Annotated in this window: 59 protein-coding genes and 1 pseudogene (2 of these 60 running past the window's edge); 23 read left to right on the forward strand and 37 right to left on the reverse strand. The window is 72.1% G+C overall.

Annotated features, from left to right (window positions below):
* The 6 genes from ABEA93_RS20780 to ABEA93_RS20805 all read right to left on the reverse strand — a co-directional run.
* A protein-coding gene (locus tag ABEA93_RS20780; protein WP_345677139.1) for a TQO small subunit DoxD crosses the window boundary here: on the reverse strand, positions 1-205 show its 5' portion. 1,124 nt of this gene lie to the left of the window's left edge; only the first 205 of its 1,329 coding nucleotides appear in the window; the start codon lies at positions 203-205; the stop codon falls past the left edge of the window.
* A 184-nt stretch (positions 206-389) separates the two neighbouring features.
* Positions 390-1,364, reverse strand: coding sequence for a 23S rRNA (guanosine(2251)-2'-O)-methyltransferase RlmB (rlmB, locus tag ABEA93_RS20785; RefSeq protein WP_345677140.1), 975 nt, complete (start codon positions 1,362-1,364; stop codon positions 390-392).
* Positions 1,365-1,524: 160 nt separating this feature from the next.
* The gene (gene cysS / locus ABEA93_RS20790) at positions 1,525-2,934 is read right to left on the reverse strand and encodes a cysteine--tRNA ligase (protein ID WP_345677141.1); all 1,410 of its coding nucleotides are present in this window, start codon (positions 2,932-2,934) and stop codon (positions 1,525-1,527) included.
* Between the two features lie 76 nt (positions 2,935-3,010).
* Positions 3,011-3,535 carry a 2-C-methyl-D-erythritol 2,4-cyclodiphosphate synthase gene (gene ispF / locus ABEA93_RS20795; RefSeq protein ID WP_345677142.1) on the reverse strand — a complete coding sequence of 175 codons (525 nt, stop codon included), beginning with the start codon at positions 3,533-3,535 and terminating at the stop codon, positions 3,011-3,013.
* Positions 3,528-4,262, reverse strand: coding sequence for a 2-C-methyl-D-erythritol 4-phosphate cytidylyltransferase (ispD, locus tag ABEA93_RS20800; protein ID WP_345677143.1), 735 nt, complete (start codon positions 4,260-4,262; stop codon positions 3,528-3,530). The genes ispF and ispD overlap by 8 nt, the downstream gene beginning before the upstream one ends.
* A gap of 455 nt (positions 4,263-4,717) precedes the next feature.
* Positions 4,718-5,200, reverse strand: a complete 483-nt coding sequence (locus tag ABEA93_RS20805; protein ID WP_231779029.1) for a CarD family transcriptional regulator — start codon at positions 5,198-5,200, stop codon at positions 4,718-4,720.
* Between the two features lie 484 nt (positions 5,201-5,684).
* On the opposite strand from ABEA93_RS20805, the gene ABEA93_RS20810 reads away from it, so the two are divergent.
* Positions 5,685-6,404, forward strand: a complete 720-nt coding sequence (locus ABEA93_RS20810; protein WP_345677144.1) for a copper chaperone PCu(A)C domain-containing protein — start codon at positions 5,685-5,687, stop codon at positions 6,402-6,404.
* Positions 6,405-6,746: 342 nt separating this feature from the next.
* On the opposite strand, the gene ABEA93_RS20815 is transcribed toward ABEA93_RS20810, so the two are convergent.
* Positions 6,747-7,427, reverse strand: coding sequence for a response regulator transcription factor (locus ABEA93_RS20815; protein WP_235051019.1), 681 nt, complete (start codon positions 7,425-7,427; stop codon positions 6,747-6,749).
* Positions 7,424-8,647, reverse strand: coding sequence for a sensor histidine kinase (locus tag ABEA93_RS20820; RefSeq protein ID WP_345677145.1), 1,224 nt, complete (start codon positions 8,645-8,647; stop codon positions 7,424-7,426). The genes ABEA93_RS20815 and ABEA93_RS20820 overlap by 4 nt, the downstream gene beginning before the upstream one ends.
* A 393-nt stretch (positions 8,648-9,040) precedes the next feature.
* Here ABEA93_RS20820 and ABEA93_RS20825 point away from each other — a divergent pair, with 393 nt between their 5' ends.
* The gene (locus ABEA93_RS20825) at positions 9,041-9,226 is read left to right on the forward strand and encodes a hypothetical protein (protein ID WP_345677146.1); all 186 of its coding nucleotides are present in this window, start codon (positions 9,041-9,043) and stop codon (positions 9,224-9,226) included.
* Between the two features lie 129 nt (positions 9,227-9,355).
* Here ABEA93_RS20825 and ABEA93_RS20830 read toward each other — a convergent pair whose 3' ends face one another.
* From ABEA93_RS20830 to mshA, 3 genes are all read right to left on the reverse strand, one after another.
* A complete protein-coding gene (locus tag ABEA93_RS20830) occupies positions 9,356-10,114 on the reverse strand; it encodes a phosphoglyceromutase (protein ID WP_345677147.1) in 759 nt (252 codons plus the stop codon).
* A 117-nt stretch (positions 10,115-10,231) separates the two neighbouring features.
* Positions 10,232-10,759 carry a type III secretion system chaperone family protein gene (locus ABEA93_RS20835; protein ID WP_345677149.1) on the reverse strand — a complete coding sequence of 176 codons (528 nt, stop codon included), beginning with the start codon at positions 10,757-10,759 and terminating at the stop codon, positions 10,232-10,234.
* Positions 10,760-10,888: 129 nt separating this feature from the next.
* Positions 10,889-12,223 (reverse strand): D-inositol-3-phosphate glycosyltransferase, encoded by a 1,335-nt coding sequence (mshA, locus tag ABEA93_RS20840; protein ID WP_345677150.1) that lies wholly within the window; start codon positions 12,221-12,223, stop codon positions 10,889-10,891.
* 362 nt (positions 12,224-12,585) lie between these two features.
* Between mshA and ABEA93_RS20845 the strand changes: the two genes are divergently transcribed.
* Together ABEA93_RS20845 and ABEA93_RS20850 are read left to right on the forward strand one after the other, a co-directional pair.
* The gene (locus ABEA93_RS20845; protein WP_345677151.1) at positions 12,586-13,419 is read left to right on the forward strand and encodes a class I SAM-dependent methyltransferase; all 834 of its coding nucleotides are present in this window, start codon (positions 12,586-12,588) and stop codon (positions 13,417-13,419) included.
* A gap of 289 nt (positions 13,420-13,708) precedes the next feature.
* Entirely contained in the window at positions 13,709-15,169 is a 1,461-nt protein-coding gene (locus ABEA93_RS20850) for a C40 family peptidase (RefSeq protein WP_345677152.1), read from the forward strand.
* A gap of 147 nt (positions 15,170-15,316) precedes the next feature.
* On the opposite strand, the gene ABEA93_RS20855 is transcribed toward ABEA93_RS20850, so the two are convergent.
* The 3 genes from ABEA93_RS20855 to ABEA93_RS20865 form a co-directional block, all read right to left on the reverse strand.
* Positions 15,317-15,631, reverse strand: coding sequence for a DUF2516 family protein (locus ABEA93_RS20855; protein ID WP_345677212.1), 315 nt, complete (start codon positions 15,629-15,631; stop codon positions 15,317-15,319).
* A 172-nt stretch (positions 15,632-15,803) separates the two neighbouring features.
* Entirely contained in the window at positions 15,804-16,382 is a 579-nt protein-coding gene (locus tag ABEA93_RS20860; protein ID WP_345677153.1) for a hypothetical protein, read from the reverse strand.
* A gap of 9 nt (positions 16,383-16,391) precedes the next feature.
* The gene (locus ABEA93_RS20865) at positions 16,392-16,796 is read right to left on the reverse strand and encodes a helix-turn-helix domain-containing protein (RefSeq protein WP_345677213.1); all 405 of its coding nucleotides are present in this window, start codon (positions 16,794-16,796) and stop codon (positions 16,392-16,394) included.
* Positions 16,797-16,915: 119 nt separating this feature from the next.
* Between ABEA93_RS20865 and ABEA93_RS20870 the strand changes: the two genes are divergently transcribed.
* A complete protein-coding gene (locus tag ABEA93_RS20870; protein ID WP_345677154.1) occupies positions 16,916-17,368 on the forward strand; it encodes a DUF6228 family protein in 453 nt (150 codons plus the stop codon).
* A gap of 57 nt (positions 17,369-17,425) precedes the next feature.
* Here ABEA93_RS20870 and ABEA93_RS20875 read toward each other — a convergent pair whose 3' ends face one another.
* From ABEA93_RS20875 to ABEA93_RS20885, 3 genes are all read right to left on the reverse strand, one after another.
* Entirely contained in the window at positions 17,426-18,439 is a 1,014-nt protein-coding gene (locus tag ABEA93_RS20875) for a DUF2804 domain-containing protein (protein WP_345677155.1), read from the reverse strand.
* A gap of 66 nt (positions 18,440-18,505) precedes the next feature.
* Positions 18,506-19,540, reverse strand: a complete 1,035-nt coding sequence (locus ABEA93_RS20880) for an asparaginase (protein ID WP_345677156.1) — start codon at positions 19,538-19,540, stop codon at positions 18,506-18,508.
* Between the two features lie 105 nt (positions 19,541-19,645).
* Entirely contained in the window at positions 19,646-20,200 is a 555-nt protein-coding gene (locus ABEA93_RS20885) for an RsiG family protein (RefSeq protein WP_345677157.1), read from the reverse strand.
* 113 nt (positions 20,201-20,313) lie between these two features.
* Here ABEA93_RS20885 and dtd point away from each other — a divergent pair, with 113 nt between their 5' ends.
* From dtd to ABEA93_RS20900, 3 genes are all read left to right on the forward strand, one after another.
* Positions 20,314-20,739, forward strand: coding sequence for a D-aminoacyl-tRNA deacylase (gene dtd, locus ABEA93_RS20890; protein ID WP_345677158.1), 426 nt, complete (start codon positions 20,314-20,316; stop codon positions 20,737-20,739).
* Positions 20,740-20,905: 166 nt separating this feature from the next.
* The gene (gene tnpB, locus ABEA93_RS20895; RefSeq protein ID WP_345677214.1) at positions 20,906-22,327 is read left to right on the forward strand and encodes an IS607 family element RNA-guided endonuclease TnpB; all 1,422 of its coding nucleotides are present in this window, start codon (positions 20,906-20,908) and stop codon (positions 22,325-22,327) included.
* Between the two features lie 121 nt (positions 22,328-22,448).
* Entirely contained in the window at positions 22,449-22,637 is a 189-nt protein-coding gene (locus ABEA93_RS20900; RefSeq protein ID WP_345677159.1) for a hypothetical protein, read from the forward strand.
* 51 nt (positions 22,638-22,688) lie between these two features.
* Here the strand turns inward: ABEA93_RS20900 and ygfZ are convergent, their stop codons facing one another.
* A complete protein-coding gene (ygfZ, locus tag ABEA93_RS20905) occupies positions 22,689-23,654 on the reverse strand; it encodes a CAF17-like 4Fe-4S cluster assembly/insertion protein YgfZ (protein WP_345677160.1) in 966 nt (321 codons plus the stop codon).
* 10 nt (positions 23,655-23,664) lie between these two features.
* Positions 23,665-24,153, reverse strand: a complete 489-nt coding sequence (locus ABEA93_RS20910) for a Fur family transcriptional regulator (protein WP_345677161.1) — start codon at positions 24,151-24,153, stop codon at positions 23,665-23,667.
* A 75-nt stretch (positions 24,154-24,228) separates the two neighbouring features.
* Here ABEA93_RS20910 and ABEA93_RS20915 point away from each other — a divergent pair, with 75 nt between their 5' ends.
* Positions 24,229-25,416 (forward strand): LCP family protein, encoded by a 1,188-nt coding sequence (locus tag ABEA93_RS20915; RefSeq protein WP_345677162.1) that lies wholly within the window; start codon positions 24,229-24,231, stop codon positions 25,414-25,416.
* 40 nt (positions 25,417-25,456) lie between these two features.
* Here the strand turns inward: ABEA93_RS20915 and ABEA93_RS20920 are convergent, their stop codons facing one another.
* Positions 25,457-25,969 (reverse strand): heme-binding beta-barrel domain-containing protein, encoded by a 513-nt coding sequence (locus ABEA93_RS20920; RefSeq protein ID WP_345677163.1) that lies wholly within the window; start codon positions 25,967-25,969, stop codon positions 25,457-25,459.
* A 344-nt stretch (positions 25,970-26,313) separates the two neighbouring features.
* Between ABEA93_RS20920 and ABEA93_RS20925 the strand changes: the two genes are divergently transcribed.
* A complete protein-coding gene (locus ABEA93_RS20925) occupies positions 26,314-26,676 on the forward strand; it encodes a DsrE family protein (protein WP_345677164.1) in 363 nt (120 codons plus the stop codon).
* A 54-nt stretch (positions 26,677-26,730) separates the two neighbouring features.
* On the opposite strand, the gene ABEA93_RS20930 is transcribed toward ABEA93_RS20925, so the two are convergent.
* The 10 genes from ABEA93_RS20930 to ABEA93_RS20970 all read right to left on the reverse strand — a co-directional run bounded on the left by ABEA93_RS20930 (position 26,731) and on the right by ABEA93_RS20970 (position 33,700).
* The gene (locus ABEA93_RS20930; protein WP_345677165.1) at positions 26,731-26,925 is read right to left on the reverse strand and encodes a DUF3099 domain-containing protein; all 195 of its coding nucleotides are present in this window, start codon (positions 26,923-26,925) and stop codon (positions 26,731-26,733) included.
* A gap of 24 nt (positions 26,926-26,949) precedes the next feature.
* Positions 26,950-27,273, reverse strand: coding sequence for a DMT family transporter (locus tag ABEA93_RS20935; protein ID WP_345677166.1), 324 nt, complete (start codon positions 27,271-27,273; stop codon positions 26,950-26,952).
* Positions 27,274-27,533: 260 nt separating this feature from the next.
* Positions 27,534-27,824: a DUF1416 domain-containing protein gene (locus ABEA93_RS20940; protein WP_345677167.1), complete on the reverse strand. Its 291-nt coding sequence runs from the start codon at positions 27,822-27,824 to the stop codon at positions 27,534-27,536.
* A gap of 36 nt (positions 27,825-27,860) precedes the next feature.
* Positions 27,861-28,700: a sulfurtransferase gene (locus ABEA93_RS20945; RefSeq protein ID WP_345677168.1), complete on the reverse strand. Its 840-nt coding sequence runs from the start codon at positions 28,698-28,700 to the stop codon at positions 27,861-27,863.
* A 276-nt stretch (positions 28,701-28,976) separates the two neighbouring features.
* On the reverse strand, positions 28,977-29,057 hold the full coding sequence (locus tag ABEA93_RS42150; RefSeq protein WP_423529021.1) for an Ms5788A family Cys-rich leader peptide: 81 nt from the start codon (positions 29,055-29,057) through the stop codon (positions 28,977-28,979).
* A gap of 102 nt (positions 29,058-29,159) precedes the next feature.
* Positions 29,160-30,296 carry an anti-sigma factor family protein gene (locus ABEA93_RS20950; RefSeq protein ID WP_345677169.1) on the reverse strand — a complete coding sequence of 379 codons (1,137 nt, stop codon included), beginning with the start codon at positions 30,294-30,296 and terminating at the stop codon, positions 29,160-29,162.
* The gene (locus ABEA93_RS20955; protein WP_345677170.1) at positions 30,293-30,919 is read right to left on the reverse strand and encodes a sigma-70 family RNA polymerase sigma factor; all 627 of its coding nucleotides are present in this window, start codon (positions 30,917-30,919) and stop codon (positions 30,293-30,295) included. Before ABEA93_RS20955 ends, ABEA93_RS20950 begins: the two co-directional genes overlap by 4 nt.
* 300 nt (positions 30,920-31,219) lie before the next feature.
* Complete coding sequence (locus ABEA93_RS20960) at positions 31,220-32,512, reverse strand: chromosomal replication initiator protein DnaA (protein ID WP_345677171.1); 1,293 nt, start codon at positions 32,510-32,512, stop codon at positions 31,220-31,222.
* Entirely contained in the window at positions 32,509-32,769 is a 261-nt protein-coding gene (locus ABEA93_RS20965) for a MoaD/ThiS family protein (protein WP_345677172.1), read from the reverse strand. The genes ABEA93_RS20960 and ABEA93_RS20965 overlap by 4 nt, the downstream gene beginning before the upstream one ends.
* A gap of 154 nt (positions 32,770-32,923) precedes the next feature.
* Positions 32,924-33,700: an alpha/beta hydrolase gene (locus ABEA93_RS20970; protein WP_345677173.1), complete on the reverse strand. Its 777-nt coding sequence runs from the start codon at positions 33,698-33,700 to the stop codon at positions 32,924-32,926.
* A gap of 312 nt (positions 33,701-34,012) precedes the next feature.
* Between ABEA93_RS20970 and ABEA93_RS20975 the strand changes: the two genes are divergently transcribed.
* From ABEA93_RS20975 to ABEA93_RS20985, 3 genes are all read left to right on the forward strand, one after another.
* On the forward strand, positions 34,013-34,759 hold the full coding sequence (locus ABEA93_RS20975) for a response regulator transcription factor (protein WP_345677174.1): 747 nt from the start codon (positions 34,013-34,015) through the stop codon (positions 34,757-34,759).
* A gap of 198 nt (positions 34,760-34,957) precedes the next feature.
* Positions 34,958-35,974, forward strand: coding sequence for a LacI family DNA-binding transcriptional regulator (locus ABEA93_RS20980; RefSeq protein ID WP_345677175.1), 1,017 nt, complete (start codon positions 34,958-34,960; stop codon positions 35,972-35,974).
* A gap of 129 nt (positions 35,975-36,103) precedes the next feature.
* Complete coding sequence (locus ABEA93_RS20985) at positions 36,104-37,360, forward strand: hypothetical protein (RefSeq protein ID WP_345677176.1); 1,257 nt, start codon at positions 36,104-36,106, stop codon at positions 37,358-37,360.
* Positions 37,361-37,447: 87 nt separating this feature from the next.
* Here ABEA93_RS20985 and ABEA93_RS20990 read toward each other — a convergent pair whose 3' ends face one another.
* Positions 37,448-39,802 carry an outer membrane protein assembly factor BamB family protein gene (locus ABEA93_RS20990; RefSeq protein ID WP_345677177.1) on the reverse strand — a complete coding sequence of 785 codons (2,355 nt, stop codon included), beginning with the start codon at positions 39,800-39,802 and terminating at the stop codon, positions 37,448-37,450.
* A complete protein-coding gene (locus ABEA93_RS20995; RefSeq protein ID WP_345677178.1) occupies positions 39,799-40,110 on the reverse strand; it encodes a hypothetical protein in 312 nt (103 codons plus the stop codon). The genes ABEA93_RS20990 and ABEA93_RS20995 overlap by 4 nt, the downstream gene beginning before the upstream one ends.
* 203 nt (positions 40,111-40,313) lie before the next feature.
* Between ABEA93_RS20995 and mshD the strand changes: the two genes are divergently transcribed.
* The 9 genes and pseudogenes from mshD (at position 40,314) to pstB (ending at position 50,189) form a co-directional block, all read left to right on the forward strand.
* Complete coding sequence (gene mshD / locus ABEA93_RS21000) at positions 40,314-41,261, forward strand: mycothiol synthase (RefSeq protein ID WP_345677179.1); 948 nt, start codon at positions 40,314-40,316, stop codon at positions 41,259-41,261.
* A 187-nt stretch (positions 41,262-41,448) separates the two neighbouring features.
* On the forward strand, positions 41,449-43,653 hold the full coding sequence (locus ABEA93_RS21005; protein ID WP_345677180.1) for an RNA degradosome polyphosphate kinase: 2,205 nt from the start codon (positions 41,449-41,451) through the stop codon (positions 43,651-43,653).
* Entirely contained in the window at positions 43,640-44,722 is a 1,083-nt protein-coding gene (locus ABEA93_RS21010; RefSeq protein ID WP_345677181.1) for a CHAD domain-containing protein, read from the forward strand. The genes ABEA93_RS21005 and ABEA93_RS21010 overlap by 14 nt, the downstream gene beginning before the upstream one ends.
* A gap of 62 nt (positions 44,723-44,784) precedes the next feature.
* Positions 44,785-45,177, forward strand: a pseudogene (locus tag ABEA93_RS21015) (NUDIX hydrolase); the annotation flags it as partial.
* A 33-nt stretch (positions 45,178-45,210) separates the two neighbouring features.
* Positions 45,211-45,687: a SixA phosphatase family protein gene (locus tag ABEA93_RS21020; protein ID WP_425585029.1), complete on the forward strand. Its 477-nt coding sequence runs from the start codon at positions 45,211-45,213 to the stop codon at positions 45,685-45,687.
* A gap of 278 nt (positions 45,688-45,965) precedes the next feature.
* On the forward strand, positions 45,966-47,147 hold the full coding sequence (gene pstS, locus ABEA93_RS21025; RefSeq protein ID WP_425585022.1) for a phosphate ABC transporter substrate-binding protein PstS: 1,182 nt from the start codon (positions 45,966-45,968) through the stop codon (positions 47,145-47,147).
* A gap of 65 nt (positions 47,148-47,212) precedes the next feature.
* On the forward strand, positions 47,213-48,244 hold the full coding sequence (gene pstC / locus ABEA93_RS21030) for a phosphate ABC transporter permease subunit PstC (protein ID WP_345677183.1): 1,032 nt from the start codon (positions 47,213-47,215) through the stop codon (positions 48,242-48,244).
* Positions 48,241-49,311 (forward strand): phosphate ABC transporter permease PstA, encoded by a 1,071-nt coding sequence (gene pstA / locus ABEA93_RS21035; RefSeq protein WP_425585024.1) that lies wholly within the window; start codon positions 48,241-48,243, stop codon positions 49,309-49,311. The genes pstC and pstA overlap by 4 nt, the downstream gene beginning before the upstream one ends.
* A gap of 101 nt (positions 49,312-49,412) precedes the next feature.
* Complete coding sequence (pstB, locus tag ABEA93_RS21040) at positions 49,413-50,189, forward strand: phosphate ABC transporter ATP-binding protein PstB (protein WP_345677217.1); 777 nt, start codon at positions 49,413-49,415, stop codon at positions 50,187-50,189.
* A gap of 103 nt (positions 50,190-50,292) precedes the next feature.
* On the opposite strand, the gene ABEA93_RS21045 is transcribed toward pstB, so the two are convergent.
* Together ABEA93_RS21045 and ABEA93_RS21050 are read right to left on the reverse strand one after the other, a co-directional pair.
* A complete protein-coding gene (locus tag ABEA93_RS21045) occupies positions 50,293-51,279 on the reverse strand; it encodes an inorganic phosphate transporter (RefSeq protein ID WP_345677218.1) in 987 nt (328 codons plus the stop codon).
* 18 nt (positions 51,280-51,297) lie between these two features.
* On the reverse strand, positions 51,298-51,918 hold the full coding sequence (locus tag ABEA93_RS21050) for a DUF47 domain-containing protein (protein ID WP_345677184.1): 621 nt from the start codon (positions 51,916-51,918) through the stop codon (positions 51,298-51,300).
* A gap of 410 nt (positions 51,919-52,328) precedes the next feature.
* On the opposite strand from ABEA93_RS21050, the gene ABEA93_RS21055 reads away from it, so the two are divergent.
* Positions 52,329-52,715 (forward strand): metal-sensitive transcriptional regulator, encoded by a 387-nt coding sequence (locus ABEA93_RS21055; protein WP_345677185.1) that lies wholly within the window; start codon positions 52,329-52,331, stop codon positions 52,713-52,715.
* Between the two features lie 502 nt (positions 52,716-53,217).
* Here the strand turns inward: ABEA93_RS21055 and ABEA93_RS21060 are convergent.
* The 3 genes from ABEA93_RS21060 to ABEA93_RS21070 form a co-directional block, all read right to left on the reverse strand.
* Positions 53,218-53,409 carry a hypothetical protein gene (locus tag ABEA93_RS21060; RefSeq protein ID WP_345677186.1) on the reverse strand — a complete coding sequence of 64 codons (192 nt, stop codon included), beginning with the start codon at positions 53,407-53,409 and terminating at the stop codon, positions 53,218-53,220.
* Between the two features lie 338 nt (positions 53,410-53,747).
* On the reverse strand, positions 53,748-54,656 hold the full coding sequence (locus ABEA93_RS21065) for an SCO4651 family lipoprotein (RefSeq protein ID WP_345677187.1): 909 nt from the start codon (positions 54,654-54,656) through the stop codon (positions 53,748-53,750).
* Between the two features lie 107 nt (positions 54,657-54,763).
* Positions 54,764-54,836, reverse strand: partial view of a GntR family transcriptional regulator gene (locus ABEA93_RS21070; RefSeq protein ID WP_345677188.1) — the end only. 704 nt of this gene lie beyond the right edge of the window; 73 of the gene's 777 nt are visible here — the last part of the coding sequence; its start codon lies beyond the right edge, outside the window; it ends in the stop codon at positions 54,764-54,766.

Here is a 54,836-nt window from a genome sequence, read left to right on the forward strand (position 1 = left end):
GACCGGGCAGCAGCGCGTCGCGGCCGGTGAGCGGCGGAGGGCCGATCACCACCCGCAGACTGCGCGTGGACGCGGCGCGGGCATCCCGCGCCAGCGTCGCGACACCGCCGACACCGCCGAAATCCGAAGGCCCCGCGAGGTCGGGGCGCCGCTTGTTCTGAGCACCTTGGCCGCCGGAGTAGCCGCCGTCCGTTCTGGTCTCCACGCATGCACTAACCGCCGAACGGGGCACGAGGATGCGGCCGGAGGCGGAACTATCTTCCGGCCGATCTGATCATCCGACCGAGCCGACGCCCGAAATCCCGCCCGGAAAACCCGCAAATAGCCAGGAAACAGCGGGGGTTGGCGGGCCCGGCCGAACGGCCGGTCCACCAACCCCCGCCGGAAACTCAGGCGCGCTGCCGCGCGACCTCGTACAGCACGATCCCGGTCGCCACGCCCGCGTTCAGCGACTCGTTGCCGGCCGCCATCGGGATCGCCACCGTCTGGTCGCACGTCTCGGTGACCAGACGCGACAGGCCCTTGCCCTCCGAGCCGACCACGACCACCAGCGGCTCCTCGGCCGTGTCCAGGTCGCCCAAGTCCACCGACCCGTCGGCGGCCAGGCCGACCACGAACAGGCCCTGCTTCTGGTACGACTCCAGCACCTGCCGCAAGTTCGACGCCCGCGCCACCGGCACCCGCGCCGCGGCACCCGCCGACGTCTTCCACGCGCCCGCCGTCATGCCCGCCGCGCGGCGCTCCGGCACCACGACACCGTGCGCGCCGAACGCCGCCGCCGAGCGGATCACGGCACCCAGGTTCCGCGGGTCGGTGATGCCGTCGAGCACCACGATCAGCGGCACCTCGCCGTTGTCGTGCGCGACCTCGACCAGGTCGTCCGGGTGCGCGTACTCGTACGGCGGGATCTGCAGCGCGAGCCCCTGGTGGTGCCCGCCCTCGGTCAGCCGGTCCAGCTCCGGACGCGGCGCCTCCAGCAGCGGCACCCCCATGTCGTTGGCGAGCTTGAGCGCCTCGCGCACCCGGTCGTCCGAGTCGATGAACTGCGCCACGTACATCGCATTCGCCGGAATGCCCGCGCGCAGCGCCTCGACCACCGAGTTGCGGCCGTACACCATCTCCTTGTCGCCCCGGCCGCCCCGGCCGCGCTGCACCCCGCGGCGCCCGCCGCTGCCGCCGTCCTGCTGGGCGCGCTTCGCCGCGGCGTTCGCGGCCCGCTGCTTCGCGTGCCCCTTGCGCATCTCGGCCGGCGGCGTCGGCCCCTTGCCGCGCAGCGCGCGGCGGCTGTGCCCGCCGGTGCCGACCTGGGCCCCCTTCTTGCTGCCCGGGTTGCGGCGGTTGCGGCGCTGGCTGTTGCCGGCCATGTGATGACGTCCCTTCGATGTGCTCGTCTCGCACGTACAACGGTACGGCCGGGCCCGTGGCCCGGCCGCGTCGAATCCGTCGCACGCCCACCGCCCGCGGGCGGCTACTCGTCCGATGCTCCGAAACCCGGCGGCCGTGCGGCCCCGGGCAGTCCCCGGCCTACTGCCGGTGCCGCTCCCGTGTCCAGCGCGGCCCCTGCGGGGTGTCCTCGACCACGACGCCCGCCGCGGTCAGCTGGTCGCGCACCGCGTCGGCGGCCGCGTAGTCCTTGCGCTCGCGCGCCGCCTGCCGCTGCGCCAGCGCGAGATGCACCAGCGAGTCGACGACGTGCCGCAGATCGCCCGTGCGGTCTCCCGCGTCGCCCGACACCCACGGCTCCGCCGCCGGGTCCAGGCCGAGCACCACGAGCATGCCGCGCAGCGCACCGAGGTGCGCCGCGACCGCGTCCTTGTCGCCCGCGGCCAGCGCGGTGTTGCCCTCGCGCACCGTGTTGTGCACGACCGCCATGGCCTGCGGCACGCCCAGATCGTCGTCCATCGCCTCGGCGAACGCGTCGGGCACCCGCGCGTCCGGCTCCACCGGGCCGGTCAGCTCCGCCGCCCGCTCCAGGAAGCCCTCGATGCGGGAGAACGACACCTCGGCCTCGCGCAGCGCATCCTCGCTGTACTCGATCATCGAGCGGTAGTGCGGGGACGCCAGGTAGTAGCGCAGCACGATCGGCCGCCAGCGCTTCACCATCTCCGACACGAGCACCGAGTTGCCGAGCGACTTGCTCATCTTCTCGCCGCTCATGGTGACCCACGCGTTGTGCATCCAGTAGTTGGCGAAGCCGTCGCCCGCCGCCTTGGACTGCGCGATCTCGTTCTCGTGGTGCGGGAACACCAGGTCGAGGCCGCCGCCGTGGATGTCGAAGCGCTCGCCGAGGTAGCGGTGCGCCATCGCCGAGCACTCCAGGTGCCAGCCGGGGCGACCGCGGCCCCACGGGGTGTCCCACGAAGGCTCGCCGGGCTTGGCCGACTTCCACAGCGCGAAGTCGCGCACATCGCGCTTGGCGCCCGCGCCGCCGTCGCCCTGGTCGCGCATCGCGTCCAGGCGCTGGCCGCTGAGCGCGCCGTACTCCGGGAACGAGTGCACGTCGAAGTAGACGTCCCCGTCCGACGGGTAGGCGTGCCCCGTGGTGATCAGACGCTGCATCAGCTCGATCATCTCCGGCACATGGCCGGTGGCCCGGGGCTCGATCGTCGGGCGGAGGCAGCCGAGCGTGTCGTACGCCTCGTTGAACGCCCGCTCGTTCGGATAGCCGATCCGCCACCACGGCACACCGGCCTCGGTGCCCTTGGCGATGATCTTGTCGTCGATGTCCGTGACGTTGCGGCAGAACACGACGTCGCTGCCCCGGTACTCGAGCCACCGCCGCAGCACGTCGAAGTTCAGGTACGAGCGGACGTGCCCGATATGCGGCGGCGCCTGCACGGTCGCGCCACACAGGTAGATCGAGACGGTGCCCTCGACGAGCGGCACGAAGTCGCGGACCGTGCGGGTGCTGGTGTCGTATAGGCGCATGCTCACCCTGCGAGTTTACGGGGTGCGCACGCCGGGAAGCCCCCGGATTCCGCCCCGGGCCCCGAACCGGAACCGGGACGTGTTACCCGGCGGGCACCACGAGCGCGGTCGCGATCGCCGCCAACCCCTCCGCGCGGCCGGTCAGCCCGAGCCCGTCGGTGGTCGTCCCGGACACCGACACCGGCGCCCCCGCGGCCTCCGACAGCGTCTTCTCCGCCTCGGCCCGCCGCGGCCCGACCTTCGGCCGCACGCCCACCACCTGCACCGCGATGTTGCCGATCTCGAACCCGGCTTCGCGCACCAGCCGCGCGGCCTCCGCCAGCAGCGTCACGCCCGCGGCCCCCGACCACTCCGGCCGCGACGTGCCGAAGTGCGCGCCCAGGTCGCCGATGCCGGCCGCCGAGAACAACGCGTCGCACGCCGCGTGGGCGGCCACGTCGGCATCCGAGTGCCCGGCCAGCCCGGTCTCCCCCGGCCAGTGCAGCCCCGCCACCCACAGGTCGCGGCCCTCCTCGAAAGGATGAACGTCGACGCCGATGCCGGTACGCGGCACCAGCACCCTCACCGGCACCGCGGACGGCTCGGACGGCTCGGACGGCTCAGACAACGGGGACCTCCGCATCGGACGCGCGCTCCGCCCGGCGCTTGGCCAGCAGGGCTTCGGCGAGCAGCAAATCGAACGGCCGGGTGACCTTGAAGGCCTCCTCCGACCCGGGCACCACGGTCACGGCCACGCCCATGCGCTCGACCATGCCCGCGTCGTCGGTCGTGTCGCCGCCCGGCGCCGCCGCAGCGTGCGCGGCGGCCAGCACATCCCGCCGGAACCCCTGCGGCGTCTGCACGGCCCGCAGCGAGGCCCGGTCGACGGTCCGCACGACGCGTTCGGCGCCGTCCTCCGCCGCGACCTCCTTCACGGTGTCGACCACCGGAAGCGCGGGCACCACCGCGGGCGCGCCGGACTCGACCGCGGCGACGACCGCTTCCACGACGCCGACCGGCACGAACGGGCGCGCCGCGTCGTGCACGAGCACCACGGGGCAGTCGCCGTCGAGTGCGGCCAAGGCAAGAGAGACGGATTCCTGGCGCGTCGCGCCGCCGGCCACCACCGTCACCGGCGCGTCGGCGCCGAGTTCGCGGGCCAGCAGGCCGCGCACGTCCGCGACACCGTCCGGCGGCGCGGCGACGACCGCGGCACCGACACCGGGCGCGGCCAGCAGCGACCGCAGCGCATGCACGAGCATCGGCACGTCGCCGAGTTCCCGCAGAGCTTTGGGCAGACCGCCGCCCAGACGCAGCCCGAGCCCGGCCGCGGGCACCAGAACAGCAGCTCTCACCGAACACCCTCACTTGGCGCGCTGGAACCCGGGACGGCAGCACCGCCCCGAGACCGACCACCCGAAGGTACCGGGCCGCAACCGGGTGTATCCGCGCAGCCGCCGGGGAAGGCCTTCCGCAGGCACCCCCGAGCAGCAGACCGCCGTCGCCGACCTCCTGCCGACCGGACGTCATGCATCACCCGCACGGGTCAACCCGCGCCGCCGAGAAGCGCCGCGAGGCACCGAGAGCCGGGCGTATCGCCGTACGTCGCCGGCCGTGCGCCGACGACGGCTGTCCGCCGCCGCGCGCGCCGAACGGATACGGCGCGCGCCGACGGACCGGGCCGCGCAAGCCCGTGGCGAAAACGTGCCCGGTCCGCCGGATCGCTCCGGCCGACGGGCCACATCCACCGTGCCGGTACAGACGGGGCCGCGGCCTGGGGCCGCCGCTCCGTTCCGCCCGGCATCGCGCGTCAGGAGGCGAGAACCTCGTCGAGGATCGCCTCTGCCTTGTCTTCGTTGGTGTTCTCCGCGAGCGCCAGCTCGCTCACCAGGATCTGCCGAGCCTTCGCGAGCATCCGCTTCTCGCCGGCCGAAAGGCCGCGGTCACGCTCCCGGCGCCAAAGGTCGCGCACGACCTCGGCAACCTTGATAACGTCACCGGAAGCGAGCTTTTCCAGGTTCGCCTTGTAGCGTCGCGACCAGTTCGTCGGCTCCTCGGTGTGCGGAGCCCGCAGCACCTCGAAGACGCGATCGAGGCCGTCCTGGCCCACCACGTCGCGCACACCGACGAACTCCGCGTTGTCAGCGGGGACTCGGACCGTGAGGTCACCCTGGGCTACCTTCAGCACCAGGTAGATCTTGTCCTCGCCCTTGATGGTGCGAGTCTCGATCGCCTCGATGAGTGCGGCCCCGTGATGGGGGTAGACCACCGTGTCGCCAACCTTGAACGTCATGTGACAGGTACCCCTTCCGTGGCTTTCTAGGGTAACACGGGTCACGCCGCGCCTGAATGGCGTTTCCGCAGGTCAGGGCCTTAGTCAGGGCTTGACAACGGCCACTCGGACATGCATGCGCCGCCCCGCCGGGACCGGCATGGTGATCCATAAACCGGGCAAAACGGTCAACTTGCACCCACCTCCATTCGAACACGGAATCGACTATCGGCCCTACCGGACACACTGGGCCGAGGCATCTGTTTTTGGACAGCAGTGCGCCGGACGGCGGGTCGCCCGACTTGTCCGCGTGTGCTCCGTGTGTGCTCCGTGGGTGATCCGACGGCCGGGTGCCGTGTCCCCGCCCGGGCTGTCCCCGTTTCACCCTCGGGATCCGAGCCGCGTACAAGTGGCCCATCCCGCCTGAGTAGGCTTGCGCCGGTCCCCCTTGTCCGGGACCGCCGAGGCTGTCAAGGACACAAAGGACCAAGGAGATTCGCCCGCCGTGAGCCGCAGCATTCGACGGGGTGCCGTCGCCGCAACCATCGCCCTCGCGCTGGCCCCCTTGGCGGCCGCCTGCTCCAGTGGCACGGACGCGGAAACCACCAAGATCAAGCCGGACACCGCTTCCGTCCAGGTCGGCAACGTCAAGGTGCAGAACCTGACGCTGGTGAGCGGCGGTCCGACGTCCGGCGCCATGGCGCTGGGCGGCGCGTTCATCAACGACGGCGACCAGGCCGAGACGCTCACGCAGGTGGCCGTCGACGGCGCGACCGGGAACGCCGAGCTGAAGTCGGCGTCCGGCACGGGCGCCATCACCATCCCGGCGCACGGCGCGGTCTACCTGACCGGCGGCGCGGACAGCGTGGTCGCCAAGGTCGCCTCGGTGTCCGGGGACAGCCCGGTCACCCCCGGGAAGTACGCCAAGGTGACGCTGACCTTCAAGACCGCGGGCTCGGGCTCGGTGCGCGTCCAGGTGCATTCGCCGGAGGACTACTACAAGCAGCTCGCGCCGTCCGCCCCGGCTCCGAGCCTGCCCGCCGCCCCGCCGACCACCGCTCCGGCGTCGCCGTCCGCCCCGGCCTCGGCCCCCGCTTCGGCTCCCGCCTCGGCGCCGGCCACCGGCGCCCCGACCGGGGGCGCGAGCAACGCCCCGACCGGGGGCGCGACCGCGACGGGCACCGCGACCCGCCCGGCGAACACCGTCAGCCCCAACGCGAGCTGACGCACGACAACGCCACGCGAGCGGCTGCGCCCCTGCCGGGGCCGCAGCCGCTCGCGCGTTCGGGGGACAGCGCAACAGCGCAACGCGGCCTGACACCCGCCGCGGGGCACCCGGCCGGGTGCCCACCCGGCAACCTCCCCACGGCGCGAACGCCCCCACACCCTGTGGACAACCACCACTGTGTGGACAACCGCCGCCAAACCCCACCCCTCGCGTGCCGGACCGGGCCCGCCAGGGGGACTCCACCGGTCGGAAATCAGACCGGCACGTGCCTTCCGCCGACATGCGAAAGCCGCCCTCCGCGTCGCGCGGAAGACGGCTCTCTGCGGGTGATCCGGCCGATCAGGGCTCGAACTTGTAGCCCAGGCCGCGCACCGTCACCAGGTACCGCGGCGCGCCCGGGTCCGGTTCGATCTTGGCGCGGAGGCGCTTCACGTGGACGTCGAGCGTCTTGGTGTCGCCGACGTAGCCGGCGCCCCACACCCGGTCGATGAGCTGCATGCGGGTGAGCACCCGGCCCGCGTTGCGCAGCAGCAGTTCGAGCAGGTCGAACTCCTTCAGCGGCAGCTCGACCTTGACGCCGTCGACGGTGACGCGGTGCCGGTCCACGTCCATGCGGACCGGGCCGGCCTCCAGCGCGGTCGGCTCGACCTCGGCGGGCTCGCCCTGGCGGCGCAGCACGGCGCGGATCCGGGCGACGAGTTCGCGGGACGAGAACGGCTTGGTGACATAGTCGTCCGCGCCGATCTCCAGCCCGACGACCTTGTCGACCTCGCTGTCCTTGGCGGTCACCATGATGACCGGCACGTTGGACTTGGCGCGCAGCCGGCGGCACACCTCGGTGCCGGGCAGGCCCGGCAGCATCAGATCGAGCAGCACGAGGTCGGCACCGCCCTGGTCGAACTGCTCCAGCGCGTCGGGCCCGGTGACCGCGACGGCGACCTCGAACCCTTCCTTGCGCAGCAGGAACGCAAGCGGGTCGCTGAAGGACTCCTCGTCCTCGACGACGAGCACTCGGGTCATCCGGAAGCCTCCCGGGAGTTGTACGACAGAGCCGGCCCGGTCGGGGACGGCTGGGCCGCGGTGGACGCCGCGTCGGGGCCCGTGCCCCGGTCGTCGGCGGGCAGAAGTGGCAGCACCAGAGTGAACGTGGTTCCCACGCCTTCCAGGCTGCGGACGGTGACCTCTCCCCCGTGTCCGGCCACGATGTGCTTGACGATGGAGAGCCCCAGGCCCGTCCCGCCGGTGGCGCGCGAGCGGGCCGGGTCGACGCGGTAGAACCGTTCGAAGATGCGGTCCAGGTCGCGGTGCGGGATCCCGATGCCCTGGTCGGACACCGCGATCACGGCTTTGCGGCCGGTGACCCGCACGTCGATGTCGACCCGGGTGCGCTCCGGGCTGTAGTTGACGGCGTTCTCGACCAGGTTGCCGAGCGCCATCACGAGCTGGTTGTGGTCGCCGGGGATGACCAGGCCGGGGTCGCCGCCGACGGCGAGGGTGATCTGCTTGTTCTGGGCGACCTGGCGGCAGCGGTCGACCGCTTCGGCGACCAGGTCGTCGACCGGTACCGGGGCGATGTCCTGGAGCGGGTGGTCGTTCTGCACGCGTGACAGGTCGATGAGTTCCTGCACGAGGTTGGTCAGGCGCGCCGACTCGACCTGCATGCGGCCGGAGAAGCGGCGGACCGCCTCCGGGTCGTCGCTCGCGTCCAGGACGGCCTCGGCGAGCAGGGACAGCGCGCCCACCGGGGTCTTGAGTTCGTGGCTGACGTTGGCGACGAAGTCGCGGCGCACCGCGTCGACGCGGCGGGCCTCGGTGCGGTCTTCGACGAGCAGCAGGACCAGGCGGGAGCCGAGCGGGGCGACGCGGGCGGACACTTCGAGTTCCTGGCCGTCGCGGCGCGGGAGCAGCAGGTCGCGCTGTCTTATTTCGCCGTCGCGCCGGGTGTCGCGGGACATCCGCAGGAGTTCGTCGGGGACGAGCTGGTCGCCGCGGACGAGGCCGAAGGTGTATGCGGCCGAGCTGGCCTTGACCACCGCGTCGTGCTCGTCGAGGACGACGGCGGACGAGCGGAGCACGGACAGCACGGTCGCCACGCCGGGCGGGAGGACGGGCCCGGAGGGCGCCGTGCCGCTGCCTTGGCCCTGGGAGCGTTCGCTCCACCGGAACGCCAGGGTCCCGGCAACGCCGACAGCCAGCCCACACACGGCGGCTACGGCCGCCGCGGCCACGTTCACGTCCACGGCACCCAGAGTAAAGGGGACACGAACGGGTGAAACCCCTCCCGATGGCCTTGACCTGAGGACTTCATCGACTGTTCATCGCCGCGCCGCACCCGGTTCAGCCCGTTTGGCGGCGGTCCGGAGCCTGACCAGATCTCCGCAAATATCCACAAAACGGCTGGTCGCAGGCTTTGGCCACATCCGGCGTTGACGCCGCCGAGCGGGGCGGGTTGACTCGAATACGCACCGTGCACGGTCCGGCACACCGCGGGCCGCGCGCGTCGCCACCGGAGCCGGTGTGGCCCACGCCACACGCCGCCGGGGCGGCGCCGCGCCTCGCACCGCACACCCGTTCGACGTCCACGCCCGTGCGGCGCCGGACCGGGCACGTCCACCGGTGAACGGAGGTCGTCCATGCCCGGCTCCCTGCCCGACTCGCCCACCACCGTCCGCGCGGCCCCGGTGGCCGTCGAGATCACGCCCCGGTCCGCGGTCCTGCGCACGCCGCCCGCGCCGACGCCGGGGTGCAGCTGCCCGTCGTCGTGCGGCTGCGGCTGCAAGGCCGGTTCCGCGTGCAACTGCGGCGGCAGCTGCGGCTGATCCCCCGCTGCGCGGCCGACGGGCGAACGCCGGCCGCACGCGACACCCCGGAAAGGCGCGAAACGGCGAGCGCCCGCCCCCGTGCTGCGGGGCGGGCGCTCTGCTGTTCGGCCGGGTGGGCCGTGCGGGCTACTTGCGGCCCTGGTTCTTGACCGCCTCGATCGCCGCGGCGGCGGCTTCCGGGTCGAGGTAGCGGCCGCCCGGGGTGACCGGGTGCAGGTCGGTGTCCAGCTCGTACAGCAGCGGGATGCCGGTGGGGATGTTCAGGCCCGCGATGGCCTCGTCGGAGACGCCGTCGAGGTGCTTGACCAGCGCGCGGAGCGAGTTGCCGTGCGCGGCGACGAGCACGGTGCGGCCGGCCTCGAGGTCGGGCACGATCGCGTCGTACCAGTACGGGAGCATGCGCGTGACGACGTCCTGGAGGCACTCGGTGCGCGGGCGGATCTCGTCCGGCAGGCCGGCGTAGCGCGGGTCGTGCACCTGCGAGTACGTGTCGTCGTCGGCGAGCGGCGGCGGCGGGGTGTCGTAGGAGCGGCGCCACAGCATGAACTGCTCCTCGCCGAACTCGGCGAGCGTGGCGGCCTTGTCCTTGCCCTGGAGGGCGCCGTAGTGGCGCTCGTTGAGGCGCCACGAGCGGCGCACCGGGATCCAGTGCCGGTCGGCGGCGTCCAGGGCGATCTGCGCGGTGCGGATCGCGCGGCGCTGCAGCGAGGTGTGCAGCACGTCGGGCAGCACGCCGGCGTCGGTGAGGAGCTGTCCGCCGCGCGCGGCTTCCTTCTCGCCGGTATCGGTCAGGTCGACGTCGACCCAGCCGGTGAAGAGACCCTTGCGGTTCCAGTCGCTCTCACCGTGGCGGAGGAGGACGAGCTTGTATGCGGTGTCGGCCATGAGGGCGAGCGTAATGGAGGCGGAGGTACGGCTTTCTGCCGGTCTGGACCGGCCGCGGCGCCGGACCGGCGGCGCGCCCGCCCCGCCGGTCCCCGCCGGTCCGCGGCGTTCCGCGGTTCAGCCGGCCGGGGGTTCCGCGGCCGGTTCGCCCGGCGTGTCGAGGAGGTGGGTGAACGCGTCCAGGTTGCGGGTGGATTCGCCGCGCTCGGTGCGCCACTGCCATTCGCGCCGGATCGACGTGGCGAAGCCGAGTTCGAGCAGCGTGTTGAAGCTGTCGTCGGCGGCTTCCAGGACCACGCCGAGGATCCGGTCGACCTCGTCGGCCGTGACCGCGTGCAGCGGGACCCGGCCGGTCAGATACACGTCGCCGAGCTTGTCGAGGGAGAACGCGACGCTGTACAGCCGCACGTTGCGGGTCAGCAGCCAGCGGTAGAACGCCTCGTGGTTCTCGTCGGGGCGGCGCACCACGAACGCGGTCACCGTGACGGTGTGCCGGCCGACTTTCAGGGCGCAGGTGGTCTTGAGCTTGCGGGTGCCCGGGAGCGTCACGACGAACGTGTCGTCGTCGGGGCGCTCCCAGGTGACCTCGGCGTCGTCGAGGGCGAGCCGGATGGTCTCGGCCGCCTGCGCCCGGGTGTGCTGCACGGTGCACCTCAGGGTTCGGATGTCGGTCGGTTGTCGGGCTGTCCACGCTAGGGCTTGTCCGGGGGATCTTGACACCCCGGACACGCCTTGGCGTACCGCGGGCCGGATCGGTGGTCTCCGGCCCGCGGGCTAGCGTGCCGCGAGGCTCCGGACGCGTCCGGCTTCCGCGACGGTCTGTGCGTACACGTCGGCCATGGAGGCCGCGGCGGCCGCCCAGCCGAAGTTGGCGGCGTGCCGGACCGCGCCCTCGGCGTACCGGTCGCGCAGCCGCGGCGCGAGCGCCAGGGTGCCGAGCGCGGCGGCGTAGTCCGCCGGGTCGTGGCCGTCCACGAGGATCCCGGACACGCCGTCGCGGACCGCGGTGGGCAGGCCGCCGACGGACGCCGCGACCACGGGTGTGCCGCACGCCTGCGCCTCGATGGCGACGAGGCCGAAGGACTCGTTGTAGGACGGCACGACCGCGACCGAGGCGGCCCGGTACCAGTCGGCGAGCACGTCCTGCGGCACCGGGCGGCGGAACCGCACGACGTCCTGCACGCCGAGCGACGCGGCCAGCTTGTGCAGGTGCTCGGGCGCGGCGAGGCCGGTACCGCTGGGGCCGCCGACGACCGCGACGACGAGGTTCTCGCGCAGCGACGGATGGGCGCGCAGCAAGTGCGCGGTGGCGTGCAGCAGGACGTCCGGCGCCTTGAGCGGCTGGATGCGGCCCGCGAACAGGATCACCGTGGCGTCCTGCGGCACCCCGACGCGGCGCCGGGCCTCGGCGGCCTCGCCCGGCCGGAACGTGTCGAGGTCGACCCCGGGATTGACCACGGCCAGCCGCTCGGGGTCCGCGTCGTACAGGCCGACGAGCTGCTCGGCCTCTTCGACGGTGTTCGCGACGAGCCGGTCGGCCGCCTCGACCACCTGGCTTTCGCCGATGACGCGGGCGGACGGCTCGGGCGGGTCGTCCGCGGCCAGCGACAGGTTCTTGACCTTCGCCATGGTGTGCATGCTGTGCACGAGCGGGACGCCCCAGCGCTCCTTGGCGAGCCAGCCGACCTGCCCGGACAGCCAGTAGTGCGAATGCACCAGGTCGTAATAGCCGGGCTCGCGCATGGCTTCGGTGCGCAGCACACCGGAGGTGAACGCGCACAGCTGCGCCGGCAGGTCTTCCTTCGACAGGCCCTCGAACGGGCCCGCGGTCACGTGCCGGACCAGCACGCCGGGCGCCATCTCCACGACGGGCGGCAGGTCGCGGCCGGTGGCGCGGGTGAATATCTCCACCTCGACGCCGAGCGCGGCCAGGCGCTTGGACATCTCGACGATGTAGACGTTCATGCCGCCCGCGTCGCCGGTGCCCGGCTGATGCAGCGGGGAAGTGTGCACGCTCAGCGTGGCGATCCGGCGCGGCGCCCCCCGACGCCCGGCCAGCGTGTGCTTGCGCGCTCCGGGCGCGGCCGCCCGCGGCACGTGATGGCTCATCCGCGCGTCTCGCTTCGCTCGCCCACCAGGTCCTCCTCTGCCTGCGACTGCATACCTGTGCCCGTGCCCACGCCCGGTCCCGCCGTCCACGGCGCCGGGCACGCCGTTCGGCACCCGGCCGCCGGGCGGCGGGCGCACCTCGATCCGGTTCCCCTCCCGGGCGCCGCCGTTAATTCGGACGACAACACCCCTAGTCAAGTGATAACCGATAGGTGGTTGCCGCCGATTCCCACCCCCCATGCGTGATGTCGGACACGCTGGGCAATCGAACATATGCGCTAAGTTCTGCCGCCCCTCCGAACGCCGGTCCGCGGGCGGCCCGCTTCCGGCCCGGCGCCCGGCCACGACCTAGACTTCCCCGCATGGTCAAGCGCGGCGCCGGGAGTGCACACGGCCCCCGCGCGACGGCGAAACCGACGGGGGTCGTCACCCGCGGCACCACCAACGCCAACCGGCTCCGCCGGATCGACCGGTGGGTCGCCGCCGAATACGCCGGGCTGCTCCGTTCGGCCGCGGATCCGCTCGTCGTCGACCTCGGCTACGGCGCCTCCCCCGTCACCACCGTCGAGTTCCGCCGCCGCCTCGCCGCCGTGCGCGGCGACGTGGACATGGTCGGCATCGAGATCGATCCGGAGCGCGTCGCGGCGGCGCTGCCGTTCGCCGGCCCCGGACTGTCGTTCGTGCGCGGCGGGTTCGAAGTGCCGCTGCCGGGCAGCCGCAGGCCGGTGCTGATCCGGGCGTTCAACGTGCTGCGCCAATACGGCGAGGGCGACGTCGCGCAGGCCTGGTCGGTGATGTGCGCAAGGCTCGCGCCGGACGGCGTGCTCGTCGAGGGCACCTGCGACGAACTCGGGCGCTTGGCCACGTGGGTGGCCGTCGGTGCGGACGCGCGGCCGCGCACGCTCACCCTCGCGGCGCGGCTGGCGACGCTCGGCCGTCCGTCGGATCTGGCCGAACGGCTGCCGAAGGCGCTCATCCACCGCAACGTGCCGGGCGAGCCGGTGCACGCGTTCCTCACCGCGTTCGACCGCGCGTGGGACACGTTCGCGCCGCTGGCCCCGCTGGGCGCGCGGCAGCGATGGGCCGCCGCGGTACGGTCGTTGGCGCCGGATTGGCCGGTGCGCACCACGCCGGCGCGGGCGCGCGGCGGCGAAGTGACACTCGACTGGGATGCCGTATCCCCCCTGCCGATCTGACTGTTCGTCACATCACTGCGCCACTGGACTGCGGGGTAACCCGGCAAAATCCGGCCGCGACACGGATTTTCCGGCTGCGGTTTATCCGGATTTCACCGGAACCAACCCTTAAAGTATCCGGACGATCACGCAAACTCCTCTGCCGTTCCCTGCCGGAACATGCAAGGATCCGTCGCTGGAACCGGTTCTCAAGAGCCACCTCCGTCCTCTTGAGAACCGGTTCGACCGCGTTCGGAATCCGAACAGAGGCGCGGCGCGAGCGCATCCGACTGATCGGAAGGGTCAGCGCATGGCGATACCGGGGGTCCGCCGTCGGCGGCGCATGAGGCGTGCCGCGACCACGGGGGGAGTGGCACTGCTGTGCGCGGTGCTCTTCGCCGGGCAGGCTGCCGCCGCCCCGGACCCGGGTCAGCAGCCGCTCGAACCGTTCAATCTGGCCACCGTGCAGACGCAGTTGCAGGACCTGTACCGCCAAGCGGAGCAGGCCACCGAGCGCTACAACGCGAGCAACGAGCGACGCGGCACGCAGCAGGTCAAGGTCAACGACATCCGCGCGGGCATCGTCTGGACACAGCAGCAGATCGCCGAATCCCGCGACGAGATCGGCCGCATCGCCCGTCTGCAGTACACGACGCGCGGCGTCGACCCGCTGATGTCGCTGATGCTGTCCTCGAACCCGCAGCAATTCCTCCAGCAGGCCCCGACGTTCGCCCGCATCAGCCAGTCGCAGGAAGACACCATCCGGCGGCAGAAGCAGGCCGAGCAGCAGCTCAAGAACATGCAGAAGAGCGAGGACGCGCAGCTCGCCGAGAGCGCGCGCCTCGAAGAGGAATCGCAAAAGGCCAAGACGGACGTAGAGACGAAGGTCGCCGAGGCCGAGAAGCTCATCGCCGGCCTGACGCCCGAACAGCTCGCCGCGCTGGAGGCGTTGGACGCCCAGATCGCCAACACCAACAACGCCCAGCTGGCGCAGTACGGCATACTCACCCGCCCCGACCAGCTCACCACGCCCGCCGCGAAGCAGGCGATCTCGTTCGCGCTGAGCAAGATCGGCATCCCCTACGTGTGGGGCGGCACCGGCCCGGCCGGCTACGACTGCTCGGGTCTGACCTCGCAGGCGTGGCTGTCCGCCGGCCTGCGGATTCCGCGGACCTCGCAGGAGCAGTGGGCGCGGCTGCCGCGCGTGCCGGTCTCCGACATGCGGCCCGGCGACCTGATCGTGTACTTCGCGGACGCCAGCCACATCGCGATGTACCTGGGCAACGGCCTGATGGTGCACGCGCCGCGGCCGGGCCGCTGGGTCACCATCGCGCAGGCCGGTTCGATGCCGATACTCGGCGTGGTCCGGCCGGACGGCGGCGCGGGCACCGTGCAGGCACCGCCGGTGCCGAACATGCCCAACGCGCCCAAGCCGTCGAACCCCGGCACGGGCAAACCGAGCACCCCGCCCGCGACGAACACCCCGACCAACACCCCGGGCGGCGGGACCACCACGCCCGGCGGCGGCACCACGTCGCCCGGCACCGGCACCCCCGGCACCGAGACGCCGGGCGGGACGGGCACACCCGGCGGGTCCGGAACCCCGAGCGGCAGCGGCACCCCGAGCGGGTCCGGCACGCCCGGCGGCACCGGCACCCCGTCCGGCACCTCGTCGGCGCCGGACACCACGCCGCCCGCGACCGGCACCGCGACGCAGAGCGGGGCGAGCGAGAAGTCCACGACCACCGCGACGTCCACGGGCCCGACCTGATCCCGGTCGCCCGGCGCTCCCGCGCCGGGCGGGGAGCCCCTAGGATCGACGCACGCGAAAGGCCGGAGCACCCTCGGGGGGTGTTCCGGCCTTTTCACGTGCTCCGTTGCGCGCCCGGTGGTGTTCCGCGGCGGGGCCGCGGGCGGGTCACCAGGGGCCGTACGGTCCCATCCGACCGCCGCCGCGGCGGCCGTTGCCGACCTCCTTGAGCGCCGGACGCACGTCGACCATGTAGACGATCGCCGCGATGATCCCGGCGATCACCCCGATCAGCGAGCCGAGCAGCAGGTCCCACGCGACCGCGGCACCCAGGATGACCAACCAGAAGACCTTCTTCTGCTTGTCCGCGGCCCGGTACGCGTCCTCGCGCCGGAACGCCGCGTCGACGAAGCAGAACACCTTGAACAGGAGCAGGCCGAGGAAGAGCCACGCGACCACGTTCCCGAACGTGCTCAGCAGCACCCCGCCGGCCAGAACCTGACCCGGCATCGTTCCTCCTCCACCACCGTCGTCGTCTTCCGGATCCGGCCGGACGGCCCGGTCCCGGACCCGAAGGGCGCTCGCGCACCCCCGGTGCCGCCAGTCTCGCACGGCGGCGCACCGGACGGGACCATGCGCGGCCGCCCGCCCGCGGTCACTCGGCCGGCGGCGGGGTCTTCTTCGCGGGGCGCTTCGCGGGCGCCTTGCGGGCGGCCGGCTTGGCCGGCTTCGGTGCGGGCGCAGCGGCGGGCTCAGTGGCCGCGGGCGGCTGCGCGACGGCCGGCCGCGGCGCGGCAGCCGCGTCGTCCTGGGTGCCCAGGCGCTCCTCGACGATCTTCTGGCCGCGGGCGGCGAGTTCGGCGTAGATCTCGCGGAGGCGCTCGGCGTAGTCGCCGGCCTTGCCGTACTGGGTCTCGACCTGCACGCGCGCCTTGCCGTACTGCGTCTTGGCGAAGTCCTGCACGTCGTTCGCGGTGCCCGCGACCTTCTCGCGGATCACCTTCGGGTCGGTCGGCACCGCCGACACGTCGAACTTCGGCATCTCGAACTTCGGCACGTCGATCTTGGTGGCCTTCAGCTTCGCGACGTCGAGCTTCGGCGCCTTCGCGGCGATGCCCGCCACCTGCTCGGGCACCCCGCGGATCTTCTCGACGGCGAGGTCACCCGCGCCGACGACCGCGTGGAAGGGGGTGCTGTCCGCCAGGGTCTTCCTGATGTCCGTGGCAATCGCCATGGTGTTTCCTCACTCCTCGGGGTCGAGGCCGTCCTGCGCGTTCGGGTGAGCGGCGGCCTGCACGTCCGCCACGGCGTTCTCTTTGCGAAACGCCTCGTAGATCTCCAGCAGCACGCGTTTCTGCCGTTCGCTGATGTGCGAGTCGGCGAGTATCGCGGTCTGCACCTCGCGAACGCCCTCGGGGCGCTCTTCGAGGATCCCGGCCTGCACGTACAACGTCTCCGCGGAGATCCGCAGCGCCTTCGCGATCTGCTGGAGGATCTCCGCGCTCGGCCGCCGCAACCCGCGCTCGATCTGGCTCAGGTACGGATTCGACACGCCCGCCGCGTCGGCGAGCTGCCGCAGCGAGTACTGCGCACTGCGCCGCTGCTCGCGGATGTACTCGCCCAGCGATCCCACATTCAGGCCGGCCATGCCGTCCACCATGCCTCGCCGATGCTAACTTTTGCAAGCAGGTTGCTTGCAACTGTACGAGGTGTCGCGGCCGGCGGACCCGGGAGACGGAGAGGGACGCGTGGCCCTGGCGTCGCCCCATGCCTTCCGAAGAGACCGGCACCGACGCAACCGCGGGCGTCACCCTTCGCTGCGCCGACGACCCGCTCGTGGAGGTGCGCTTCCGGGACCGCACCGGCTTCGTCCCCGACTCCGTCCACTACGCCGTCGAGCTGCGGGCACCGGGCCTGGCCGCCCGACTGGACGACATCGTGGCCTGGCCCGCGTCGGGCGACCTCGGCGCGTTCCTGGCCGCGCTCGCGCACGACTTCCGCGGCTGGACGGGCGAGCGCACCTGGCGCACCACGGACCGGGATCTCGCGCTCACCGCGGTGTTCCGGTCCCGCGGCCACGTCGGCATCACCTGGACGGTACGGCCCTGGCGGTCGGCGGACGGCGCCTGGAGTGCATCGGCCACGACGTGGCTGGAGGCGGGCGAGCAGCTGTCCGCCGCGGCGGACGACATCGGCCGGTTCCTCGCCCCGGACCGGTGACGGCCACCACCGCGAAGCCGCCGGCCCCGCACCCGGGTCCGGGACCGCCGCGGCCCGTCAGAGCCTCGCGCGCATGCTCTCGCAGACGCCGTGGACCCCGCTGACCGTGTGCGTCGCCCCCGCCGTGCGGAGCGTGCCGGTGTAGGTGCCGAAGGCCTGGAAGTAGTCGATGGCCAGGATCCCGAGCTGGTGTTCGACCACCTTGCGGCCCTCGGGTTCGAAGAGCACGTCCAGGCGGCCGTCCGCGGAGCGGATCCGCCACGGCGCGGCCGGGTCGTCGGACTCCGGGGTGAAGGTGATGTCGGCGAGGGGTTCGGCCGCCGTCGGCGACCAGATGCAGGACTCCTCCTGCTCGCCGGGGACTTCCGCACGGTCGGCGAAATTCGCACCCACCACGCCCGCGGCGCTGGGCGCCGCGAAAGTCCCCCACAGCCACGACGTGCGGTACGGGAGCAGCGACTTGTGCTCGTCGAGGATCGCCAGGTCGTGCTCCCCGTCGAACACGACCTCCGCGTCGCCCACCCGCAGCGTGCCCTCCACCGGGAACACCGCCTTGTGCGTGTACATCCGCCCGCCTCCCGGCAGCCGCGAACTCACCGACAGCGGAGCCGTCGCGGCCGCCGCGTCGAGTTCCAGTTCGCCGGAGACCGCCGGTGCCTTGGCCGTCGCCGCGATGTCGAAGCGCAGCCGGTGGCGGCCGGACGCCTGGGCGAACTCGTACGCGAGCGCGTAGCCGCCGCGCCGGAACGCGCACCGGCTGCCGCCGAGCAGGTCCGCGGGCAGGCCGAGCGATCCGCCGCGTGCGTTGGCCGCGTGCTGGTGCAGCGCGCCGCGGGCCCGGTCGTAGGCGTAGAACTCCGAACTGGCGAGGTAGTGCGCGTCCTGCATGATCAGCGACGCGTACCAGTCCGGGTGCAGCAACGTGAAACCGATCCACTCCTTGAGCCGGAGGCCGCGCAGCACGCGCGTGAGGCCGCCGAATTCGTCGAGCGGGTTGACGTTCGCGGGCCGCGCGCCGAAGCGGCCGTAGTGGCGAGTTCCGGCGTCGACGAGGTTGCGCGGATCAGGCATGGCGGAAGCCTGCCCCGCGCCGCACTCGGCGTCAACGGATGCCGCGGCCTCCGGCGGACCGTCCGGTCAGAACGCCGCGCGGATCGCACCGACCGGGTGCGGGCCGCCGTACAGCGGGAGTTCGGCAAGCTCGGCGAGCACCGGCGCGTCCACGCCGAGCCGGCGCAGCGCCGCGGCGAGGATCGGGCCGAGAGTGCGCACCGACCCGTCGTCGACCTTGAACGCCAGCGCCCGGCCGTCCGGCAGGGCCACGGCCTGGACCGCTTCGGCGCCCATCTTGGCGACGACCCCGGGAATGCCGCGCATGACGCGGGTGTCGACGCGGCCGGTCCCGGCCACGTACTCGGGGTGTGCGCGCATCGCCGCGGCCACCCGCGACTGCGGCGTGCCCGCGCACGACGCGGCGATCGCCCGGTAAAGCCGGGCCAGCCCGGTCAGGCTCAGCGCCGGGACGGGCGCCCCGCAGCCGTCCACGCCCAGGTGCGCGATCCGCTCGTCGGCCAGCTCCTCGACGGTCCGCAGCACCAGTTGCTGGAGCGGATGCACCGGGTCGAGGTACGAGTGCGTGTCCCACCCGTTGACCACGCACGCGGCCAGCCACGCGGCGTGCTTGCCCGAGCAGTTCATGACCAGCGGATCGGGCTGCCCGCCCGCGCGCAGGTACTGCTCGCATGCGGCTTCGCCGAACGGGAGCTGCGGCGGAGTGCGCAGCGCGCCCGCGTCCAGCCCCGCGGCGGCGAGGATCTTGCGTACGCCGTCCAGGTGGAACGGCTCGCCCGAATGGCTCGCCGCGGCCAGCGCCAGCAGTTCCCCGTCCAGCTCCACCCCGGCCCGCAGCGCCGCGACGGCCTGCGCGGGCTTGGCCGACGACCGCGGGAACACCGGGCGGTCCACGTCGCCGAGCGCGAACGCCACCGACCCGTCCGCGTCCAGCGCCACCAGCGCGCCGCGGTGCCGCCCCTCGACGAACCCCGAACGCACCACTTCGGCCAGCACCGGCGGCGCGTCCTCGGGGAAGCGGTCCGCGCCGGGCCCCGACGCCGCCGCGGGCACGGCGGCTATCGCGGACTCCGGGGAACCTGGGGACGGCGGAACGGTCATGGACGGACGCTCTCTCGGGGACAAGATCGGCACGGTCGGCGCGCCCGCGGACGCACGGTCCGCGGCGCGGAGGCCGGCCCCGCCGCCCACTGCCCGGACCGCCGGTCAGCGGCCGGAGAGCAGGTCGTCGACCCTGGCCTCCCCTTCACGGTACCTGCGCGCGATCTCCGCGCCGCATTGGTCGGCCACCCGCTGGAGTTCCTGGCGGCGCGCCGACACCTCGTGCTCGTATCCCGTCAGCCGGTCCAGCGCGGCCAGCAGCCCGGCGTCGTCCAGCGCCGGCAGGTCGGACCACTCGACATCGGCCAGCACCCGCTCGATGCGCTGCCGGTACCGCGACGTCCCCGGCGGATGCACCGTGACGTGCCGGGCGCCGCCGCGCGCGGGCGCGGGCGTCTCGGACAGGATTTCCGACAACTGCTCCATCACCGGCGCCGGCCCGCCCGCCGCCGGGTCCCGGCGACGCGCCGACTCGGCGCGCAGGATGTCGATGCGTCCCTGGAGCAGCCGCCGCAGATACGACAGGTCGCTCTCCTCCAGCTGCGCCTCGCGGCGCAGCGTGCGCACCGTGGCGAGGTCGAGCGCGCGCACCGCCTCGGGCGACGGCACGGCCGGCACGCCTTCGGAGCGCGGCGCGGACGGCTTCAGCGGGTCTGCCATGAGACGCATCGTGCCACGCCCCGCCGACCCGCGCGTGCCGCGCGCGGGCGATTGGCCCCGGACGGGTCGGGACCAACCGTCCGTCCGCGCGAAGGGCCCGGGACAATGGGCGCATGCGAGCAGTCGTACAGCGTGTCTCCGAAGCATCCGTGACGGTCGGCGGCGAGGTCGTCGGGTCGATCCTCGGCCCGGGCCTCTGCGTCCTGGTCGGCGTCACCCACGACGACACCCGCGAGCACGCCAAGCGGCTCGCCGCGAAACTGTGGAGCCTGCGCATCCTCGACGGCGAGAAGTCCTGCTCCGACCTCGGCGCCCCGCTCCTGGTCGTCAGCCAGTTCACGCTCTACGGAAACGCGGCCAAGGGCCGCCGCCCCACCTGGAACGCCGCCGCGCCGGGCGAGGTCGCCGAGCCGATGGTCGACGCGGTCGTCGCAGAACTGCGCGCGCTCGGCGCCCACGTGGAGACCGGCGTCTTCGGCGCCGACATGAAGGTCGGGCTGGTCAACGACGGGCCGATCACCCTGGTCCTGGACATCTGACCACCGCCGCACGCGGCGCCGCGGTACATCGGCTCGCAGCTGCGCCCAGTTTTGGCAAACGACTCCACGGTTACCCTTTGCAAGACTTCATAATCGGATCGTGAACACAAGCACTAGTCGCGAAGCGCCCCGGGCAACGCAATTCCGTCCGCGGCCGGGCTGGGTGGTGCAGGCGTTCCGGTTTGCGTTGGATCCGAATGCCGCCCAAGAGCGGGCCCTTCGGTCGCATTGCGGTGCTGCCCGGGCGGCGTACAACTGGGCGGTGTCGTGGGTCGAGGCCGTGTGGTGGCAGCGCCGGGCCGAGGAGACCTACGGGATCGAGGCCGCGGACCTGACGGCGTGGCGTTCGTGGTCGCTGCCTGCGCTGCGGCGGGAGTTCAACCGGATCAAGCACACCGACGGGCGGTTCGCCTCGTGGTGGCAGGACAACTCGAAGGAGGCGTACAACACCGGCCTGGCGAACGCCGCTGCCGCGTTCGACAACTACACGGGGTCCCGGCAGGGCCGACGCCGCGGCCGGGCGGTGGGCATGCCACGCCGACGGTCGAAGCGGCAGGCCACGCTGTCGTGCCGGTTCACCACCGGCACCATTCGGCTGGAAGACGACCGCCGTCATGTGACGTTGCCGCGGCTCGGCACCATCCGCGTGCACGAGAACACCCGCAAGCTCCAGCGCCGTATCGCCGCTGGGACGGCCCGCGTGTTGTCAGCGACGGTCAGGTATGAACGCGGTCGCTGGTTCGTCGCGTTCCAGGTCGAGGTTCAGCGCGACCTCATGCGGGTGTCCCGCCCCGACGCCGTCGTCGGCATCGACCTGGGCGTGAAGACCCTCGCGGTCATGGCCGACAGCACCGGCCGGATCCGCGAAATCCCCAACCCCCGGCACCTCGACACCGCACTGGTGACGCTCAAGCGGTTGTCCCGCCGCGTCTCCCGCCGCCGCGGACCCGACCGCCGCACCGGCGCCAAGGCGTCGGTCCGTTGGGAGAGAGCGAACCGGGAACGCAACCGGGTGCACCACCGCGTCGCGAACCTCCGCACCGACGCCCTCCACAAACTCACCACCGCTATCGCGGCAGAGTACGGCACGGTCGTCGTTGAAGACCTCAACGTCGCAGGCATGCTCCGCAACCGGCGCCTCGCCCGCAGCATCGCCGACGCCCGCTTCGCCGAAATCCGCCGACAACTCGCCTACAAAACCCGCCGCAACGGCTGCCGCATCGTCGCAGCCGACCGGTGGTACCCCTCGTCCAAAACCTGTTCCGGCTGCGGCGCGGTGAAAACCAAACTGCCCCTGCACGTCCGGACCTACCACTGCGACACCTGCGGACTGGCCGTCGACCGCGACCACAACGCCGCCCGCAACCTGGCCGCCCTCGCCGCGGCCGTCACCACTGGTACCGGAGTGGCCGGAGACCAGGGCGCACCAACGCCGAAACCGCGCGGAGCCGACCGGAAGACCCGCACCACCCGCCGCAGCCCCACAGCCGCGACGGGGCGGGCAGGTGGCGCAACCCTGCCGCACCCGCGACAGACAGAAACGCGAGACCGTACCCAGGACACCACAGCGCAACTCGCACTCTGGTGACACCGAGACGGACCTTCCAGGTAGGAATACCTGGAAATCTGACGGATATCCGTCGCCAAGTCTCGCCCGCCGATGGCGGACAATGGCACAGCGAAGGACCTTCCCAAGGAGATGGTTCGACATGTCCAATCGCGGCCCGTACATCGCCGCCGGGGTCGTCCTGGCGATCATCGCGTTGTGGATCATCCCGGGCTGGCTGGCGTGGTTCGTGTTCGGCGCGCTGATCGGGATCCCGGTCGTGGCGTGGCTGACGCTCGACCGCGGGCAGCGGCGCCGGATCCGCAACATGCGCAACCGCCGCCTGCCCTGACGGCGCGGCCGCCGGCGCCCGGAGCCGGGCGCCGGCCGCGTCGCGCCCGGATCACGCCGGGACGATCACGTCCTGCGACGCGGGCACGCCGTCCGCGGACAGCACCGCGTCGACCGGCGTGTTCCGCTTCACCAGCGCGAGCGCGACGGTGCCGAGTTCGTGGTGGCGTGCCGCGCTGGTCACGAAACCGATCTGCCGGCCTTCGAGTTCGACCGGTGCCCCGGTCGCGGGCAACTTCTCCTCGGTGCCGTCCAGATGGAGGAACACCAGGCGGCGCGGCGGGCGGCCGAGGTTCTGCACGCGCGCGACCGTCTCCTGCCCGCGATAGCAACCCTTGTCGAGGTGCACGGCCGAGGGAATCCACCCGAGTTCGTGGACGATCGTGCGGTGATCGGTCTCGTTGCCGACGCGCGGGCGGTGCGCCTCGATCCGCAGCGCCTCGTAGGCCCACACGCCCGCCGGGTTGGCGTGCTCGGCGCCGTAGGCGGCGAGACGCTCGCGGGGCAGGAACAGCTCGCGGCCGGTGTCGGTGACGCGGGCCAGCACGGCGGGGTCGGCGGGCGGCTCGGGGACCGGCTCGTAGACGACCGCGTACGCGTCGGTCAGGTCCTCGACCTCGACGCGCAGCAGGAACCGCATGCGGTCGAGGAACGCGACCAGCGCGGGCGCGGTGCCCGGCTCGACGTGCGCCCACAGCGCCTCGCCGTCGTCCACCACGTACATCGCGTGCTCGATGTGCCCGTGCGGGCTCAGCACGAGCGTGACGGTGGCCTGTCCGGGCGGGAGTTCGGTGAGGTGCTGGGTGGTCAGCGAGTGCAGCCAGGACAGCCGGTCCGGGCCGGAGACGCGGACCACGCCGCGGTGCGACAGGTCGACGAAGCCTTGGCCGTTCGCGAGGCGGCGTTGTTCGCGCAGCGGGTCGCCGTAATGCGCGGCGACGCCCTCGTCGGGCGCCTCGGCGGCGACCGCGCCGGGGAGGGAGAGCAGCGGGCTGACGGCGGGACTCGTGACGGCCATGCCGTCCAGCTTAAGCACCGGGCGGAGCGGGCGGCGGCGCGGCCGACTCCGCATCCGCCGCAGGGCCCGCCGCACCCGAGCCGCGCGCCTCCGTGCACGACGCGCAGCGGCCGAAGATGGCGAAGTGCCGGAGGTCGATGTCGAAGCCGAACCGCGCTTCCACGGTGTGCGCGAGCGGCTCGGCGAGGCCGAGCTCGACTTCGGTGACCGCTTCGCAGTCGCGGCATACCAGGTGGAGGTGGTCGCTGCGGCCCGCCGGGTGGTAGGTCGGCGCGCCGTGCCCCAGGTGGGTGTGCTTGACCAGGTCGAGGTGCTCGAGGAGTTCCAGCGTGCGGTACACGGTGGAAATGTTGATGCCGCTCGCGGTCTTGCGGATCTCGGTGAGGATCTCGTCCGGGGTGGCGTGCCCCAGGGCGGTCACCGCTTCCAGGACGAGCTGGCGCTGCGGTGTCAGCCGATAGCCCTTTTGCCGCAGCTCCTGCGTCCAGTCCGTGGTCACCGTTGAATTCTAGGCAATCCGCGGACTTGGCGGATTCGCACGTGCGAGCGACCCCGCGGCGTCACAATGCCCCTCGTGGACGACGACGAGTCCCGGGTGGGGGACATACCGGACGACGCCGGGCTGCGGATCCTCGAGATCCCCGCGGACCCGGACAGCGACGCGGGTCCCGCGGCGGACCCCGAGGCGGACCCGGAGGCCGCGCCGGAGACTCCCGGCGCCGACCCGGCCCGGCGCAAACGGCGGCGGCGCCGGCGCGTCCGCACCGTCCTCGTGTCGATGCTCGTGATGATGCTGTCGCTCGTCCTGCTCGCCGCCGTCGGCGTGTGGTGGTTCATCGACCACTACGCGGGCCGGGTCGACCGGATCCAGAACGCCTTCCCGGTCACCGCCGACCAGCCGCCGCGCGGCAAAGGCACGAACTTCGTCCTCGTCGGCCTCGACGCGCGCTCCGACATGCCCACCACCGGGCGCGACGCCAAGGGCCCGCTGTGGCAGGAAGGCGCGCAACGCAGCGACGCCACGATGCTCCTGCACATCTCGGCCGACCGGGAGCAGGTGTACGTCGTGTCGATCCCGCGCGACGCGTGGGTCACCGTCCCCGGCCGCGGCGACGCGAAGATCAACGCGGCGTTCTCGTGGGGCGGCCCCCCGATGCTCATCGACACCGTGCAGACGCTCACCGCGATCCGCGTCGACCACTTCGCCGCGATCGACTGGGAAGGCTTCAAACGCCTGACCGACGCCCTCGGCGGCGTGGACGTCGAGATCGCCCAGGACATCCCGCAGGAAGGCGAAGCCCGCGGCTGGACCGCCGGGAAGCACCACATGAACGGCGAGGACGCCCTGATGTACGTCCGGGAACGCAAGGGCCTCCCCCGCGGCGACCTCGACCGCGTGCAGCGCCAGCAGAACTTCATGCGCGCCGTGATGGAGAAGCTGCTGTCCAAAGGCACCCTGCGCGACCCGCTGGGACTGCCCGACCTGCTCGACGCGCTCACCGCGGCGGTCAGCGTCGACGACCGCATGTCCAACGGCGACCTGCGCGACCTGGCGTGGAGCCTGCGCCGGGTGCACGGCGACGACGTGAAGTTCCTGACCGCGCCGGTGTCCGAACTCAAAACGATCCAGGGCCAGGACGCGACGGTCCTGGCCCCGGAGCAGAGCAAGTTCCTGTGGGACAACCTGCGCGACGACAGCATGGACATCTACCTGCGGCGGTACCCCAACGCGGAACTGCCGGAGCCGTCGATGATCCGCTGACCGCCGTGCGTCCGCGGCGCGGGAACGCGGCGCGGACGGCCTAGTCGGCGGCGATCTCCGTGTCGACCTTCTTCAACTGCGCGGAGACGTGCGCCTGGAGCGGCTGCCCCATCGCGGCCATGTCGTAGGCGTACATGAGTTCGCCCTTGACCAGGCCGTAGAGGCGGTGTCCCGCGGTGTACTCCTTGGCGTCGACCGTGCGCGCGACCACGTCGGTGCGGATCTCCACCCGCCCGTTGTCGGTCTCGCCCAGCCAGATCTCCACGATGCCGGTCGGGTGCGCGAGGGTGACCTCGACGCTGCCGTCGAGCTTGGACTTCCAGTAGCCCGTCTCGGTCGCCAGCGGACGCACCCGGTTCCCGTCGTCGTCCAAGAGCCAGGTCCGCGAGGTGTACGCCAGGAACGGCCTGCCGTCCTGCGTGAAAGTCACCTGCTGGCCGAAGCGGAACGCGTCGATCGTCGGGTAGTCGCCGACGCCGGCGCCTTCCCACGTGCCGAGCAGGAACGCGAGCGGGACGACGTCGGGGTGCATGTCGTCCGGAATTTCGATCATGTCATCCGGCCTGGTACGGGGACTTCGGGCAGCCCCGAGCCTACCGGCAACCCGTCAGCTCTGGCCCTTGTAGAGCTTCGCGACGGTCAGGGCGGCGAACCAGGCGACCAGGATGCCGACCAGGACCAGCAGCGTGATGAAGAAGACGTGCACGTGGTGCTCCTCGCGCGGACTCGTGGCTCGTCGGCTCGTGCGGAACTGCCGCGCGTAGCCGCGTGCCGGGCCAAATCGGCATCAGTGTACGGCCGGGACCCACTCCGGAGGCGGTCAGGGTGCCGTACGACACGTTGCCGCGCGGCGAACGGCGCAAAGCCGCCGCGCCGCACGCCACTACCGTGATCCGGATGAAGCGATCTCTCGTGGTGAAGGTGACGGCAGGCCTCGACGCGCCCGAGCGCTGCTCCCAGGCGTTCAACGTCGCGGCCGTCGCAGTGGCGGGCGGCGTCGACGTCTCGCTGTGGCTGGCCGGCGAGTCGGCGTGGTTCGCCCTGCCGGGCCGCGCCGCCGAGTTCGATCTCCCGGAGGCGGCCCCGCTGCCCGACCTCCTCGACGCGGTGCTGGCCGGCGGCCGGGTCACGCTGTGCTCGCAGTGCGCGGCACGCCGCAACATCACCGGCGACGACGTGATCCCGGGGGTCCGGATCGCCGGCGCGCAGGTCTTCGTGCAGGAGTCGCTCGCGGACGGCGCGCAGGCGCTCGTCTACTGAGGCACTCTTCTCCGTGCGGCGCTCGTCCGCCGGCGCCGCTCCGGACCCGCCCCGTTATTCGTCCCACCACTTGTCCCCCGGCCCGCGGCGGTTGGCCACGATCGCCGCCACCGGGGGAATGACCATCGCGACCACGCTCATCGCCACCGCCGCGGGCACCGAGACGAAGCGGATGGCCGCCCAGGAGAGCACGAACAGCGTCAGGCACGTCCCCATGAGCGCGAAGTAGAGCTTCTTGCGCGTGCGCACGCTTCCACGGTACGTCCCGCGGCGTCAGTGGCTGATGCCGGACAGGTTGAGCCCGACCACGCCCGCCAGGATGAGCCCGATGGAGACCAGCTTCAGGACCGAACCGGGCTCGTCGTACAGCCAGATGCCCATGATCGCGGTGCCCGCCGCGCCGATGCCGGTCCACACCGCGTAGGCCGGGCCCACGTCGAGGGTCTTCAGGGACAGCGTGAGGAGCCCGAAGCTGCTGATCGCGCACGCCGCGAACCCGACCGTCGGCCAGAACCGGGTGAACCCGTGGCTGGCCTTGAGCAGCAGCGCGAACCCGGTCTCCAGGAAGCCCGCGATGATGACGAGCAGCCAGGCCATCAGCGGCCCCTCCTTCGCAGTCCGCCGCGCTCCGGCACCGGAATCGTTTCTGCCGACGATGGGTTTGTCACAACGCCGATCTTGCCCGACGTACGGCCCCGCCACGCGCACCCGGGGGCCGGAAACGCGCCGGGCGGCGCCCCTCCCGGATGGGGAGGGACGCCGCCCGGCGTCCGACACGACCGCCGCATTCGGATGCCCGTGGGTGTACGTCCGAAGGAGACCCGCGCTGTGCGGTCGTGCCGCGTGAAAAGCCTCGGTCAGACCGCGATCTCGACCTCGGCGACATCGCCCTTGGTGGCGACGACCGAACGGTCGACCGTCGCACCCGGGACGAGCGCGCGCACGGTCCAGTTGCCCGGCGCGGCGAAGAACCGGAACTGCCCGGTCGCCGAGGTCGGAACCTCGGCCGTGAAGTCGCCGCCCGCGTCCAGGAGACGGACGTAGCCGTTGATCGGCTGCCCGCCCTTGGTCACGGAACCCTGGATGATCGTCTCGTTCGCCACGTCTACTCCTGCCAGATCCGGCCCGCCGGCCTTAGCGCCGCACATCTCTTTGCTCCCTTGCTGATTGCTGCGCTGAAGCGCTTACTTGCCGGAGCCCAGCTCGATCGGCACGCCGACGAGCGCGCCGTACTCGGTCCAGGAACCGTCGTAGTTGCGGACGTTGCCCTGCTCGAGCAGCTCGTGCAGCACGAACCACGTGTGGGCCGAACGCTCGCCGATGCGGCAGTAGGCGATCGTGTCCTTGGACAGGTCGACGCCTTCGCCGGAGTAGAGGGCGGTCAGCTCCTCGTTCGACTTGAACGTGCCGTCGTCGTTGGCGGCCTTCGACCACGGGATGTTCTTCGCGGTCGGGACGTGGCCGGCCTTCTGCGACTGCTCCTGCGGCAGGTGCGCCGGGGCGAGCAGCTTGCCGGAGAACTCGTCGGGCGAACGGACGTCGACCAGGTTGGTCGTGCCGATCGCGGCGAGGACGTCGTCGCGCCAGGCGCGGATCGAGGTGTCCTGCGGCTTGGCGGCGTAGTTCGTCGCGGCGCGCTCCGGCACCTCGACGACCAGCTCGCGGGAGTCCAGCTCCCACTTCTTGCGGCCGCCGTCGAGGAGCTTGACGTCGCCGTGGCCGTACAGCTTGAAGTACCAGTACGCGTAGGAGGCGAACCAGTTGTTGTTGCCGCCGTACAGGACGACGGTGTCGTCGTTCGCGATGCCCTTGGCGGACAGCAGCGCCGAGAACGCCTCCTGGTCGACGAAGTCGCGCTTGACCGGGTCCTGCAGGTCCGAACGCCAGTCGATGCGGACCGCGCCGCGGATGTGGTTCTTCTCGTACGCGGCGGTGTCCTCGTCGACCTCGACCAGGACGACCTTCGGGTTGTCGAGGTTGGCCTCGACCCAGGCGGCGTCGACGAGTACGTCGGAGCGGCTCATTGTTTACCTCCGGTGTGTGGGCGCAGCCGCACGGAGGCGGCAGGCCCAAGGGGCTCTGCACGGGCAGGGGAAAGTTCGGGGGGCGCTGTGGCGACGCGCGGGTCCGCCGGAATGCGGGCTCGGGGCCCGGTCAGGTGCGGCGGGGGTCGTCCGGTGCACGGCGGCGCGGTTTCCCGGCAGGCATGCGGATACATGCCGCGGGACGGCGCTCGGCCGCGGATCACGGTCGGTACGGTCACATCGAGGGTGCGGCCGACCTGTGCTCCCGGGTGCGCGTCAGCGCGGGCAACACAGGCAGGTGGCCGTGCGGCACAGGTCCACTGCGCGCCGCTTGGTGAGGTCTGCCTGTCGCTTCACGCCACCGATCGTAGGGAGGTATGACCGCGACTGTCATGCCCGTTCCACATTTCGAGACGCAAATGCCCGAATGTCGAGATGGTGGCCGATTTCCGGCCCGAGTCAGGGGTTGTTTGTCGCGTTTTGTTGCGGTGTGGGAGTAGGGGTGGCGGCGATGAGTACGCGTTCCTGGCCGACGACGGAGATCACGAACCGGGTGATCTCCGCCGGCGGGATGCTCGTCCCGCCCGGGACGGACACTCCGGCCGGGGCGTCGTAGCCGCCGGGCGGCACGATCCACGACGAAGCGGTCTCGTTGCGGTTGCGGGTGCCGTAGACGTCCAACTGGCAGCGCGTGCCGGGCGCGACGCCCTTGAGGTTCATGTCGATCGCGGTGCCCCAGTCGACCGGGCGGTAGGCGACGGTCACGGCGGTGCCGGACGGGCTGTTCGCGGACACCCGCTGCTCGCCGGCCGGTGCCGCGGACGGGGCGGGCGGCGCGGGCTTGGCACTGGACGTGCTCGAAGGCGGCGGCGCGGCGGCGGACTTGGTGTCGTCGTTGCTGCCGAGCACCCAGCCGAGCGTGCCGAACAGCACGGCGCAGGCCGCGGCGGCGGCCAGCAGGACCGTCCGGGTGCGGCGGTCGCGGTGCAGCTTCTCGGCGGCGTCCGCGAAGACCCGCTCGGGCGGGGTGGTGAGCGACGTGCCGGTGGCTTCCGCCTCGGCGGGCGTGAGGCGGGCCAGGAAGGCCGGGAGGACGGCGAGTTCGTCGTACTCGGCGCGGCATTCGGGGCAGACGGCGACGTGCGAGCGCACCCAGCGGGTCTCGGTCTCGTCGAGGGTGCCCAGGACATAGGCGCCGAGGTCCAGGCGGAGCGCGCCGCAGATCTGCTGGTCGGGGGTGGGAGTGGCGGGCGGGAACGCGGGCTCGGACTCGGCGGGGGCGGCCTCCGCCGGCCTGGCCGGGGCGGCAGTGGGCTTGGCGGGGACGGGTGCGGGCTCCGTCTCCTTCGGGGCGCCGGGCGCGGGCGTCGCCGGCCTGGCCGGGGCGGCGGGCGCGGGCGTCGCCGGGCTGGCCGGGGCAGCGGCGGTCGTCGCGGGGACGGCGGCGGTCTCCGGCGGCTCGGGGGCGGCGTCGGCGGTGTCGGCGGTGTCCGTGGGGTCCGTGGGGTCCGCCGGTTCGGGCGTCGCCGGTTCGGGACGCCGCGGCGGTTCCGCGGGCCTCGGCGGGAAAGCGTGCGGCTCGTCGTTGCCGGTCACGGCACCAGCCCCCGTTCTTCCAGGGCGACGCGCAGCGCGCGAAGCGCATAGTACGTACGCGATTTGACGGTGCCCGCGGGCACCCCGAGCACCTTGGCGGCCTCCGCGACGGAGCGGCCGCGGTAGTACGTCTCGATCAGCACCGCACGGTGCTCCGGACTCAACGCGCCGAGCGCCTCGGCGACTTCCCAGGACAGCAGGGCGCGGTCGAACTCGTCCTCGGCGCGCACGTCGGCGACCGCGGCGAGCGGCGCGTCGCCGGTCTCCGGCGGCCGGGCCCGGCGGGCGCGTCCGCCGTCGATGACGAGATTTCGCGCCACGGTGCAGAGCCAGCCGCGGACCGGGCCGCGCGCCGGGTCGAGCGCCTCGGGGTGGCGCCAAGCCCTCAGCAGGGTTTCCTGGACGATGTCCTCGGCCCACGGGCGGTCGCCGCCGTTGAGGCGGAGGACGTAGCCGAGCAGGGGTCCGGCGTGCTCCATGTAGAGCGCGCGGATGACGGCTTCGTCGGCGGTGGAGAGGTGGCGGAAGGCAGGGTCGTCGGGTGTGTTCCCGGGCAGGGCTGCGGCGTCCTCGGGCGCGAGTACGCCCGAGGACGGGAGGGCGAGGACCGGTTCACCGCTCATACCGTCGGCACGTGCGGAACCCGGCGGCGGTTCAGCGGAGTTCGGGCGTTCCCGGCGGCGTCTCCACGACATGAGGGCATCTTGCCGGGATCTTGCCGGGGGGAATAGAGGGAAGGCCCTTTGTCCACAGGGCGGGGGTTATCCACAAGGCGCCGGGCAGCGACGGGGGCTGCCGGAGCAGACTGGGCGGGTCGGGCTTCGGTTGAGTGCTGGAGAGCGATGGTGGAGGGGGCGGGGGAGGGGCCGTCGACACGAAACCGAATCCCAGAGAAGGTGGGAGGAGGGAGGGCCCTATCAGGGTCAGCCGATAGCCACTCGCCCCAGCAAATAGGCCGCCGGCGCCGCCAAAGCCAACGGCAACGCCACCCCCGCCGTCATATGCACGAACCGCGACGGATGGTCATACCCCGCCGTCCGCCGCCCCATCAGCCCCAGCAACCCGGCCCCGGCCCCCAGTACCACCGCGGAGCTGCCCAGCCCCACGGCCGACCCGCCGACAACCCCCACACCGGCCGCCAGCGCCAGTCCCAGCCCGTGTCCTGCAACCCCCGGCACCGGCAGCGCCGCGGCAAGCACCGCCACCGCGACCGCCGCCGCCGCGACCACCACCGCGCCCCCGTCGCGTACGCCCGGCCCGTCCAGGTCGGCCGCGACCACGTACAGCACATCCAACGCGGTCAGCAGCCCCGCCGACGCCGTCACGGTCAGCGCGGGCAGCAGCTCGGGCCGCCCGTCGCGCCGCACCAGCTGCTGCACCAGCGCCAGCGCGAGCACGCCGGCCAGCACCCCCGGCAGCACCCGCACCGCGTGATCCCCGCCCGCCAGCACCGCGACATCCGCCGCGATGCCCGCGAGCACGCCGATCGCGATGCCCTGCCGCGCCGGCCACATGCCGTGCAGGCGGAACCATCCGGCGGCGGTGAGCAGTTGCAGAACGAACACGCCGCCCACCGCCACCGGTCCACCGGCCAGGGCGGTGACCGCGAGCAGCACGGCCACGCCGCCGGTCAATGCCGCCGGAACCAACCCCGGCGGATGCCAGATCGGCACCAGGTCCCGCAGGCTCGGCTTCTCCTGCTTGGGCAGGCTCTCGGCCTCCGGAGGCGGAGAGGGCGCCGGAATCGGCAGCGGTTCGGCGGCGGCATCGACGTCGTCCCAAGCCGGGTCGGCACCGCCCGGGTTCCAGCCGGCATCCCACGCGTCCTGCTCCGGCCACGCGGCGGGCTGCTCGGACCAGTCCGCCGACGGCGGGTAGCCGTAGTCGGCGTCGCCCGGGTCGGCGGCATACGAAGCCGCGTCTCCGTACGGCGACCCGTCGCCGCCGCCGACCGGCGTCGGCGCGGGCGCGTAGCCGTACGAAGCGCCGTAGTCCGGCCCGGCGGCCGGCTCACCGGCGTAGTACTGCGCCTCGTATCCGTAGGCCTGCTGTGCGGGGACGCCCCCCGGTGCTCCAGGGTCCGCATACTCCGGCGTCACCGGTTGCCCCGGCCCGGCCGCGTACTCGCCCCCACCCGCGTACTCGTCATAGGAGTCGTATGAGGCGCCCGGCGTCCACTCCCCGTAGCCCGGCCCCTGCTGCGGCGGCGTGCTCATCCGCCCGCGAAGGGCGGCAGGACCTCGACGGTTCCGCCCTCGGTCAGGGCCACCGCGGCGTGGTCGCGTTTGCCGACCGGGTGGCCGTCCACGACGAACGAGCACGTGCGCACCAGCGGTGCGAAGCGCGGGGAGCCGCCGTGCCGCTCCCCCGCCGCGCGCAACGCGTCGGCGAGCGTCGCCGCGTCGTACGGCTCTTCGGCCGTGCCCGCGGCATCTTTGGCCGCGGCCCAGTACCGCATCGTGCCGACCGCCATCGCGCCTACTTCCTTCGACGGAACCACTGTTTCAACGACAGCGGCCCACAAGAGTCCCCCAAGAGTGCCCCATCATCCCGCCCGCGGAGCCGCTGTCCGCACCCGACCGGCGCCTCGGGAACCAGCACGCGACGGCCGAAATACCGCGGCCGCCTCACCTCTCGGCCACGTGCTCCCCCACCCACTGCGCCATCCGTTCGACCAGTTCCGGCCCCACGGCGTTCTCCGCGTGCCCGAGCCCCGGTTCGATCCACAGTTCCTTCGGTTCGCGGGCCGCCGCATACAGCTGGTGGGGGTGGTCGATCGGGAAGTAGGTGTCGCTGTCCCCGTGCACCACAAGCAACGGAATCGGCGACAGTCGGGCCGCGACGTCCTTGGGCGCCGCCGGGATCGGACTCCAGCGGCGCGCCGACACGCGCGTGTGCAGGGCCGTCCGGATGACGAAGCGGCCGACCGGGTGGTCGATGGCCGCGTGCAGCCGCCGCATCGGCGGCGTCCCCCGGTAGTACCAGCGCGACGGCGCGCTCACCGCGACCACCGCGTCGACTCCCCCGTACAGCGCCGCATGCCGCACCACGACCGAGCCGCCCATCGAGAACCCCACGGTCGCGACACGCCGGTAGCCGAGCCGGCGGGCCCAGGCCACCGCGGCGTCCAGGTCGAGGACCTCTCGGTCGCCCACGGTGCTGGCGCCGCCCGACGCGCCGTGGCCGCGGAAGTCGAATCCGACCACGCCACCGTGCCGGTGCAGCCCGGCCATGACGGCGGCGACCTTGGGACGGCGCCACGATCCGGTGAACCCGTGCGCCACCACGAAACACAGGCCGCGGGCCGCGTCCGGATGGTGGACGGCCGAGATGCGGACGCCGTCCGCACTGATCAGCACATCGTGACCGGGTGCCCCGGATTCTGTGGTCGCGTCCGTCCGCATTACGGGACGTTCGCCTTCTCCATCGGAAAGCCATGCCATGTCGGCTATCCTGACTCGCGAGTCCACTGGGGTGGAAACGGCCGGTTCGCCCGGCCGGGCTGGAAGGTGCCGACCTGATGTCTCCGCACCGGCTATCACCACCCCCAGCGGACCCGACATGAGGATCCGGGCGACGACGCCCCGGGTCCTTTCGTGTTTTCGTGGAGGTGTCATGCGGTGCGGAACCGGACCCACGACGTCCGTTACGCCGTCGCGCGCCCGCCACCGAACAGGTGTGGACACCATCGTCCGCGCCGGGCGAGGGGAGCCCACTTGAGTGCCCTGCTGCTGCTCACCAACGCGCTCCAGCCGTCGGCCGAGGTCCTGCCCGCGCTGGGTCTGCTGCTGCACCAGGTGCGGGTCGCGCCCGCGGAGGCCTCCGCGCTGGTCGACGCACCGCCCGCGGACGTCATCCTCGTGGACGGCCGCCGCGACCTGCCCCAGGTGCGCAGCCTGTGCCGGGTCCTGCGCACCACGGGCGTCGGCGCGCCGCTGATCCTGGTCACCACCGAGGGCGGCCTGGCCGCGCTCACCGCCGACTGGGGCGTCGACGACGTGCTGCTCGACACGGCCGGCCCGGCCGAGGTCGAGGCGCGCCTGCGGCTGGCCATCGGCCGCCTGCAGGCGGCGCAGGGCGCGGACGACGAGCCGACCGAGATCCGCAACGGCGACCTGACGATCGACGAGGCCACGTACAGCGCGAAGCTGCGCGGCCGGGTGCTCGACCTCACGTTCAAGGAGTTCGAGCTGCTGAAGTACCTGGCGCAGCACCCGGGCCGGGTGTTCACCCGCGCCCAGCTCCTCCAGGAGGTGTGGGGCTACGACTACTTCGGCGGCACCCGCACCGTCGACGTGCACGTGCGGCGGCTGCGCGCGAAACTCGGGCCGGAGCACGAGTCGCTGATCGGGACGGTACGCAACGTCGGCTACCGGTTCGTGGTGCCGGACCGCAGTGCGGAAGCCGATACGCGCGGCACCGGTGTGCCGGTCGGCGAGCCGGTGCCCGGTCAGGCTTCCTGAGAGTTCACTGGGAGCGTTTGGTTTGCTTTGCGTACGATTCCGGTCGAATTCCGCCGGTGATTCCGGCAGCATGCGGTCGCAACACGACATCGACATGCCGCACATCGAGGACATTCCGGCCGCGATTCGGTCACGGAGCGCGGAACGAGCGGAGACGGTGCGGATATGAGCCTCGGCCGTCGTCCCTACAATGGGTCCGTGCCCAAGGTGACCCGCGACGACGTTGCCCGCCTCGCCGGGACGTCGACCGCGGTGGTCAGCTATGTGGTGAACAACGGACCGCGGCCTGTCGCCCCCGCGACGCGCGAGCGCGTCCTCGCCGCAATAGAGCAGCTCGGCTACCGCCCCGACAGCGTCGCGCAGGCGATGGCCAGCCGACGTACGAATCTGATCGGCCTGGTCCTCCCGGACACCCGGCAGCCGTTCTTCGCGGAACTCGCGCACACGGTGGAGAAGGCCGCGTTCGACAAGGGCCGCCTGGTCCTCATCGGCAACTCCGACTACGACGACGACCGGGAACTGCACTACGTCCGCGCGTTCCTCGGCATGCAGGTCTCCGGCTTGGTGCTGGTCAGCCAGGGCCTGTCCGAGCGGGCCGCGGCCGAGATCGCCACGCGCGACGTCCGCGTCGTGCTCATGCACCGCCAGCCCAACGCGCTCAACGGCGACGCCGTCGTCCTGGACGACGTGCAGGGCGCCTACCTGGCCACCCGGCACCTGATCGAGGCGCACGGCCTCACCCGCATCCACTGTCTCGGCGGCCCGCCGTCGACGCCGGACCTGGGCGACCCGGTCACCGACCACGTCAGCGGCTGGCGCCGGGCGCTGGCGGAGTCCGGGATCGCCCCGGACGGGCTGCTGCGCGGGGCGCCGTTCAACCGCTTCGGCGCCTACGGCGTGGCCCGCGACATGCTCGCCGAGCCGGACCGGCCGACCGCGCTGTTCTGCTCGACCGACGACCAGGCGATAGGCGTGCTGCGCGCGGCCCGCGAACTGGGGCTGCGGGTGCCCGACGACCTCGTGGTGGTCGGCTTCGACGACATCGCCGAGGCGGCCTTCGCGGACGTCCCGCTCACCACCGTCGCCGCCGACCGCGCGGCGATCGCCGAGGCGGCCGTCGACCTGGCCATGGAACGGGAACCGGCCGCACCGGGCGAGGTGCGGATCCGCAGTTTCCCGGCGCGCCTGGTGGTCCGCCGCAGCTGCGGCTGCTGACGCCGCCGGGGCAATTGCCGGACTGAACCAAACGGTTGATGGAGAAGGCGGCCGCCCCGCAGACTCCATCCGTCGCTAAGCTCCCTCCCTGTTCCACATCTTGGCTTCACGGGGAGGGGCTTCATCCGCATGGCGAACCCGACGCATTACCCGCCGGGCACGGCGGCCGCACCGGGCCTGCACCCCCCGGAACCACCGCGCAACGCCCGGGGCGAGACACCGATCGAGACGGAACGGCGGTGGCTGGGAAACATCGTCTCCGTCACCTTCCCGGTGATCCTGGCCGGCAAGCTGCTCAAGCCGAAGTACCGGCACGGCCGCCCGGACCCGATGATGGAGAACGTCAACCGCGTCCGCGCGTGGCTGGGCCTCACGTTGGTGTTCGGCGTCTTCCTGGCGATCTTCTACCGGCACCGGAAGAACAACACACCTCTGATGCCGAACATGCCGGTCACCAACGGCATGCCGGCCCCGGGCCCGACGTCGTCGCCCATCGGCGAGGCACTGGCGAACGGCGCGCTCCCGACACCGATGCCGCAGGCGACCGGGCTACCGACGAACTTCCCCACGAACTACCCGACGGATTTCAGTTCGCTGTTCCCGTCGGGCTACCCCAAGATGCCGACGAACTTCTCGACGGCGATGCCGACCGGCATCCCGACCGGGCGGACGGTGGACCCGGGGCTGCAGAAGCTGCAGGACCAGAGCACCGACATGGTCGGCAAGGCGAACAACATGCTGGACGCGCTCAGCGTCGGCCAGGAAGCGGTCTCGTCGATCGTCCACCGCATCGTCCTCGCACCGATCTTCTGCGCCCTCGGCATCGTGCTGATCGGCGTCCTCTTGTCGCTGTTCGCCCACCCCCATGTGCGCGACCACACGGTCCGGCAGTTGGTGCATCCCATCAAGGTGATCTTCATCTTCTGCGGGGTCATGGCCATGGGTATCACCGCGTATGTGCTGGTCCGCAACGCGGCCGGGACCAAACACAAGGTCTTCCTGATCAACAAGGACGGCACTCAGAAGGAACTGATCCTGTCCTGGGTGGCCGCGTTCATCGCCGTGTGGTGCATCCTGTTCGCCATCGGCGCGCTTTGGCAGGTCACCAAGCACCTGTTCGCGGCGGCCGACGGGCACCCGCTGCTGCTGCCGCTGCTGACGATCTGGCTTGCGTGGACGATGACCGTCAACGACCTGACCCTCAAGCTCGGCGACGGCCTGCTCAACGGCCTTGCCGCGGGGTCGAACACCGTCCCGGACAACGTCAAGGCCGGTACCGGCGTTCTGGGCGCCACCATCATCTCGGTACTCGCCATATGGGAGATGTCCCGGCTCCACAAGTGGAACGGCATCAACTTCCGCAGCGGCCCCAACGGTTCGCGCTGACCGGACCGCCCACGGCAGGGAACACGCGCACGAACGAGGGGTGCCACCGTATGTGCGGTGGCACCCCTCGTTCGTGCGTCGGTGCGGCTAGCGCATCGTGATGACCCGGTAGTACGCGGTGTCCGACTCCACGGTCTTGCCGACGATGTCCTTGGAGCTGACCTTGATGTTCTGCTCGGACGGCGCGCCGACGAACGTCACCTGACCGTTGCGTTCGAAAACACTAGGCCCCCACATGAAGTTCGTGCCCCACCCGACCCGGCCGGGGAACTCCTTGAGGTTGGTCACCGTCCCGTCCGAGGCCGACAGCTTCACCAAGTGGATCGGGCGCGCCATGCCCGCCGCGGCCACCAGCACGTCGCCGTTCTCGTCGACCCGGATCGGGTAGACCTTCGCCTGCTGCTTCATCCCGACCGTATTGGTTCCCGCGACGGTCTTGGTCCACAGCTTCTTGCCGCTCTCGCGGTCGTAAGCGGTGATCTGGTTGACGTCGCTGCCGCCGGTCCCCATGAAGGCGGACATGTCGCTGCCGGGCACGTACACGACCTTGTCGGTCGCCAGGACCGGAGCCGCGGCGCTGATCGACGTCCCCGGCGGATTGATGACGGGGTGGTCCTGCAGGCGGAACTTCTCCTTGCCGCTGTCGTCCAGCACGATGACGGTCGGCGGCTCCTTGCCGAGTCCTATGGCCTGCCCCTGCATGACCATGACCGGATCCACCGCGGCGATCTTGACGTCGTCCAACATGGACGCCGTTTTCGGCGCCGTGAACGTCCACTTCGGCTTTCCGGTCGCCGGATCGATCTCGGCCACCGAGGTCGGCGACTGGAACCCGCAGGTCCACTTGGCCACCAGGCGCTTGCCGCCGAGGTACTCCGGGTCGGTGCACCCCTTGGGCAGCGCGGTCTCCGAGTCCCACAACGGCTTGCCGTCGGACACCCGGTACGCCTTGCCGTCGAAGACGGCAGTGTCGCCGGTGACCGCGATGCCCTTGCTCAGGCCATAGCCGGAGAGGCCCGGGATCGCGTCGGGGTCGGTGCCGACGTCGACCGACCAGACCTTCTTGCCGGTCTTGAGGTCGACGGCCTGCAGTGTTGTGCACTGGTCGTCCTTGCCGAACGCGGCCAAGGCGTAAGTCGTGTCGGTCTGCGGCGTCACGTCGCACACCTGCGCGCCTTCCGGCGCCTTGTACTCCCACTCGGTCTTGCCGGTGTCCTGGTTGTACGAGACGAGCCGGGCCGCTTCCGCCACCACGACCGTCGTGTCGGTGAACCACGCGCCGGGGCGCTCCAACGCCGGCTTCTCCGGACTGGTCGGCCCGTCACGGTGCTCCATGATCGACCAGAGCACGTCGCCCTGCTGCTGGGACTCGCCCAGACCGTCGGACGTGTCGCGGTTCGCCTGGTGGATCGCCGACGGCACCGCGGCCGCGCCGACCAGCACCGCCGCAATCGCCGAGGCCAGCAGGACCGACCGCCTCTGCTTCGGCGGGCGCGGCGCACGCGGCGGACCCAAGTGCAGTTCGTGGGGGCCGGAATGCGGCGTCCCGTGGGACGGCGCACCAGTGCCGAAGCTCTGGTGCGGCGGCGGGTACGCGCCGGGCGGCGGCATCGCGTCGAACGGCCCGGAAGGCTGCGGGCTGCTGGTGTACGGGGCCGCCGCGTACGGCGGCGCACCGGACGGCGGCGGCATCGTCCCGGACGCCGGTCCAGGACCGCCCCACGGGTCGCCTGCGGGCCCGCCGGGGGCCGGCGAAGGCGGCGGCGCCCAGGCCGCTCCCGCGGCCGCCCCTACCCCGCCTGCGGCCGCGGCGGCAGCCGGACCTCCGGGCCCGCCCTGCCACTGCCCGGGGCCGCTCTGCGGCGGCACGAACGGTTGCGCGGACGGGGCGCCCATCGGCGGCGACGACTGCGGAGACGGCTGCGCGGCGGGCGGAGGCGCCCACTGCTGCGCGGACGGCTGCGGCTGGGCGTCGGCCGGGGGCGGCGGAGCCCACGCGGACGGCTGCGGAGCGGCGGCCGGAGGCGGTGCGAACGGGGAACCGGGCTGCGGCGGCTGGCCGCCCGCCGGGGGCGGCGCGGCGAACTGCCCGGGCGCGGCGTAGGGCTGGGCGGACGGCTGCCCCGGCGGCGGCCCGTACTGCTGCCCCGGCGGCGGGTACTGCTGCGCGGGCGGCGGCGGAGCGAACTGGGGGTTCTGCGGCTGCGGTGCCTGCGGGGGCGCGAACTGCTGTCCCGGGTAAGGCTGCTGTCCCGGCTGCGGCTGCTGCCCGGGGTAGGGCTGCTGGGGCGGGGCCCCGTACGCCTGCCCCTGCGGCGGCGGGTACTGCGCGCCCTGGCCCCACGGCGCCGCGCCGGGTCCGGCCGGCGGCGGCGCCGGGTCGGCGTTCTGCGGCGGCTCGTTGTCGTCCGGTACCTGGAACGGCGGCGGCGGGTTCGTCACGAACGGCCTCCCGCGGCGGACGGCGCGAACGACGGTGGCAGGTCGGTACCCAGCCCGCGCGGGCCGGGCAGCTTGTCCTTGACGGTGTTCGTGTCGGTGACGCCCATCTGTCGCATGGTGTTGTCCCACCACAGCACCGTCGTCGCGATGCCCGCGAGGGCGGCAGCGGTTACCAGCAGCCCGACCACGACCACCAGGAACTTCCGCGGTCGGGCCGGTCCTCGGTAAGCCTGCGGCGATGGCGCGGCACCCCACTGGCGCTGACCGGGGATGCCGCCGTGCGGGCCTGGCGGAGGCGCGTACGACATGGTCGAATCCTGTTCTTGGGGGATCTGCTGCGATCAGCCTCGACACGTTATCGGGCCCGGCCCCGTCGCCGCCCAAGTCAGGGGTCCAGCTTCCGAGTTGGACGGCGCCTGTGCACCGGTTACGGATGATTCATCCGCTCTTGTCCCGCGGTAGGCCCGCCGCGCCGTCCGCTGCCGGCAGACCCGCCCCGTACCGTGGGCACATGGTGCACTCCGAGACTTTCATCGACGGGACGAGCCGCGCGGATGCCGCGGATGTGGTGGCGGTGCTGGCGCTCGCCGAGGAGGCCGCGCGGGTCGACGGGGCGGCACCGCTGTCCGAGCAGACCCGGTTGGAGCTGCGGCACGGAGCGCCCGGCGCCCGCGAGTTGCTGCTGCGGGAACCGGACGGCACGGTCGCCGGCTACGCGCACCTCGAGGTGTCCGACCCGGCCGAGGGCCCCGCGGGCGAGGTGTTCGTCGGCCCCGCCGCGCGCGGTCGCGGCAACGGGCGCAAGCTCGTCGCCGCGCTGCTCGACGAGGCCCGGCACAAGGACACCGCCGGGCGGCTGCGGGTATGGGCGCACGGCAAGCAGGGCGCCGCCGAGCACCTGGCGACCGAACTCGGCTTCACCGCCTTCCGTGAGCTGTGGCAGATGCGCCGTGCCACCGACCTGGCGGTGCCGGACACCTCCCCGCCGCCCGGGATCTCGGTCCGCACCTTCGTGCCGGGCCAGGACGACGACGCGTGGCTGGCGCTCAACGCCAAGGCCTTCGCGCACCACCCCGAGCAGGGCGCCTGGACGCAGGACGACCTGCGCCGCCGGATCGCCGAGCCGTGGTTCGACCCGGCCGGGTTCTTCCTCGCCGAGGACGAATCGGGGCGCCTGGTCGGCTTCCACTGGACCAAGGTGCACCCGGCGACCGCCGACGAGGGCCCGCTCGGCGAGGTCTACGTGGTCGGCGTCGACCCGGCCGCGCAGGGCGGCGGCCTGGGCAAACTGCTCACCGCCGTCGGACTGCGCCATCTGGCCCAGACGGAGGCGGACGGCGGGCCGCTCGCCGAGGTCCTGCTCTACGTAGACGCCGACAACGAAGCCGCGGTCTCCGTCTATACCCGCTTGGGCTTCCGTGTGCATACCGTGGACGTGATGTACCGGTACACCGGCTGACCCGTCCGGCGCCGCAGCGCCGCCGCACCCGACAACCCGACCACCCGACGGCCTCCCGCCGCCCCCGCCGCCCGGCGGGGGCGGGCCCGCCACGCGGCGGCTCCCCGTGCTTTGCCGGACCTCCCGGCAGGCTGTTTCGCCATTTGCTCTTTACCTTGGAGACATCGACGCCGGAGAGGATGATCCGATGACCGCCGATCTGCCCGCCTCCGCCCGTCCTCGCCACCTCGCCGTCGCCCCCGTCGTCACCCCTGTCGACGCCGGGGCCCGCGACGCGGACGCCGCCGGGGGTTCCGCGGTCGCCGTCGACGGATCCGACCGTGTCCCGTCCGACCTGCCCGCCGACCGGTTCCTGGACCGGGAGGGAAGCTGGCTCGCGTTCAACGAACGTGTCCTCGAACTCGCCGAGGACCCCGCGACGCCGCTGCTGGAGCGGGCCCGGTTCCTGGCCATCTTCGCGTCGAACCTGGACGAGTTCTTCATGGTCCGGGTGGCCGGCCTCAAGCGCCGCATAGCCACCGGCATGGCCGTGCGCGCGGCCAGCGGTCTTCAGCCCCGCGAAGTGCTGGAGAACATCTGGTCCCGCAGCCGCGCCCTCATGGCGCGCCACGCGACCTGCTTCCACCACGACGTGCTGCCCGCGCTCGCCGACTCCGACATCGAGCTGCTGCGCTGGGACGATCTGACCGAGGGCGAGCACCAGTCGCTCTACACGCTCTTCCGCGAGCGGATCTTCCCGGTGCTGACGCCGCTGGCCGTCGACCCCGCGCACCCGTTCCCCTACATTTCCGGCCTGTCGCTGAACCTGGCCGTGGTCGTCCGCAACCCGCGCTCCGGCAACCAGCACTTCGCGCGTGTCAAGGTGCCGCCGCTGCTGCAGCGCTTCATCGAGGTCTCCCCGGCCCGGTTCGTGCCGCTGGAAGATGTCATCGCCGCGCACTTGGGCGATTTGTTCCCCGGTATGGAGATCCTCGGCCGGCACGCCTTCCGGGTCACCCGCAACGAGGACCTGGAAGTCGAGGAGGACGACGCCGAGAACCTGCTCCAAGCCCTGGAGCGGGAACTCATGCGCCGCCGCTTCGGCCCGCCGGTGCGCCTGGAGGTCGAGGAGACCATCGACCCGATGGTCCTCGACCTGCTCGTCCGCGAACTCGGCATCGCGGAGAAGGAGGTCTACCCGTTGTCGGCGCCGCTCGACCTGACCGGCCTGCACGCGATCGCCGACTTGGACCGCCCCGAGCTGAAGTACCGCAAGTTCATCGCGGGCACGCACCGCGACCTGGCCGAGGTGGAGACCGCGCACTCCGCCGACGTGTTCTCCGCGATGCGGCGGCGCGACGTGCTGGTGCACCACCCCTACGACTCGTTCGCGACGTCGGTGCAGGCCTTCCTCGAGCAGGCCGCCGCCGACCCGCAGGTCCTGGCCATCAAGCAGACCCTGTACCGCACCTCCGGCGACTCGCCGATCGTGGACGCGCTCATCGACGCCGCCGAGTCCGGCAAGCAGGTGCTCGTCCTCGTCGAACTCAAAGCCCGCTTCGACGAGAGCGCCAACATCGAATGGGCCCGCAAGCTGGAGCAGGCGGGCTGCCACGTCGTGCACGGCGTCGTCGGCCTCAAGACGCACTGCAAGCTGTCGCTCGTCGTCCGGCAGGAAGGCGACACGCTGCGCCGTTACTGCCACATAGGCACGGGCAACTACAACCCGAAGACCGCACGCCTGTACGAGGACATGGGCCTGCTCACCGTCGACCCGCAGGTCGGCGAGGACCTGTCGAACCTGTTCAACCGGCTGTCCGGGTACTCGCGCGCGCAGACGTTCCGGCGGCTGCTCGTCGCGCCCCACTCGCTGCGCAACGGCCTCGTCGAACGCATCGAGCGGGAGATCGCCAACCAGGAGAAGGGCGATCCCGCGTACATCCGGCTCAAGTCGAACTCGATAGTCGACGAGACCGTGATCGACGCCCTCTACCGGGCCTCGCAGGCGGGTGTGCCGGTCGACCTGTGGATCCGCGGAATATGCGCGCTGCGGCCGGGCGTGCGCGGCCTGTCGGAGAACATCCGGGTGCGCAGCATCCTGGGCCGCTTCCTGGAGCACTCGCGGGTCTGGGTGTTCGCGAACGGCGGCGAGCCCGAAGTGTGGATCGGTTCGGCGGATCTGATGCACCGGAACCTTGACCGGCGGGTCGAGGCCGCGGTACGTCTGAGCGGCCGGCACCGGGACCAGATCGCCGAATTCGTCGACCTCGGAATGAGCGCCGAGACCGCGTCGTGGCACCTCGGCCCCGATGGGACGTGGACGCGGCACGCCACGGCCCCCGACGGCAGCGTGCTGCGGGACGTGCAGGAGCACCTCATCGAACTGAGGAGGCGGCGGCGTGGGCCGGAGTGAGCGGCGGACCAAGGCGGACGGCGGCACGGCGGATCCCGACGGCACGGCGGCGGAACCCCAGGTTCCGCGCCCGCGGGCGCACAAAGACGGCACGGACGGCAGCACCACCGGCACCACCGGCAAGGCCGGCAAAAAGGGCGGCACGAAGGTGCGTACCGCAGGCGACGTCCTCATGGACCATCTCTCCGGCGAAGCGGCCGCCTTCCTCGGCCAGGCCCCGCGGCTGCGCGAGGGCGGCGAGGACGCGGCCCACCAGATGCGCGTGGCGGCCCGCCGCATGCGCAGCGCGCTGCGCACCTGCAAGTCGCTGGTCGACCCGGACCCCGCGGCGGCCCTGTCCGCCGATCTGCGGTGGGCGGCCGACTGCCTGTCCGGCGAACGCGACAACGAAGTCCTGCTGGCCCGGCTGCTCGACGGCATCGACCGGCTGCCGCCGCGGCCGGGCACCCCGCGGGCCCGCGGCGCGATCGAACGGCGTCTGCGCGGCGGGCTGGCCGCCGGGCACACCACCGCGTTGCGGACGCTCGACTCCCCCGATTTCTCGCAGCTCGCCGCCCGGCTCGCCGAGCCGGGACTGCGGCTGACGCTGACCGCGCAGGCCGCCGAGCCCGCCGCGCAGGCCGTCCCGGCGCTCGCCGCGAAGGCCTTCGGGAAGCTGGCGAAGGGGGCCGCCAAGCTGCCGCTGGACGCCGCGGCGGTGCCGTACGGGCATCCCGTGCCGCTGGCCGACGACGAAGACCACGCCTGGCACCGCGTGCGCATCCTCGGCAAGCGCGCCCGGTATGCCGCGGACTTGTGCGCACCGGAGTTCGGCGCCCCGGCCAAGCGGCTCGCCAAGCGGATGAAGGCCGTCACCGAGTCCCTCGGCACCCATCAGGACGCGGCGCTCGCCGCCGCGGTGGCGCGCGACCTCGCGGTGTCGCCGCGGCTGGGCGGTGCGGCGGCGTTCGTGCTCGGCGAGCTGCACGTGCTCGAGCGCTTCGCGGTCGCCGAGGCGCGGTACACGTTCGCGACGCTGTGGCCGGAGCTGCGCGACCGGCTCGACGAGGTGGAGCGGTGGGGCGCCTAGGCTTCTCCGGCTGGTTCGGCGGCCCGCGCCCGCGCGCGGCGCCCGCGGACCCCGTCGACAAGCTGCGTGTTCCGGTACGGGCCGCGGGCGCGGTGCTGTGGCGGCGCGCGGAGGGGCCCAGTGCGTCGGGGATCGAAGTGGCGCTGGTCCACCGCCCGAAGTACGACGACTGGTCGCTGCCCAAGGGGAAGATCGAGCCGGGCGAGCACGCGGCCGTTGCCGCGGTGCGCGAGGTGCTGGAGGAGACCGGGTTCGACGTGGTGCTGGGCCGCGAGCTGGGCGTGCAGTCGTACGCGGTGAAGGACCGGCTCAAGCTGGTGCGGTACTGGGCGGCGGAGGCGCGCGGCGGGCGGTTCGCGGTGAACCGCGAGGTGGACCGGATCGCGTGGCTGCCGCCGGACGAGGTCGCGACCCTCATGACGCACGGACGCGACGCCAAGGTGCCCGCCGAGCTGACCGCGGCGCCGTACGCCACGGTCCCGGTGATCGTGCTGCGGCATTGCGGCGCGGTGGCGCGGGGCGGGGAGTGGGACGGCGACGCGGACCGGCCGCTGACCGCGGCGGGCCGGGTGCAGGCCGAGCGGCTGGCCGGGATCCTCGCGGCGTTCGGGCGGGCGGCGGTGCTCAGCTCGCCGTCGCTGCGCTGCCTGGAGACGGTCGACCCGTACTGCCGCGCGACGGGGACCGCGGTCGAAGTGGTGCCCGCGCTGTCCGAGGACGGGCACGCCGACCGGGCGTCGGCGGCGGGCGACCTGATCCGCCATCTCGTCGCGGACGGCGGCCCGGTGGTGGTGTGCTCGCACCGGCCGGTGCTGCCGGCACTGCTGGGCGCGGCCGGGCGCGCGGCGCAGCCGGGGCGGAGCCGGGGCGAGCTGCTGCTGCCCGGGGAGTTCGTCGTGCTGCATTCCGCGGGCGGCGTGGTGGCGGCGGCCGATCGTCACGCCCCGTATCCGATCGAGGGGTAAACCCCGGGGTGCGCCGGGGGCGGTCAAGAAACGGACACAGGGGGCGGAACGCGCGGCTCCGCGTTGGTGAACGCCTCGTGAACCCTGATCGACATCCGCGGGAAAGTCGCAGGCCAGAGGCTCGCCGCTGGGAAATCGCGGCGACAAACCGGACAGTGGGCGCGGAGTCTGATGGCCCGCCTGTGTTCATGCCGGGTTCACTTTCTCCCGCCGTTTGCTTCACGCAGTCGACTTAACGTCGGCATCGACGGTGACCAACGGGTCATCGCCCGAAGCTCATGAAGCAACCGGAAGGAACAGCCGTGACCACTCGGCCCCGACTCGCTCGGCGCAGCACCGCGTTCGCCGCGATAGCCGTCGCCGGCGCGCTCACGCTCACCGCCTGCGGCTCCGACGACAACGACAGCGGCACGAAGTCCAACACGGACACGCCGTCGTCCGCGTCCGGCAGCGGAGGCTCCGCGGCTCCGGCGGCCAAGCTCGACTGCGCCTCGGGGACGCTCGCCGCTGCCGGTTCGAGCGCCCAGAAGAACGCCATGGACGAGTGGATCAAGCGCTACCAGCAGAAGTGCTCGGGCACCACCGTCAACTACAACTCGAACGGCTCGGGCGCGGGCCGCCAGGCCTTCTTCGACGGCCAGGTCAACCTCGCGGGCTCCGACTCGGCGCTCAAGGACGACGAGGCGCCGAAGGCCGCCGCGGCCTGCAAGACCGGCAGTGCGATCAACCTGCCGATGGTGACCGGCCCGATCGCCGTCGCCTACAACGTCTCCGGCGTCAAGGACCTGGTCCTGGACGCGAAGACGATCGCGGGCATCTTCAACGGCTCGATCAAGACCTGGGACGCCGCCGAGATCAAGGCGCTGAACCCGAGCGCGCAGCTGCCGTCCAGCCCGATCCAGACGGTGCACCGTTCCGACAAGTCGGGCACCACCGAGAACTTCACCAAGTACCTGAAGGCGGCCTCGGGCGGCGTGTGGACCCCCGAAGCGGCGCAGGACTGGCCGACCCAGGACGGGCAGAGCGCCAAGGGCAGCGAGGGCGTCGCCGGCGTCGTCAAGCAGACCAACGGCGCCATCGGCTACATGGAGACCTCCTTCGCGGAGAACAACTCCCTGGGCATCGCGCAGATCAACACCGGTGCCTCCAAGCCGGTCGAGCTGACCCCGGAGGCCGCGGGCAAGGCCGTGGCCGCCGCGAAGATCACCGGCCAGGGCAACGACCTGAAGCTCCAGCTCGACTACGCGACCAAGGCCGAGGGCGCGTACCCGATCCTCCTGGTCACCTACGAGATCGTGTGCGAGAAGGGCACCCCCGCGGACAAGCTGCCGCTGGTGAAGTCCTTCCTCACCTACACCTCCAGTGACGAGGGCCAGGCGATCCTCAAGGACAACGGCTACGCGCCGCTGCCCGCCGAGATCGCCGGCAAGGTCCGCACCGCCGTCGCGTCGCTGTCCTGACGGCCTCGCCGACACAGCCAGTACCACCTGACCCGATCGACACGATCGACAGTCACGGAGAAGAGATGTCCACCTCCACCACGCCGGAGTCGCGCGACAAGCAGCGCGGCTCCGGCCCCGGCCGGGCGGCTGCCGCGCCCGGCGCGGCCCCGAAGCCGAACAAGACCCAAGTACGGCTCGGCGACCGGCTGTTCCTCGGCTCGTCGCGCGGCGCGGGAATCCTGCTGCTGGTGATCATGGCCGCGATCGCGGTCTTCCTGGTCGTCAAAGCGATCGACGCGCTCGGCAAGAACCACGGGAACTTCCTCACCGACTCCACGTGGATCACCGACGGCGCCAAGCCGAGCTTCGGCGTCGCGGGCCTGGTGACCGGCACGGTCATCAGCGCGGGCATCGCGATGCTCGTCGCGGTGCCGGTCGCGGTGGGGGTGGCGCTCTTCATCACGCATTACGCGCCCCGGCGCGTGGCACAGACCCTCGGCTACATCATCGACCTGCTCGCCGCGGTGCCCAGCGTGGTCTTCGGCCTGTGGGGCCTGGTGTTCCTGTCGCCGAAGCTCATCGACCTGCACATGTGGCTGAGCGACTACCTCGGCTGGATCCCGATCTTCCACAAGGACGAGACGGGCGAGACCGCCCGCACCTTGTTCACCTGCGGGATCATCCTGGCGATCATGGTGCTGCCGATCATCGCCGCGGTCACCCGCGAGGTCTTCCTCCAGGTGCCGCGCGCCCACGAGGAAGCCGCGCTGGCCCTCGGCGCCACCCGCTGGGAGATGATCCGCACCGCGGTCCTGCCGTTCGGCAAGCCGGGCATCATCTCGGCGTCGATGCTCGGCCTCGGCCGCGCACTCGGCGAGACGATCGCCGTCGCCATGGTGCTGTCGTCGAGCCAGGAGGTCGTGTACCAGATCCTCGATCCCAAGGGGAACACGATCGCCGCGAACATCGCGAACCAGTTCGGCGAATCCAACGAACTCGGCCGGGGCGCACTCATCGCCTCCGGCCTCGTGCTGTTCCTGCTGACCCTCCTCGTCAACGGCGCCGCGCGGATCGTCATCAACCGGCACAAGGAGTTCTCGGGGGCCAACGCATGACCACCGTCGTCACCGAAAAGGTCCCCGCCCCCGCGGAGTCCGGCCCGCTGCTGCTGACCCGCCGCACCATGCCGGGCTGGATCCCGTGGGCGATCGGCGCGGGCGCGGTCGGCCTGGGCGTGCTCACCAAGGCCCTCAAGGACAACTGGGCGCTCGGCGCCTTCTACGCGGGCCTGTTCTTCATCGTCGCGGTCACCGTCGCCTCGTGGCGCCTGGAAGACGGCCGCCGCGCGAAGGACCGCTTCGCGACCAGCCTGGTCTCCACCGCGTTCGTGCTCGCGATCGTGCCGCTGGTGTCGATCCTCGGCTACACGGTCATGAAGGGCACCGAGAAGCTCTCGCCCTACTTCCTCTCGCACTCGATGCGCGGCGTCGGTCCGCGCGACGACACCGGCGGCATCTACCACGCGATCATCGGCACGCTGGAACAGGTCGGCCTCGCCACCCTGTTCGCCGTGCCGATCGGCCTGCTCACCGCGATCTACCTGGTCGAGTACGGCCGCGGCCGGCTCGCCAAGACGATCACCTTCTTCGTCGACGTCATGACCGGCGTTCCGTCGATCGTGGCCGGCCTGTTCGTGTACGCCTTCTGGATCATGATGCTCGGGTTCGAGCAGGCCGGCTTCGCCGGTTCGCTCGCGCTGCTCATCCTCATGCTGCCGACCGTCGTGCGGTCCGCCGAGGAAATGCTCAAGCTCGTCCCGAACGAACTGCGCGAAGCCAGCCTGGCGCTCGGCGTGCCGAAGTGGCGCACCGTCCTCAAGGTCGTCCTGCCGACCGCGCTCGGCGGCATCATCACCGGCGTCATGCTGGCGATCGCCCGCGTCATCGGCGAGACCGCGCCGCTGCTCCTGCTGGTCGGCGCGTCGCAGTCGATCAACAGCGACCCGTTCAACGGGTGGCAGAGCGCCCTTCCGCTCTACGTGTTCGACCAGAACCACGCCGGCAACAAGTTCTCGCCCGACCGGGCCTGGGCCGCGGCGCTGACGCTGATCGTCATCGTCATGGTGCTGAACCTGGCCGCGCGTCTGATCGCCCGCTGGAAGGCCCCGAAGGCAGGACGTTGACGATGGCGACCACGCGTATCCCGCACCCGCAGACCGCAGACTCCCGCACAGCACTTCCGACCCCGGGCCGCGGCGCCCGCGACGAGGCCCCCGAGGCAGGCATGACCAAGCGCATCGAAATCACCGGACTCAACGCGTACTACGGCGCCCACCGGGCCGTCGAAGACATCGCGATGACCATCGAGCCGCGCACGGTCACGGCGTTCATCGGCCCGTCCGGCTGCGGCAAGTCGACCTTCATCCGCACCCTGAACCGCATGCACGAACTCGTGCCCGGCGCGCGCGTGGAGGGCTCGGTCAAGCTCGACGGCCAGAACCTCTACAGCCCCGAGGTGGACCCGGTCGCGGTGCGCCGCACCGTCGGCATGGTCTTCCAGCGCGCGAACCCGTTCCCGACGATGTCGATCTACGAGAACGTCGCGGCCGGCCTGCGCCTCAACGGCACCAAGAAGAAGGGCGACCTCGACGCCATCGTGGAGCGCTCGCTGCGCGGCGCCAACCTGTGGAACGAGGTCAAGGACCGCCTCAACAAGCCGGGTTCCGGCCTGTCCGGCGGCCAGCAGCAGCGGCTGTGCATCGCGCGCGCGATCGCCGTCGAGCCGCAGGTGCTGCTGATGGACGAGCCGTGCTCGGCGCTCGACCCGATCTCGACGCTGGCGATCGAGGACCTGATCGCGCTGCTCAAGGAGCGGTACACGATCGTCATCGTCACGCACAACATGCAGCAGGCGGCGCGCGTGAGCGACCGCACCGCGTTCTTCAACCTCGCCGGGCCGGGGCAGCCGGGCCGCCTGGTGGAGATCGGCGACACCGAGAAGATCTTCTCGGCGCCCGAGGTCGAGGCGACCGCCGACTACATCGCCGGCCGCTTCGGCTGAGCACGGACCGGACGACCCGGCGGACGACCCGGTGGACGCGGAACGGGCGGTTCCCCTCGGCAGTGCGAGGGGAACCGCCCGTTCCGTCTACGAGAGGCCCGGATCAGAGCACGATGGCGTGCAGGATCCAGTAGGACACCGCGGCGACGATCGCCGCGGCCGGTATGGTCAGCAGCCACGCCGTCACGATGTTGCCGGCGACGCCCCACCGCACGGCGGACAGCCGCTTGGTGGCGCCGACGCCGAGGATCGACGACGTGATGGTGTGCGTGGTCGACACCGGGGCCTGGTAGGCGATGCCCGCGACGTACAGGACGCCGGCCGCGGTGCTCTCCGCGGCGAACCCGCGCGGCGGGTCCAGCTCGATCACCTTGCGGCCGAGGGTGCGCATGATGCGCCACCCGCCCGCGTACGTGCCCGCGCTGATCGCCATGGCGGCGGACACGGTCACCCACGCCGGCACGTCGTCGCCGGTGTGGTAACCGCCGACGACCAGTGCCATGACGATGATGCCCATCGTCTTCTGGGCGTCCTGCAGACCGTGGCCGAACGCCATCGCGGCGGCGGACAGGGTCTGCGCCATGCGGAAACCGCGGGTCACCTTGTGCGGGTTCCGTTTCCGGAAGATCCACAGGATGGCGACCATCAGCAAGTACGCGATGCCGAAGCCGAGGATCGGCGACACGATCATCGGGATGACGACCTTGTCCCAGACGCCGTCCCACTTGACGGTCTGCGACGCGGCGAGCGCGGCGCCGACCAGGCCGCCGATGAGGGCGTGCGTAGAGGACGAGGGAAGACCGAAGTACCAGGTGATGAGGTTCCAAGTGATGGCGCCGAAGAGTGCCGCGGCGACTATCACCAGGCCTTGGTTGCCCTTGGGCGCGTCGATGATGCCGCTGCCCACGGTTTTCGCGACACCGTGCCCCATGAAGGCTCCGGCGAGGTTCATCACGGCGGCCATGGCCAGCGCGGCCCGGGGCGTGAGCGCCCGGGTCGACACCGAGGTGGCGATGGCGTTGGCCGCGTCGTGGAACCCGTTCGTGTAGTCGAACGCCAGGGCGATCAAAATGATCGCGATGGTGCTCAACAGGACGAGATCCACCGGTCAGGACTCCTTGACCGTGATGGTCTCGATGGTGTTCGCGACGTGCTCGAACCCGTCGGCGGCCTCTTCGAGGGCGTCGACGATGCCCTTGAGCTTCAACACCGTCAGCGCGTCGTACTTGCCGCTGAACAGGTGCGCGAGGAGCTTGCGGTGGACTTGGTCGGCCTGGTTCTCCAGGCGGTTGACCTCGATCCAGTACTCGGTCAGGTCCTTCATGGTGCGCAGCTTGGGCATCGCCTCGGCGGTCAGCTCGGCGGCCCGGACGAGGACCTCGATCTGGTCGGCGATCTGCGGCGGCAGTTCGTCCAGCTGGTACAGCACGACGAGGTCGACGGCCTCGTCCATGTAGTCCATGACGTCGTCGAGCTGCGAGGCCAGGGTGTAGATGTCCTCGCGGTCGAAGGGGGTGATGAACGACGAGTTCAGCTGGCGCAGGATCGCATGGGTCGCGTCGTCGCCGGCGTGTTCGGCCGCGCGCATCCGTTCCGCGATCTCCGGACGAGCGGAGACCTCGGCGCCGAGCAGCTCGGTCAGGAGCTTGGATGCGGTGACCAGGTTGTCCGCCGCGGTGGCGAACATGTCGTAGAAGCTCGTCTCCCTGGGGGTCAGACGCAATCGCACAGAGATCTCCGGGATGAGGAATGCGGTCCTGACGATGCTAGGCGCTCGTCACTGGCGTAATACAAACCGGGGGACGGCCGGCCGAGGCCGCACCGGTCCGGCTTGTACCCGGGCGTAACAGGGCACACGCGCACCGCGACGGCCGGCCCTCGCATCCGGAGGGCCGCCGGAACCGCGCGGGCCGGCCCAGAGGCCGGACGGCGCGGCGGATGCGGCCATTCCGGGCGGATGGGTGCCCGTCGCACAGAGAAGAGTAGGGCGCGCGGGACGATCCGGTTCGCGGAGTTCCGCTTCGGCGGCCGGTGTTGCCCATGTCACATCCGATCACTTTGTCGGCATGACGCCCCCGGGGTGGCCGAGAGAGCTGCCGAATGCTTGCCGAAAATACCCCCCGGGGGTAAATTTGAGGCATGGACACCACGCAGGCCGAGACGCCCGGCACCACCGCAGCCACCCCCGCCGACGCCACCTCGGGCGCCCACGCGGGCCACGACCACGCAGGCCACGGCCATGGCGGCCACGGCTACAGCGCGCGGAAGGACGAGCACCTCAAGCGGCTGCGCCGCATCGAGGGCCAGGTCCGCGGGCTCCAGCGGATGGTCTCCGAAGACGAGTACTGCATCGACGTCCTCACCCAGGTCTCCGCGGCCACCAAGGCGCTGCAGGCCTTCGCCCTGAGCATGCTCGAAGAGCACCTCGCCCATTGTGTCGCACACGCGGTCGAACAGGGCGGACCGGAAGCGGACGCCAAGGTGAAGGAGGCTTCGCAGGCGATCGCGCGGCTGGTGCGGAGCTGAGGACCGGACGGCCCGGTCCGCGGGCGCGAAGCGAAGACGGGCGGGCCCCGGGTCCGGTTTCGGCCTCGGTCGCGGCGTCGGGACGGGAGTGGTCCGGCGGCGCGGCCGAGCTGCGATGTCGCGGCCGGGCAGGGCTGTCGACGGACGAAATTCGGGCACCCTGGGGCGGGCGGGAAGCGGGTTGTCCAGCAAGGCGGCGGCCCCGGTCGGCGTGGGGAGGCTGCGTTGGGCGGGCGTCCGCGTGGGGTCGCGCGCACGTCTCCTACGCGTCATAGGTGGTCGAGCTGGGCGATTCCGAACACCCGGCGATGCGAGGGGTGGTCGGCGATCGGTGGTGGCCGCCGTGGACCGGTCCGGTGGGCGAGCCCGCGGCCGGATGCTCCGTGTGGCCGGAACTCGTCGGTGCCGGAGACTCGGGCGGGGCCGGCATCGCGGGTTCGGCTCGGCAACGAGCCTCCGGCGGTCGACCGGGCAGGCACGCCGGAGGGTGTCCGCGGTCGGGTCAGTCCTCGGTCGGGTGGGCCGGGGTCGGCCAAGGGGCCGACTGGGGAGCGGCGATGCCGAGGACGGCGTCGATTTCCGCCTGGGTGAGCGGGCCTTCGCTCTGGGACGCGGCGATGATCAGGTCGCCGTAGAGCTCGATCTCGTCGAAGACCACCAGGTCGTGCAGTCGTACATCAGAGAACGGTGTCACCCACACCACCTCCTTGGCTGCCGCGGGCGGGGCAGGGACGTCCGCCCGGCCGGGCGCACCCAGCCTAGGGGCGCCCGAAGGGCGTGCGCATGACACGCATGGGCCATTTGCGCACCGCCCGCTCCCGCGGGGCGCGGCCGTCATCGGGGCGGCGCGCGACCGGCGCGCGGAGTGGTGCGGTGCGGCCGCCGCGCCGCGTTCGCGCCGGTGCGCGGGTCGGACGGGGCCGTCCGGCCACGATACGGGGCCGGTGGGTGCGGCGTTCGGATTTCCGGTGGCGGCATCCGCAGACGCCGACGGGGCGGGCCGGAGGATCCGGCCCGCCCCGCGCGGGTGGGTCAGCGCTTGCGGGTCGGCGACGCGGTGGGCGACGCGCTGCCGGACGCGGACGGCGAGGCCGCCGGGCTCGCCGGGGCGCCCGCGGGCGGCGTCGCCGCGCCGTCGGCCACGTACAGCTCGTCGGGGCGCGGCGGCTGCACCTGCACCGGGACGCCGAAGTCGTAAAGCTCGGCGGCCGAAACGACCTTCGCGGTGCGCTCCGCCTTGCCGCCCGAACCGCCGGACGCCAGGTTGAACTCCTCCTGCACCTTGCGCAGCCGGCCCTGCGCGTCCAGCAGCACCTCGAACGGAATCGTCGGGCTGGCAAAGCTCTTCAGCGCGGCGGCGAGCGGGGCGCGCTGGTTCTCCGGCGTCAGGTCGTGCGCCTTGCGGATGTCGAGCGTGCCGGTGTACTTCCGGACGTCGTCAGCGCCCAGCTTCTCCGTCCCGGCCAGCACCACGTCGTCGTTGACGCCGCGCAGTATTTCGAAGGACGTCGTCGGGTCGGCGCTGCCGCCGCTGATGAGGTTGCCGTCGGCGAGGCCGCGCACCTCGATCCGGACCCACTTGTCGGCGGGCACGCCCGGCGTCGCGTTCTTCATGTACAGCGCCTCGGGCGTGACGACTTCCTGGAGCGGGCCGGTCAGGCCGGAGTCCTTCGGGACGTCCAGGCTCACCGTGCCGACCCGGCGGCGGTAGTCGAACAGGCCCTGGCCGGTGAGGGTGACGGTGCGGTCGCCGGACGACATGGTCATCGTGGTGCGGGTCCGCGAACTGCCGGCGTCCACGGTCGTGGCGGTGGCGGCGCGCACCGCGGCGACCGCTTCGGGCTGTCCCGCGGACGCCGGCTTCGCTCCGCCGCCCGCCCCGCAGCCGGTCAGCACCAGGGCACCCGCGCACGCACCGGTCAGCACGATCCGGAACTTCATCCCACGACTCCCGCTGGAGGTCCTCGGTCGGCCCCGTCGGCCGCGCGGGCGCGGGCATCGCAGCCGCGCCACCGCTCAAGGTGAGGAACGAGCGGGTGCGCGCCGGGTCACGGGGCACCGAACGGTTTTTCCGGGAATCCGGGTGCGGGCCTCTCGGCGAACGGGCCGGACGCGGTGACG

This window comes from Yinghuangia aomiensis (genome assembly GCF_039542225.1).
In the GTDB taxonomy this organism is placed as follows: Bacteria; Actinomycetota; Actinomycetes; order Streptomycetales; family Streptomycetaceae; genus Yinghuangia; species Yinghuangia aomiensis.

What these genes read in the sequence shown, in the direction of transcription:
- ABEA93_RS20925 (WP_345677164.1), top strand. Translation starts at nt 26,314, where the DNA reads ATGAAGCGATCTCTCGTGGTGAAGGTGACGGCAGGCCTCGACGCGCCC.
- ABEA93_RS20875 (WP_345677155.1), bottom strand. Translation starts at nt 18,439, where the DNA reads ATGCCTGATCCGCGCAACCTCGTCGACGCCGGAACTCGCCACTACGGC.
- ABEA93_RS20995 (WP_345677178.1), bottom strand. Translation starts at nt 40,110, where the DNA reads ATGTCGTACGCGCCTCCGCCAGGCCCGCACGGCGGCATCCCCGGTCAG.
- pstS (WP_425585022.1), top strand. Translation starts at nt 45,966, where the DNA reads ATGAAGCAACCGGAAGGAACAGCCGTGACCACTCGGCCCCGACTCGCT.
- ABEA93_RS20805 (WP_231779029.1), bottom strand. Translation starts at nt 5,200, where the DNA reads ATGACGTTCAAGGTTGGCGACACGGTGGTCTACCCCCATCACGGGGCC.
- ABEA93_RS20850 (WP_345677152.1), top strand. Translation starts at nt 13,709, where the DNA reads ATGGCGATACCGGGGGTCCGCCGTCGGCGGCGCATGAGGCGTGCCGCG.
- ABEA93_RS20960 (WP_345677171.1), bottom strand. Translation starts at nt 32,512, where the DNA reads ATGAGCACGCCGCCGCAGCAGGGGCCGGGCTACGGGGAGTGGACGCCG.
- ABEA93_RS20825 (WP_345677146.1), top strand. Translation starts at nt 9,041, where the DNA reads ATGCCCGGCTCCCTGCCCGACTCGCCCACCACCGTCCGCGCGGCCCCG.
- ABEA93_RS21055 (WP_345677185.1), top strand. Translation starts at nt 52,329, where the DNA reads ATGGACACCACGCAGGCCGAGACGCCCGGCACCACCGCAGCCACCCCC.
- ABEA93_RS20965 (WP_345677172.1), bottom strand. Translation starts at nt 32,769, where the DNA reads ATGGCGGTCGGCACGATGCGGTACTGGGCCGCGGCCAAAGATGCCGCG.
- mshA (WP_345677150.1), bottom strand. Translation starts at nt 12,223, where the DNA reads ATGAGCCATCACGTGCCGCGGGCGGCCGCGCCCGGAGCGCGCAAGCAC.
- ABEA93_RS20865 (WP_345677213.1), bottom strand. Translation starts at nt 16,796, where the DNA reads ATGGCCGGCCTGAATGTGGGATCGCTGGGCGAGTACATCCGCGAGCAG.
- mshD (WP_345677179.1), top strand. Translation starts at nt 40,314, where the DNA reads ATGGTGCACTCCGAGACTTTCATCGACGGGACGAGCCGCGCGGATGCC.
- ABEA93_RS20920 (WP_345677163.1), bottom strand. Translation starts at nt 25,969, where the DNA reads ATGATCGAAATTCCGGACGACATGCACCCCGACGTCGTCCCGCTCGCG.
- pstC (WP_345677183.1), top strand. Translation starts at nt 47,213, where the DNA reads ATGTCCACCTCCACCACGCCGGAGTCGCGCGACAAGCAGCGCGGCTCC.
- pstA (WP_425585024.1), top strand. Translation starts at nt 48,241, where the DNA reads ATGACCACCGTCGTCACCGAAAAGGTCCCCGCCCCCGCGGAGTCCGGC.
- ABEA93_RS20955 (WP_345677170.1), bottom strand. Translation starts at nt 30,919, where the DNA reads ATGAGCGGTGAACCGGTCCTCGCCCTCCCGTCCTCGGGCGTACTCGCG.
- ABEA93_RS20815 (WP_235051019.1), bottom strand. Translation starts at nt 7,427, where the DNA reads ATGACCCGAGTGCTCGTCGTCGAGGACGAGGAGTCCTTCAGCGACCCG.
- ABEA93_RS21065 (WP_345677187.1), bottom strand. Translation starts at nt 54,656, where the DNA reads ATGAAGTTCCGGATCGTGCTGACCGGTGCGTGCGCGGGTGCCCTGGTG.
- ABEA93_RS20880 (WP_345677156.1), bottom strand. Translation starts at nt 19,540, where the DNA reads ATGACCGTTCCGCCGTCCCCAGGTTCCCCGGAGTCCGCGATAGCCGCC.
- ABEA93_RS20845 (WP_345677151.1), top strand. Translation starts at nt 12,586, where the DNA reads ATGGTCAAGCGCGGCGCCGGGAGTGCACACGGCCCCCGCGCGACGGCG.
- ygfZ (WP_345677160.1), bottom strand. Translation starts at nt 23,654, where the DNA reads ATGGCCGTCACGAGTCCCGCCGTCAGCCCGCTGCTCTCCCTCCCCGGC.
- rlmB (WP_345677140.1), bottom strand. Translation starts at nt 1,364, where the DNA reads ATGGCCGGCAACAGCCAGCGCCGCAACCGCCGCAACCCGGGCAGCAAG.
- ABEA93_RS20985 (WP_345677176.1), top strand. Translation starts at nt 36,104, where the DNA reads ATGGCGAACCCGACGCATTACCCGCCGGGCACGGCGGCCGCACCGGGC.
- ABEA93_RS20870 (WP_345677154.1), top strand. Translation starts at nt 16,916, where the DNA reads ATGCCTTCCGAAGAGACCGGCACCGACGCAACCGCGGGCGTCACCCTT.
- ABEA93_RS20830 (WP_345677147.1), bottom strand. Translation starts at nt 10,114, where the DNA reads ATGGCCGACACCGCATACAAGCTCGTCCTCCTCCGCCACGGTGAGAGC.
- pstB (WP_345677217.1), top strand. Translation starts at nt 49,413, where the DNA reads ATGACCAAGCGCATCGAAATCACCGGACTCAACGCGTACTACGGCGCC.
- dtd (WP_345677158.1), top strand. Translation starts at nt 20,314, where the DNA reads ATGCGAGCAGTCGTACAGCGTGTCTCCGAAGCATCCGTGACGGTCGGC.
- ABEA93_RS20885 (WP_345677157.1), bottom strand. Translation starts at nt 20,200, where the DNA reads ATGGCAGACCCGCTGAAGCCGTCCGCGCCGCGCTCCGAAGGCGTGCCG.
- ABEA93_RS20935 (WP_345677166.1), bottom strand. Translation starts at nt 27,273, where the DNA reads ATGGCCTGGCTGCTCGTCATCATCGCGGGCTTCCTGGAGACCGGGTTC.
- ABEA93_RS20940 (WP_345677167.1), bottom strand. Translation starts at nt 27,824, where the DNA reads ATGTGCGGCGCTAAGGCCGGCGGGCCGGATCTGGCAGGAGTAGACGTG.
- ABEA93_RS21005 (WP_345677180.1), top strand. Translation starts at nt 41,449, where the DNA reads ATGACCGCCGATCTGCCCGCCTCCGCCCGTCCTCGCCACCTCGCCGTC.
- ABEA93_RS20945 (WP_345677168.1), bottom strand. Translation starts at nt 28,700, where the DNA reads ATGAGCCGCTCCGACGTACTCGTCGACGCCGCCTGGGTCGAGGCCAAC.
- ABEA93_RS20900 (WP_345677159.1), top strand. Translation starts at nt 22,449, where the DNA reads ATGTCCAATCGCGGCCCGTACATCGCCGCCGGGGTCGTCCTGGCGATC.
- ABEA93_RS20860 (WP_345677153.1), bottom strand. Translation starts at nt 16,382, where the DNA reads ATGGCGATTGCCACGGACATCAGGAAGACCCTGGCGGACAGCACCCCC.
- ABEA93_RS20970 (WP_345677173.1), bottom strand. Translation starts at nt 33,700, where the DNA reads ATGCGGACGGACGCGACCACAGAATCCGGGGCACCCGGTCACGATGTG.